At 67.8% G+C, this 57671-nt stretch carries 54 protein-coding genes and 2 pseudogenes (1 of these 56 running past the window's edge); 24 read left to right on the top strand and 32 right to left on the bottom strand.

What is annotated here, in order from left to right; genetic code table 11:
• A protein-coding gene (locus tag EEB19_RS19420) for a competence/damage-inducible protein A (RefSeq protein ID WP_187588993.1) crosses the window boundary here: on the top strand, positions 1-437 show its final stretch. Its footprint begins 868 nt before the window's first position; 437 of the gene's 1305 nt are visible here — the last part of the coding sequence; its start codon lies off the left edge, out of view; it ends in the stop codon at positions 435-437.
• A 346-nt stretch (positions 438-783) separates the two neighbouring features.
• Positions 784-1131, top strand: a complete 348-nt coding sequence (locus EEB19_RS19415) for a rhodanese-like domain-containing protein (protein WP_187588992.1) — start codon at positions 784-786, stop codon at positions 1129-1131.
• Here the strand turns inward: EEB19_RS19415 and EEB19_RS19410 are convergent.
• Together EEB19_RS19410 and EEB19_RS19405 are read right to left on the bottom strand one after the other, a co-directional pair.
• Positions 1113-1553 (bottom strand): MarR family winged helix-turn-helix transcriptional regulator, encoded by a 441-nt coding sequence (locus EEB19_RS19410; protein WP_262365792.1) that lies wholly within the window; start codon positions 1551-1553, stop codon positions 1113-1115. The genes EEB19_RS19415 and EEB19_RS19410 overlap by 19 nt on opposite strands.
• A 40-nt stretch (positions 1554-1593) precedes the next feature.
• Positions 1594-2418 (bottom strand): S1C family serine protease, encoded by an 825-nt coding sequence (locus EEB19_RS19405; RefSeq protein WP_222929960.1) that lies wholly within the window; start codon positions 2416-2418, stop codon positions 1594-1596.
• Between EEB19_RS19405 and EEB19_RS26755 the strand changes: the two genes are divergently transcribed.
• The gene (locus EEB19_RS26755) at positions 2402-2560 is read left to right on the top strand and encodes a hypothetical protein (protein WP_222929959.1); all 159 of its coding nucleotides are present in this window, start codon (positions 2402-2404) and stop codon (positions 2558-2560) included. The two genes, EEB19_RS19405 and EEB19_RS26755, sit on opposite strands and share 17 nt — an antisense overlap.
• A 99-nt stretch (positions 2561-2659) precedes the next feature.
• Here the strand turns inward: EEB19_RS26755 and EEB19_RS19400 are convergent, their stop codons facing one another.
• The 3 genes from EEB19_RS19400 to EEB19_RS19390 are packed head-to-tail and all read right to left on the bottom strand — an operon-like array spanning position 2660 to position 5712.
• The gene (locus EEB19_RS19400) at positions 2660-3604 is read right to left on the bottom strand and encodes a VWA domain-containing protein (protein ID WP_187588990.1); all 945 of its coding nucleotides are present in this window, start codon (positions 3602-3604) and stop codon (positions 2660-2662) included.
• A 43-nt stretch (positions 3605-3647) separates the two neighbouring features.
• Positions 3648-4580, bottom strand: a complete 933-nt coding sequence (locus EEB19_RS19395; RefSeq protein WP_187588989.1) for a DUF58 domain-containing protein — start codon at positions 4578-4580, stop codon at positions 3648-3650.
• 31 nt (positions 4581-4611) lie between these two features.
• Positions 4612-5712 (bottom strand): MoxR family ATPase, encoded by a 1101-nt coding sequence (locus EEB19_RS19390; RefSeq protein ID WP_187588988.1) that lies wholly within the window; start codon positions 5710-5712, stop codon positions 4612-4614.
• 104 nt (positions 5713-5816) lie between these two features.
• Between EEB19_RS19390 and EEB19_RS19385 the strand changes: the two genes are divergently transcribed.
• The 5 genes from EEB19_RS19385 (at position 5817) to crtI (ending at position 10933) form a co-directional block, all read left to right on the top strand.
• On the top strand, positions 5817-6539 hold the full coding sequence (locus tag EEB19_RS19385) for a response regulator transcription factor (protein ID WP_187588987.1): 723 nt from the start codon (positions 5817-5819) through the stop codon (positions 6537-6539).
• Between the two features lie 3 nt (positions 6540-6542).
• Positions 6543-7793, top strand: coding sequence for a cell wall metabolism sensor histidine kinase WalK (locus EEB19_RS19380; protein ID WP_222929958.1), 1251 nt, complete (start codon positions 6543-6545; stop codon positions 7791-7793).
• A gap of 91 nt (positions 7794-7884) precedes the next feature.
• Complete coding sequence (gene idi / locus EEB19_RS19375; RefSeq protein ID WP_187588986.1) at positions 7885-8421, top strand: isopentenyl-diphosphate Delta-isomerase; 537 nt, start codon at positions 7885-7887, stop codon at positions 8419-8421.
• A gap of 5 nt (positions 8422-8426) precedes the next feature.
• On the top strand, positions 8427-9350 hold the full coding sequence (locus tag EEB19_RS19370) for a squalene/phytoene synthase family protein (protein WP_187589029.1): 924 nt from the start codon (positions 8427-8429) through the stop codon (positions 9348-9350).
• On the top strand, positions 9347-10933 hold the full coding sequence (gene crtI / locus EEB19_RS19365; protein ID WP_187588985.1) for a phytoene desaturase family protein: 1587 nt from the start codon (positions 9347-9349) through the stop codon (positions 10931-10933). The genes EEB19_RS19370 and crtI overlap by 4 nt, the downstream gene beginning before the upstream one ends.
• 409 nt (positions 10934-11342) lie before the next feature.
• Here crtI and EEB19_RS19360 read toward each other — a convergent pair whose 3' ends face one another.
• The 6 genes from EEB19_RS19360 to EEB19_RS19335 form a co-directional block, all read right to left on the bottom strand.
• Positions 11343-12830 (bottom strand): NAD(P)/FAD-dependent oxidoreductase, encoded by a 1488-nt coding sequence (locus EEB19_RS19360; protein ID WP_187588984.1) that lies wholly within the window; start codon positions 12828-12830, stop codon positions 11343-11345.
• Positions 12827-13945: a glycosyltransferase family 2 protein gene (locus EEB19_RS19355; RefSeq protein ID WP_187589028.1), complete on the bottom strand. Its 1119-nt coding sequence runs from the start codon at positions 13943-13945 to the stop codon at positions 12827-12829. Before EEB19_RS19355 ends, EEB19_RS19360 begins: the two co-directional genes overlap by 4 nt.
• A gap of 103 nt (positions 13946-14048) precedes the next feature.
• Entirely contained in the window at positions 14049-14891 is an 843-nt protein-coding gene (locus EEB19_RS19350; protein WP_187588983.1) for a carotenoid biosynthesis protein, read from the bottom strand.
• The gene (locus EEB19_RS19345) at positions 14888-15595 is read right to left on the bottom strand and encodes a monooxygenase (RefSeq protein WP_187588982.1); all 708 of its coding nucleotides are present in this window, start codon (positions 15593-15595) and stop codon (positions 14888-14890) included. The genes EEB19_RS19350 and EEB19_RS19345 overlap by 4 nt, the downstream gene beginning before the upstream one ends.
• The gene (locus EEB19_RS19340) at positions 15580-16689 is read right to left on the bottom strand and encodes a polyprenyl synthetase family protein (RefSeq protein ID WP_187588981.1); all 1110 of its coding nucleotides are present in this window, start codon (positions 16687-16689) and stop codon (positions 15580-15582) included. Before EEB19_RS19340 ends, EEB19_RS19345 begins: the two co-directional genes overlap by 16 nt.
• Positions 16690-16811: 122 nt before the next feature.
• The gene (locus EEB19_RS19335) at positions 16812-16967 is read right to left on the bottom strand and encodes a DUF6131 family protein (RefSeq protein WP_187588980.1); all 156 of its coding nucleotides are present in this window, start codon (positions 16965-16967) and stop codon (positions 16812-16814) included.
• 531 nt (positions 16968-17498) lie between these two features.
• On the opposite strand from EEB19_RS19335, the gene helR reads away from it, so the two are divergent.
• Entirely contained in the window at positions 17499-19655 is a 2157-nt protein-coding gene (gene helR, locus EEB19_RS19330) for an RNA polymerase recycling motor ATPase HelR (RefSeq protein ID WP_187588979.1), read from the top strand.
• Positions 19656-19717: 62 nt separating this feature from the next.
• Positions 19718-20347, top strand: coding sequence for a hypothetical protein (locus EEB19_RS19325; protein WP_187588978.1), 630 nt, complete (start codon positions 19718-19720; stop codon positions 20345-20347).
• A 61-nt stretch (positions 20348-20408) separates the two neighbouring features.
• Here EEB19_RS19325 and EEB19_RS19320 read toward each other — a convergent pair whose 3' ends face one another.
• The gene (locus EEB19_RS19320; protein WP_187588977.1) at positions 20409-21044 is read right to left on the bottom strand and encodes a transglycosylase SLT domain-containing protein; all 636 of its coding nucleotides are present in this window, start codon (positions 21042-21044) and stop codon (positions 20409-20411) included.
• On the opposite strand from EEB19_RS19320, the gene EEB19_RS19315 reads away from it, so the two are divergent.
• The 4 genes from EEB19_RS19315 to EEB19_RS19300 all read left to right on the top strand — a co-directional run bounded on the left by EEB19_RS19315 (position 21043) and on the right by EEB19_RS19300 (position 23732).
• Positions 21043-21387, top strand: coding sequence for a hypothetical protein (locus EEB19_RS19315; RefSeq protein WP_187588976.1), 345 nt, complete (start codon positions 21043-21045; stop codon positions 21385-21387). The genes EEB19_RS19320 and EEB19_RS19315 overlap by 2 nt on opposite strands.
• A gap of 103 nt (positions 21388-21490) precedes the next feature.
• Positions 21491-21910, top strand: coding sequence for a nitroreductase family deazaflavin-dependent oxidoreductase (locus EEB19_RS19310; protein ID WP_187588975.1), 420 nt, complete (start codon positions 21491-21493; stop codon positions 21908-21910).
• Positions 21911-21959: 49 nt separating this feature from the next.
• Entirely contained in the window at positions 21960-22832 is an 873-nt protein-coding gene (locus EEB19_RS19305; protein ID WP_187588974.1) for a nucleoside hydrolase, read from the top strand.
• Positions 22833-22979: 147 nt separating this feature from the next.
• Positions 22980-23732: a hypothetical protein gene (locus EEB19_RS19300; protein WP_187588973.1), complete on the top strand. Its 753-nt coding sequence runs from the start codon at positions 22980-22982 to the stop codon at positions 23730-23732.
• An 80-nt stretch (positions 23733-23812) separates the two neighbouring features.
• Here EEB19_RS19300 and EEB19_RS19295 read toward each other — a convergent pair whose 3' ends face one another.
• Positions 23813-25297, bottom strand: a complete 1485-nt coding sequence (locus tag EEB19_RS19295) for a class I adenylate-forming enzyme family protein (protein WP_187588972.1) — start codon at positions 25295-25297, stop codon at positions 23813-23815.
• Positions 25298-25308: 11 nt separating this feature from the next.
• Positions 25309-27048, bottom strand: coding sequence for an FUSC family protein (locus tag EEB19_RS19290; protein WP_187588971.1), 1740 nt, complete (start codon positions 27046-27048; stop codon positions 25309-25311).
• A gap of 97 nt (positions 27049-27145) precedes the next feature.
• Here EEB19_RS19290 and EEB19_RS19285 point away from each other — a divergent pair, with 97 nt between their 5' ends.
• On the top strand, positions 27146-27937 hold the full coding sequence (locus tag EEB19_RS19285; protein WP_187588970.1) for an SHOCT domain-containing protein: 792 nt from the start codon (positions 27146-27148) through the stop codon (positions 27935-27937).
• An 11-nt stretch (positions 27938-27948) separates the two neighbouring features.
• Here EEB19_RS19285 and EEB19_RS19280 read toward each other — a convergent pair whose 3' ends face one another.
• Genes EEB19_RS19280 through EEB19_RS19270 form a run of 3 tightly spaced genes read right to left on the bottom strand, consistent with a single transcriptional unit; the run spans position 27949 to position 31236 of the window.
• A complete protein-coding gene (locus tag EEB19_RS19280) occupies positions 27949-28536 on the bottom strand; it encodes a nuclear transport factor 2 family protein (protein ID WP_187588969.1) in 588 nt (195 codons plus the stop codon).
• Positions 28533-29705, bottom strand: a complete 1173-nt coding sequence (locus tag EEB19_RS19275) for a flavin reductase family protein (RefSeq protein ID WP_187588968.1) — start codon at positions 29703-29705, stop codon at positions 28533-28535. The genes EEB19_RS19280 and EEB19_RS19275 overlap by 4 nt, the downstream gene beginning before the upstream one ends.
• A gap of 37 nt (positions 29706-29742) precedes the next feature.
• On the bottom strand, positions 29743-31236 hold the full coding sequence (locus tag EEB19_RS19270) for an MFS transporter (protein WP_262365791.1): 1494 nt from the start codon (positions 31234-31236) through the stop codon (positions 29743-29745).
• A gap of 144 nt (positions 31237-31380) precedes the next feature.
• Here EEB19_RS19270 and EEB19_RS19265 point away from each other — a divergent pair, with 144 nt between their 5' ends.
• From EEB19_RS19265 to EEB19_RS19255, 3 genes are read left to right on the top strand one after another with little or no spacing between them, the layout of a single operon-like run.
• Positions 31381-32676, top strand: a complete 1296-nt coding sequence (locus EEB19_RS19265; RefSeq protein WP_187588967.1) for an amidase — start codon at positions 31381-31383, stop codon at positions 32674-32676.
• Between the two features lie 26 nt (positions 32677-32702).
• Positions 32703-32981 carry a hypothetical protein gene (locus tag EEB19_RS19260; RefSeq protein ID WP_187588966.1) on the top strand — a complete coding sequence of 93 codons (279 nt, stop codon included), beginning with the start codon at positions 32703-32705 and terminating at the stop codon, positions 32979-32981.
• A gap of 37 nt (positions 32982-33018) precedes the next feature.
• Positions 33019-33672: a response regulator transcription factor gene (locus EEB19_RS19255; RefSeq protein WP_187588965.1), complete on the top strand. Its 654-nt coding sequence runs from the start codon at positions 33019-33021 to the stop codon at positions 33670-33672.
• Between the two features lie 8 nt (positions 33673-33680).
• Here the strand turns inward: EEB19_RS19255 and EEB19_RS19250 are convergent, their stop codons facing one another.
• The 6 genes from EEB19_RS19250 to EEB19_RS19225 form a co-directional block, all read right to left on the bottom strand.
• On the bottom strand, positions 33681-34631 hold the full coding sequence (locus EEB19_RS19250) for a PDR/VanB family oxidoreductase (protein WP_187588964.1): 951 nt from the start codon (positions 34629-34631) through the stop codon (positions 33681-33683).
• Between the two features lie 68 nt (positions 34632-34699).
• Positions 34700-35443 carry an SDR family NAD(P)-dependent oxidoreductase gene (locus EEB19_RS19245; RefSeq protein ID WP_262365790.1) on the bottom strand — a complete coding sequence of 248 codons (744 nt, stop codon included), beginning with the start codon at positions 35441-35443 and terminating at the stop codon, positions 34700-34702.
• Positions 35440-35937: an aromatic-ring-hydroxylating dioxygenase subunit beta gene (locus EEB19_RS19240; RefSeq protein WP_187588963.1), complete on the bottom strand. Its 498-nt coding sequence runs from the start codon at positions 35935-35937 to the stop codon at positions 35440-35442. Before EEB19_RS19240 ends, EEB19_RS19245 begins: the two co-directional genes overlap by 4 nt.
• Positions 35930-37207, bottom strand: a complete 1278-nt coding sequence (locus tag EEB19_RS19235) for a Rieske 2Fe-2S domain-containing protein (RefSeq protein WP_187588962.1) — start codon at positions 37205-37207, stop codon at positions 35930-35932. The genes EEB19_RS19240 and EEB19_RS19235 overlap by 8 nt, the downstream gene beginning before the upstream one ends.
• A gap of 58 nt (positions 37208-37265) precedes the next feature.
• A complete protein-coding gene (locus EEB19_RS19230) occupies positions 37266-37628 on the bottom strand; it encodes a hypothetical protein (protein WP_187588961.1) in 363 nt (120 codons plus the stop codon).
• Positions 37629-37675: 47 nt separating this feature from the next.
• Positions 37676-38848 carry an acyl-CoA dehydrogenase family protein gene (locus EEB19_RS19225; protein WP_187588960.1) on the bottom strand — a complete coding sequence of 391 codons (1173 nt, stop codon included), beginning with the start codon at positions 38846-38848 and terminating at the stop codon, positions 37676-37678.
• Positions 38849-39002: 154 nt separating this feature from the next.
• On the opposite strand from EEB19_RS19225, the gene EEB19_RS19220 reads away from it, so the two are divergent.
• Entirely contained in the window at positions 39003-40490 is a 1488-nt protein-coding gene (locus tag EEB19_RS19220; protein WP_187588959.1) for a PAS domain-containing sensor histidine kinase, read from the top strand.
• Here the strand turns inward: EEB19_RS19220 and EEB19_RS19215 are convergent.
• Positions 40456-41055: a TetR/AcrR family transcriptional regulator gene (locus EEB19_RS19215; RefSeq protein ID WP_187588958.1), complete on the bottom strand. Its 600-nt coding sequence runs from the start codon at positions 41053-41055 to the stop codon at positions 40456-40458. The two genes, EEB19_RS19220 and EEB19_RS19215, sit on opposite strands and share 35 nt — an antisense overlap.
• Positions 41056-41316: 261 nt before the next feature.
• On the opposite strand from EEB19_RS19215, the gene EEB19_RS19210 reads away from it, so the two are divergent.
• From EEB19_RS19210 to EEB19_RS19195, 4 genes are all read left to right on the top strand, one after another.
• Complete coding sequence (locus EEB19_RS19210; protein ID WP_187588957.1) at positions 41317-42735, top strand: APC family permease; 1419 nt, start codon at positions 41317-41319, stop codon at positions 42733-42735.
• 64 nt (positions 42736-42799) lie between these two features.
• Positions 42800-44254: an aldehyde dehydrogenase family protein gene (locus EEB19_RS19205; protein WP_187588956.1), complete on the top strand. Its 1455-nt coding sequence runs from the start codon at positions 42800-42802 to the stop codon at positions 44252-44254.
• Between the two features lie 48 nt (positions 44255-44302).
• Positions 44303-45661, top strand: a complete 1359-nt coding sequence (locus tag EEB19_RS19200; protein ID WP_187588955.1) for an NAD(P)/FAD-dependent oxidoreductase — start codon at positions 44303-44305, stop codon at positions 45659-45661.
• A 39-nt stretch (positions 45662-45700) separates the two neighbouring features.
• Positions 45701-45928: a hypothetical protein gene (locus EEB19_RS19195; RefSeq protein WP_262365789.1), complete on the top strand. Its 228-nt coding sequence runs from the start codon at positions 45701-45703 to the stop codon at positions 45926-45928.
• A 42-nt stretch (positions 45929-45970) separates the two neighbouring features.
• Here the strand turns inward: EEB19_RS19195 and EEB19_RS19190 are convergent, their stop codons facing one another.
• Positions 45971-46180 (bottom strand): hypothetical protein, encoded by a 210-nt coding sequence (locus tag EEB19_RS19190; protein ID WP_187588954.1) that lies wholly within the window; start codon positions 46178-46180, stop codon positions 45971-45973.
• Positions 46181-46281: 101 nt separating this feature from the next.
• Positions 46282-47409, bottom strand: coding sequence for a nitronate monooxygenase (locus EEB19_RS19185; RefSeq protein WP_187588953.1), 1128 nt, complete (start codon positions 47407-47409; stop codon positions 46282-46284).
• 134 nt (positions 47410-47543) lie between these two features.
• On the opposite strand from EEB19_RS19185, the gene EEB19_RS19180 reads away from it, so the two are divergent.
• A complete protein-coding gene (locus EEB19_RS19180; RefSeq protein ID WP_187588952.1) occupies positions 47544-48314 on the top strand; it encodes an alpha/beta fold hydrolase in 771 nt (256 codons plus the stop codon).
• Positions 48315-48385: 71 nt separating this feature from the next.
• Here EEB19_RS19180 and EEB19_RS19175 read toward each other — a convergent pair.
• The 6 genes and pseudogenes from EEB19_RS19175 to EEB19_RS19150 all read right to left on the bottom strand — a co-directional run bounded on the left by EEB19_RS19175 (position 48386) and on the right by EEB19_RS19150 (position 57640).
• Positions 48386-48758, bottom strand: a pseudogene (locus EEB19_RS19175) (VapC toxin family PIN domain ribonuclease).
• Positions 48759-48855: 97 nt separating this feature from the next.
• Positions 48856-49008 (bottom strand): annotated as a pseudogene (locus EEB19_RS19170) (type II toxin-antitoxin system VapB family antitoxin); the annotation flags it as partial.
• A gap of 60 nt (positions 49009-49068) precedes the next feature.
• On the bottom strand, positions 49069-50760 hold the full coding sequence (locus EEB19_RS19165) for an AMP-binding protein (RefSeq protein ID WP_187588950.1): 1692 nt from the start codon (positions 50758-50760) through the stop codon (positions 49069-49071).
• A gap of 78 nt (positions 50761-50838) precedes the next feature.
• On the bottom strand, positions 50839-56331 hold the full coding sequence (locus EEB19_RS19160) for a carboxyl transferase domain-containing protein (RefSeq protein ID WP_187588949.1): 5493 nt from the start codon (positions 56329-56331) through the stop codon (positions 50839-50841).
• 161 nt (positions 56332-56492) lie between these two features.
• Positions 56493-57155, bottom strand: a complete 663-nt coding sequence (locus tag EEB19_RS19155; protein ID WP_262365788.1) for a hypothetical protein — start codon at positions 57153-57155, stop codon at positions 56493-56495.
• A gap of 17 nt (positions 57156-57172) precedes the next feature.
• Positions 57173-57640: an SRPBCC family protein gene (locus EEB19_RS19150; RefSeq protein WP_187588948.1), complete on the bottom strand. Its 468-nt coding sequence runs from the start codon at positions 57638-57640 to the stop codon at positions 57173-57175.
• Between the last annotated feature and the right edge of the window lie 31 nt (positions 57641-57671).

Here is a 57671-nt window from a genome sequence, read left to right as displayed (position 1 = left end):
GGCAGATCGCGACCGCGGAGTCGTGCACCGGAGGTCTGATCGGCGCGCGACTCACCGACCGGCCCGGTTCGTCGGCCTACGTCGTCGGTGGCGTCATCTCCTATGCCAACGAGGCGAAGACCGATGTCCTGGGCGTACCGGCCGAGATGATCGCCGAGCACGGCGCGGTGAGCGAGCAGGTCGCGGCCGCGATGGCCGAGGGTGCTGCCGCCCGCCTCGCCGCCGACGTCGCCGTCTCGACCACCGGCATCGCCGGACCCGGCGGCGGCAGCGAGCTCAAACCGATCGGAACCGTCTGCTTCGGGGTCGCGATCGCCGGGCGGCCGACTGTGACCGTCACCCGCCGCTTCCCCGGCGACCGGACAACGGTTCGTGCGCTGTCGACGACGGCTGCGATGCACCTCGTCGCCGACCTCCTCGGCAACGAGGAGTCCTGACCCGCCGGACGCGACCAGCTCACGCGGGCCTCGCGAACGCCGCGGGTCCGTTCGGCTCGCGCAGGCCGTCGACGGCGTGGTGAGAATGGCCCGTTCACCTGCCTGTTCGCTGTGTGGTCTCGATCGGCGGACCGCATGAGAGTCACCTCAGGGCGCCGTCGTGTGGATTATCCACTTTGCTCCTCGCTCTGGTGACTCTCATGCGGGCGCCCGATCGCTGCGCTCAGATCTCCTCGTGCAGACCTCCGGAACCGGCGTTGACACTCGCCGCACGTCAGTTACAGTGTGACTGAAACTGACGTCCGACGAGCAGCCCGGCCGATGCCGGCAGAGAGGTCCGGCACTCATGGGAATCCGGCACTACCTCCGCCACGCCCCGGCGGTCACGGCCACCGAGGCACTCGAACTCCACCGGCAGGGCGCCGTGATCCTCGACGTCCGGCGCGACTTCGAATGGCGCCGCAACCACATCCCGGGCTCGATCCACATCCCCCTCGAACAACTGCCCTCCCGATGCGACGAGTTGCCCGACGACGCGTTGATCATCACCTTCTGCACCGGCGGGCTGCGGTCCGGCGGCGCGGCGAACATGCTCATCGAGTTCGGTTTCGAGGCGCGGAACATGACCAAGGGCCTGATCGACTGGCGGGCTGCCGGCGGGCCGTTGGAGGGCACTCAGAACGCGGTGTCCTGACCTCGCATCATCGACAGCAGGTTCATGCGTAGTTCGCCGGCGAACCGGTCGTCGAGGGCGGCATCGATCTCGTCGTCGGCGGCGGTGATCGCAGCCGTACCGACGTCGAGCAGCCGACGCCCCTCGGCGGTGATCGTGAGTGTGGCCGTGCGACCGCGACCGCCCTCGCCGGCCCGCTCGATGGCACCCCGGTCCTCGAGCGTGCGCAGGGTCGCCTGCATGCTCTGCGGCGTGACCGATGCCCGGCGCGCGAGCTCACTGTAGGACAGTCCCGGGGTCCGCGACAGGTGCCCGAGAGCCGAGACATGGCGCAGCGCAATGCCTTCAGACGAGAGCGCTCGTTCGATGCGATCGCGGATGCGTCGGCCGACCGCCATCAGCAGGAAGGCGGTGCTCACCGGCGGATCCGCTCCCTCACTCACGCCTGCAGCCTAACTGAAACCTTCTGGTCGTCGAGGATCTTCAGTTGTTGGCGATGATGGTCCGCGCGATTCGCAGGGCACGGTCGATCGGCACAGCGAAACCGATACCGATATTGCCGGATTCGGCACCACCGACCGTCGCGATCGCGGTGTTGACGCCGACGACCCGCCCCTCGAGGTCGGCGAGCGGACCTCCCGAGTTGCCGGGGTTGATCGAGGCGTCGGTCTGCACCATCGGCTGTTCCGGTCGTCCCGGCCCGGACAGTCGTGCCGGGCGGTCGACGGCGCTCACGATGCCCGCGGTCACGGTGCTCGACAACCCGAGCGGCGACCCGACGGCGATCACCGCCTGACCGATACGCAGGTCGGTGCTCTCGCCCAGATCCGCCGACGGCACGGTGGCCCCGGTGACCTCGACGACCGCGATGTCGCTCGCCGGATCGCTGCCGACGATCCGCCCGCCGACGACACGTCCGTCGGCCAGTTGCACCTCGACCGCCGTCGCCCCGGCGATCACGTGGTGATTGGTCAGGACGCGCCCGGCCGGGTCGATGGCGAAACCCGATCCCCGGGCGGCGCCGGCGCGGATCTGCACGACGCTCGGCAAGAGGGTCGACGCGGCCGCCCGAGCGTCGGTCCCACCGGGTTGGCCGGGCGCGACGGCCGACGACCGGAACGGGTCGTCCGGGGCGAACACGCTCCCGGCGATCAGCCCGGCCCCACCACCCGCGACAGCACCGGCGAGCAGGCATCCGACGACCAGCAGCGAGGTCCGGCCAGCCGAACGTCGAGGGGCGACAGGCTCTTCGGGTCGTGCGTCACCACTGTGCTCGCCGGGGTGCCCGGCCGTGGGCTCTTGGGACACCTCGCCTATCCGGGTGGGTGGCGACCATCGCGGTGGCGCGGTGGACGACCCGGACGAGGTGGCCGCCGTTCCCGGGGCGGACGGGGTCACGAACGCGGGACGTGACGGCGGGCCGGGCGTCGGTTCCGGTGTCGGTTCCTGAGGGGACCAAACAGTCGGCACCCCCTGATCGGGGACGACGAAGTCCGGTCCCGAGGGCCGGCCGAGGTCGAACGGTGAGCGGGTCATGTGATGGGTGTCCTCAGATCATCCGGGAGAACCAGCGAAGGGAGAATGCGGCCGCGATCACGCCGAACAACAGAGCCAACGCGGCGACGAACGGTGTCACCTCGCGCTGCTCGGTGCGCCACCCGATCGACGACCCGATCTCGCGGTAGACGTCCTGCAGTTCATTGCTGCTCTCGGCCTCGTACGGTCGTCCGCCGGTGGCCTCGGACAGTTCGGCCAGCGCCGCGGCGTCGACCGGAACGGGAATCGAGTAGCCCGCCGAGTAGAGCGTCCCCGAATCACTGCCGTACGCGATCGTCGAGACCGGCACCCCGGCGTCGGCGGCCGTCTCCGCGGCGAGCGACGGCGACCGTCCGCTGGTGTTGCTGCCGTCGGACAGCAACACGATGTGGGCGGGCAGTTGCTCCTGCCCGGGCCCGACGATGCTGCGAATCTGATCGAGCGACGTGAGCACGCCCTCACCGATGGCGGTGCGTGCCTCGGTCGAGACCATCGACAGGCTGCGTCGGGCAGCCGGGTGATCGGTGTCGGGCGGGTGGATCACCGTCGTCGACCCGGCGAACGTGACGACGCCGACGTTGAACGTATCGGGCAGTTGCTCGATGAAGTCGCCGGCCGCATCGAGGGCCGCGGTCATCCGGTCCGGATCCACATCTCGCGCACGCATCGATTCCGATGTGTCGATGGCGACGACGATGGTGGCACGTTCGTAGGGCACCCGCACGGGCAGTTCCGGTCGTGCGACGGCCAGTCCGGTCAGCGCTAGAGCGGCGAGCATCAGCGCCGCAGGCAGGTGTCGACGCCACCGTGGCCGTTCCGGCATCACCGTGTCCAGCAGAGGAAGTGACGCGAACCGTACGACGTAGCGCTGCCGTCGGCGGAGCATCACGAAGTACATCACCGCCACGACGGCGACCGGGATGAGGACGAGCAGTCCCCACGGGAACAGGAATGTCATGTCGCAGGGGCCTCCACGGGTCGGACGTTCGGGCGGATGTCGTTCACGAGCGGTGAGGGCGATGCCCGGCACGTCCGGCGGTGCGCAAGGTGCGGCGACGGGTGCGCAGGAACGAGGCGAGGTCGCGGATCCAGTCACGGCCGGTATCGACGGTGAGGTGTTCGGCGCCTGTACTCACGATGGCGCGCCGGACGTTGTCGCGTCGCTCGGCGGCGGCCGCGCGATAGCGAAGTCGGAGATCGCGATCGGAGGTCCACACATGGCGTTGGCGTCCGGACTCGGGATCGACGAGAACGACCGACCCGACGTCGGGCAGATCGCCCTCCCGCGGGTCGGTGACCTCGACGGCGATCACATCGTGACGGGCCGCCATGTGCCGCAGCGGACGCTGCCAGTCGAACGGCTCGTCGGACCGGCCGTCCGGATCCAGGAAGTCGGAGACGACGATCCGCAGCCCGGCTCGACGATATCGTCGACCGAATTCGTCGAGGGCGTCGCCGAGCGGCGGTGTCGACGAGCCCTCGCGGTGGTGGATCGTGTCGAGCAGCCGGGCGCAGCGTCGGGCCGCGAAGCGTGCTCGATCGGGCCGGGACCACGTGATGCCGTCAGGCGACAGGACTGCGAACCCCATCCGGTTGCCCGGGGCTTCGGTGAGTTCACCCATCGCCCAGACCACCTGGGCGGCGAGATCCCGCTTCTCCCCGGTCACGGTGCCGAACGCCATGCTCGGCGACAGGTCCAGCACCACCCAGGTGTCGAGTTGGTTGTCGGCGCGCGGACGCCACACATGCAGTTCGGTCGAGCGTGCGGTGATGTTCCAGTCGATCCGCCGGACGTCGTCGCCCGGTTGATATCGCACGACCTCCTCGCGTTCGGACCCGACACCGAGCCGTGTGCCCTCGTGGTCGCCGGGTACGAGGCCGTCGAGCCGACGACGCAGTCCGATGTCGAGGGAGCGGAACGGATTCGCGGTCATCGCGTCCACCGCCGCACGATGATCGGGGCGGTCACGAGGCCACCTCGGTGTCGTCGCGGGACGCGATCTGCGGTGCGGGTACCCCGGCCAGCACCTGCGCGACGATCCATCGTGGCGGCACACCGTCGGCGACCGCGTCGAAGGTGAGCACCAGTCGATGCGCGAGGACGTCGCAGGCGAGCTCGCGCACATCGTCGGGCAACACGTAGTCACGGCCGCGGATGAGCGCGAGCGCACGGGACGCGGCGAGCACGCCGAGCGAGCCGCGCGGACTCACCCCGTACTCGAGGAACGGCTCGAGGCCGGGCACGCCGTAGGACGCCGGGTTCCGCGTCGCCATCACCAGACGGACGATGTAGTGCGCGACCGCGTGATGGACGAACACGTCGTCGGCGGCGTCCTGCAGGGCGACGACGTCGTCGATCGACAGGATCTGTGCGGGCCGCGGCGGCCGGGTCCCCATCCGCGCGAGGATCTCCATCTCGTCCAGCTCGGTTGGATGCTCGAGATCGACCTTGATCAGGAACCGGTCCCGCTGGGCCTCCGGCAGGTGATAGACGCCGTCGGTCTCGATGGGATTCTGCGTGGCCAGCACGAGGAACGGATCGGGCAGGCCGAAAGTGGTGCCGCCGATGCTCACCTGTCGTTCGGCCATCGCCTCGAGCAACGCCGACTGCACCTTCGCGGGCGCACGATTGATCTCGTCGGCGAGGACCAGATTCCCGAAGACCGGCCCGAGTTCGATGTCGAACGACTCGGTCGACGGTCGCCACACGCGGGTACCGACGATGTCGGCGGGCATCAGGTCCGGCGTGAACTGCAGTCGCCGGAACGTCCCGCCGACCACCTCCGCGACGGTCCGCACCGCAAGCGTCTTGGCGATGCCCGGCACACCCTCGAGCAGGATGTGCCCGCGCGACAGCAGTCCGACGAGCAGGCGTTCGAGCATCTCGTCCTGCCCGACGACGACCCGCTTCATCTCGAAGAGCGCGCGCTCGATGGTCGCCGCCGACGACGTCCGGCGTTCCGGGGATCCGGGTGCCGAGCCGAGTGCCGATCCGCTTGTCGATCCGGCTGTCGCACCGCCGATCTCCCGCAGTCCGGCCGTCGCGTCGTCGTCTGATGAGTTCATGTCCCCACCCCATCAGTCGACCCCGAAAACCAGTGGAAGACAGAGCGAAAGACGACCGAAAGCGGTGTGGCCGTCGCGCGGCCGGATCGCTACTCTGGGGTGGTATGCGCGTGCTGATCGTCGAGGACGAAGAGGGACTCGTCAGTGCCCTGCGCATCGCCCTTCAGCGCGAGGGATACGCGGTCGACGCCGCCCTCACCGATTCCGGGGCGCGAGAACGCCTGTCGGTCAACGAATATGATGTCGCGCTCGTCGACGTCACGCTGCCCGACGGCGACGGGCTCCACCTCGCCCGCCAGGTGCGCGACGGCGCGATCGAGTGCCGATCGGGTCGGGACATGCGCATCGTGATGCTCACCGCGCTCGGCACACTCCCCGACCGCGTCCGGGGCCTCGACGCCGGCGCCGACGACTACATCGTCAAACCCTTCGCCCTCGCCGAACTGACCGCACGTCTGCGGGCCGTGCTCCGACGGGAGGTGCGCGGCGATTCGTCGTCGATCCGCGTCGGCGACATCACCATGGACACCGCCCGGCAGATCGTGCACCGGGGTGGTCGGGAGGTCGACCTGACCCTCAAAGAGTTCGCCGTCCTCCGCTTCCTCATGTCCCGTCCGGACCATGTGGTGTCCGCGGAGCAACTCCTCGAGCACGTCTGGGACGAGCACACCGATCCGTTCACCCAGACGGTGCGGGTCACCGTCGGGACGCTGCGCCGCAAACTGACCGTCGACGACGAGGAGCAAGTGCTGCACACCTCCGTCGGCCGCGGCTATCGATTGCGGTCGGGGATCGTCCCCGACTCGCGGTCGGCCAGGAGTTCCTGATCGGTGGCGCACCTGTCGTCGGCGTGGCGCGCACTCCGGACGATCCGGGTGCGTATCGCGCTGACGACGTCGGCCTGGCTGTTCGCGATCTCGGGTCTGATCCTGCTCGGCGTGTACCTGGCACTGCAGCACAGCATCGACGCCAAACCGCTCGATCCGGTGACGGTGCGCAAGTTCGTCCGCAAGCCGGACGGCACGCTGATGTACAAGACGGGTGAGTCGTTCCAGGCCGCCGATCTCGAGAGCGTCCAGCAGGCCGTGAACCAGTCCACGCTGGAGAGCCTGCGGAACTACTCGCTGATCGCGTTGGCCGTGATCTCACTGATCAGTCTGTTCGTCGGGTGGTTCGTCGCGGGCCGGATGCTGCGTCCGATCGGTGCGATCACCTCCACCGCCAATCGCCTGCGGGCCACCGATCTGTCCCAGCGCATCCACGCGTCCGGTCCGGATGACGAACTGCGCACCCTCGCCGACACCCTCGACAACCTGCTCGATCGCCTGGACACCGCGTTCCGCGCCGAGCGCGCACTCGTGGCGGACGTGTCGCACGAGTTGCGCAATCCGGTCGCGGTGATCCAGGCCAACGTCGAGGCGGTGCTCGCCGACGACCGCGCCACCGCCCAGGAGCGCGCCGAGGCCCTGGCGATCGTGTCACGGCAGACCGCCCGGATGAGCCGGCTGCTCGACGACCTGCTCGCGACCGCACGTCGACGATCGGGTTCGTTCGCCGACGAGCGGATCGATGTGCGCGACTTCGTCGTCGACGTGACGCAGGACCACGCACTCCTCGCGCGTGACCGCTCGCTGCGACTCGACACCCGGGCCTCGCCCGGTCCGCTCGTCTACGCCGACCGAGAGTCGTTGTCGCGGGCGCTCGCGAATCTGCTGAGCAATGCGCTGCGGCTGGCACCCGACGCCTCGACGATCACGGTCGCGGCCGGCAGCGTCGACGGGTGGGCGTGGATCGCGGTGCGCGATGAGGGGCCCGGTATCGCCGACGCCGATCAACAGCGCGTGTTCGAGCGATTCCGACGCGTGGACGACACGACGTCGTCCGACGCCCGCCACCGCGGATCAGGCCTGGGTCTGACCATCGCGCGACAGATCGTGGAGTCCCACGAGGGCAGGCTGGTGGTGCACAGTCGGCTCGGCGTCGGCAGCACCTTCGTCATCTGGCTGCCCGACCGGGCCGACGCCAGCCGGCCGGTCCGCACCGGCGCGCCGCCCGCCCCCGATCCGCTCGGCGCACGGTGAGGCCGGGGCCGCCCATCCGTTTCCGCGTCGGTGACGAACAATGGGTGTTCGCGGACAGTTGCCCTGACGCGGGGTGGAGGGAGCCAGAGTCATGAACGACGATCTCGTCGTGCTGCTCGACGCCGACAGCAAACCGCGCGGAACTGCACCCCGACGCACGGTCCACGGTCCCGATACCCCTCTTCACCTGGCCTTCTCCTGCCATCTCGTGGTCGCCGACCGCATCCTCATGACACGCCGGGCGCTGTCGAAGACGACGTGGCCCGGGGTCTGGACGAACTCGTTCTGCGGCCATCCCCGGCCCGGCGAGGACGTCGAGGCAGCTGTTGCGCGCTACGCACCCCGGGAACTGGGTCTCGAGGTCGCCGACGTCACGCCGATCCTGCCGGACTTCCGCTATCGGGCCGTCGACGCCGGTGGGGTCGTCGAGAACGAGATCTGTCCGGTCTTCCGCGCTCGCCCGGTCGGCACGGTCGCACCGAATCCCGACGAGGTGATGGACATGGTCTGGGCCCCGATCGACGACGTGTGGGAGTCCGCGCGCCGCACGCCGTGGCTCTTCAGTCCGTGGTTCGTCGACCAGGTCCACGCGCTCGACGCGAGCACCGATCTCCAGGAGATCCGGTGATAGGGGTGACGTGCACGGCCCGGCCCGCCACGGCGAACGCCGCGTACCGCCATTACGACGAGGTCGCCGCACACAGTGCCGCGCTCATCATCCGCTCGTACTCGTCGTCGTTCGGACTCGCCTCGCGGCTCCTCGCCGAGCCCGTCCGGCGCGATGTCCACAACATCTACGCACTCGTCCGGCTCGCCGACGAGATCGTCGACGCACCCCGGCCGCATCAGTCCGCCGACCAGCGCCGTCGCGCGCTCGACTCCCTGCGCGCCGACGTCGCCGACGCCATCTCGACGGGTTGGAGCACCAACCTCGTCGTGCACGCCTTCGCGCGCACCGCTCATCACGCCGGCATCGACGCCGGCCTCATCGACCCGTTCTTCGCCTCGATGCGTGCCGACCTCGACCCCGTCGTCCACGACGAGGCAAGCCTCGCCGAGTACATCTACGGCTCGGCCGAGGTCGTCGGACTGATGTGCGTACACGCCTTCCTCGCCGATCAACCGCACCGCAAGGCAAGATACGACCAGCTGGCACCGGGCGCCCGCCGACTCGGCGCCGCCTTCCAGAAGATCAACTTCCTGCGGGACCTCGCCGCCGACGACCACGACCTCGGCCGTCGGTATCTGATCGGACTCGACGCCGACCATCCGTCGGACGAGGTCTGGAACCGGTGGCTCGACGACATCGACGCCGACCTCACCGCTGCCGCGCAGGCGATCCCGTTGCTGCCCAGCGGGACCCGCGTGGCGGTCTGCACCGCCCATGATCTCTTCGCCGAACTCGCCGATCGCCTGCGCGCGACCCCGCCGGAGGTGGCGTGCCACACCAGGATTCGGGTCTCGACACCGGCGAAGGCGCGGATCGCGGTGGCGGCGACCCTTCGCCGTGGCCGGCCCGCCGCGGCCTCGAGGCCGACGACAGGAGCATCCAGGTGACCGGAACCGCGCCGCAACGGATCGTGGTGATCGGCGGCGGTGTCGCCGGCCTGGCCACCGCCGCGCTTCTCGCCGAGGACGGCCACGATGTGACCCTGGTGGAGAAGAACGATCAGGTCGGCGGACGCGCCGGGTCGTGGGAGAGGGACGGATTCCGCTTCGACACCGGACCGTCGTGGTGGCTCATGCCCGAGGTGTTCGATCACTTCTTCCGACTACTCGGCACGTCGACCGAGGAGCAGATCGACCTCGTCCGGCTCGATCCCGGCTACCGCGTCTTCTTCGAGGGCATCGGCGACAGCGTCGACGTCACCGGCGACGAGACCCGCAACCGCGCCCTGTTCGAGTCCATCGAACCGGGCGCCGGAGACGCGCTGCGCGACTATCTGTCGTCGGCGCGAGAGGTGTACGACCTTGCCGTGCAACGCTTCCTGTACACGAACTTCGACTCGGCGAACGCCTATGCCGGACTGCCGGTACTCCGGCGGGCCACGACGCTGTTGAGGATGCTGACAACCACGCTCGATGCTCATGTCACGCAACGCTTCTCCGATCGTCGCCTCCGCCAGATCCTGGGCTACCCCGCGGTATTCCTCGGATCGTCGCCGGACCGCACGCCCGCGATGTATCACCTCATGAGCTGGCTCGACCTCGCCGACGGCGTCCGCTATCCCCGAGGCGGATTCGTCCGGCTGCCCGAGGCCCTGGCGGCGTTGGCCGCCGAGCGCGGGGTCAAGGTGCACACGGGCAGCGCCGCCACGGCGATCCTCACCCGAGCGCATCGTCGTCGGAACCCCGTCGGGCAGCGCGCGGTCGTCACCGGTGTACGCATCAGCGATGCCGACGGGGCGGAGCAGGAACTGCCCGCCGACGTCGTCGTCGGCGCCGCGGATCTGCATCACGTCGAGACGACCCTGTTGCCGGATCGCCTGCAGACCTTCGACCAACGATGGTGGGACCGTGCGGTATCGGGACCCGGCGCCGTCCTCGTGTGTCTCGGGGTGCGGGGAGAACTGCCCCAGCTGGGCCATCACTCGTTGTTCTTCACCGAGGACTGGACGAGCAATTTCGACGCCATCTTCGAGACACCCACGCACATACCCGATCCCGCGTCACTGTATGTCTGCCGACCGTCCGCGAGCGATGAGACGGTCGCTCCGGCCGGCCACGAGAACCTCTTCATCCTGGTGCCCGTGCCCGCAGATCCCACGATGGGTTCCGGCGGGGAGGACGGCGGCGGTGACCGGCTCGTCGAACAGACCGCCGATCACGCGATCGACCTCGTCGCGCAGTGGGCGGGCATCCCCGATCTGACGGAGCGGATCGTGGTGCGGCGCACCATCGGACCGGCGGACTTCGTCGACGACCTCAACTCGTGGTCGGGCGGCGCCCTCGGTCCGGCCCACACCCTGGGGCAGAGCGCCTTCTTCCGCGCGTCCAATCGGTCACGCAAGGTCGGCGGCCTGTTCTACGCCGGATCGAGCACGACGCCGGGCATCGGCCTGCCGATGTGCCTCATCAGTGCCGAGTTGGTGCGCAAGCGGATTCGCGGCGACACCTCCGTCGGCCCGTCGCGGAGCTGATCCGCGGCCTCGACGGGGCCGATCGGGCGCGGCCGACGAGGCGGAGGCCAGCGACGAACCTCGCCGATCGTGCCCAGATTTACGCCGACTGTGCCCAATTTCGCGCCGATCGTGCCCAAATTTGCGCCGATCGTGCCCGCAGAACTCGCCGACTGTGCCCAGATTCGCGCCGATCGTGCCCCAGAACTCGCCGATCGTGCCCAGATTCTCGTCGATCGTGTCCTGACGTCCTGTCGATCGGACGCTTCGTCGCACGTCGTCGGGCAACGCGCCCGGAAACCCGGGGCTCTGGACCCAGTCGGCGCAAATCTGGGCACGATCGGCGCGATCCGGGGTGGGGTTGGGGTTGGTTGCCGGGTCGGCCATCGAGATATTGCCCGGTGGGTGCGACGCGGTCCCGACGGGCAGATCAGGCGCGGCCGATGAGGCCGGCGACGATCTTCGCCGACAGCATCACCAGCGGCAGTCCACCACCCGGATGCGCCGACCCTCCGACGAGGAACAGGCCCGGCACCGGAGACGCATTCGCCGGACGAAGAAACGCTGCGCGGGCCCCGTTCGACGACGATCCGTAGATCGATCCTCCGGGAGTCATGGTGCGGCACTCGAGATCCGCCGGGGTGAGCACCGTCCGATGCCGGATGCGATCGCGGACGTCGAGACCACGATCGGCCATCACCGACAACACCTGGTCGGCGTACGACGCGGCCAGTCCCGGGGTGTCCCAGTCGACGCCCGTCCGCGGGTCGTGTCGCGCGGCGTTGACCAGGACGAACCACGATCCGGTTCCCCGCCGCGGCACGATCTGCGGGTCGTCGGGCGCCGAGATGTACACCGTCGGACGCGGGACCGGGCGCGTGCGCCCCCGGTGCCCGAAGACGCCGTCGAACTCGGCGTCGTAGTCCTCGGCGAACAGGATGTGGTGGTGGGGCTGATCTTTCGGCGGATCGTCGAGTCCCAGCAGCAGGACGAACCCAGAGAGCGACGGCGTTGATCGGCGGATCCGCGCCGCCACACGCCGCGCGGGCCAGGTCTGCACGAGTCGGCCGTACACCTCGGCGGCATCGGCGTTCGCGACGACGAGATCCGCGTGCCGAGTGACACCGTCGGCATCACAGACCCCGACGACGCGATCGCTGCTGTCGACGATGAGTTCGGCAACCTCGCAGTCGGTGTGCAGCTCGCCGCCCAGGGCGACGAACCGGTCGCGGATGGCGGTCGCGATACGCCCGAGTCCGCCCGGGACATACCATGATCCCCAGGCCTGTTCGGCCCACGGCACGGACGCGAGGGCGGCGGGTGCGCGACGGGGATCGGATCCGGTGTAGGTCGCGTAGCGGTCGAGCAGCATCTGCAGTCTCGGGTCCTTCAGGTAGATGCGCCCGAGTCCACGCAACGACCGCCACGGTGCGATCGTCGCGATGTCGGCGGGCCGTGTCCGACGCACCATCTCCCGCACACCCAGCGGCGACTCCAGAAACGCCTCGTGGGTGAGGTCCCAGATCGACTGCGCCCTCGTGAGGAACGCCTCCCACTGCGCACCCGTGCCGGCTCCGAGCGCGGCGTCGAGTGCATCCGGGATCGCCGACAACTCGCCCGGCAGGTCGAGACGGGTACCGTCCGGGAATCGATATCGGGCGGCGACGTCGAGCCGGCTGAGCGGCAGGACGTCGTCGAGCTCGATGCCGCTCGCGGAGAACAGATCCGCGAGCACGTGCGGCATGGTCACCAACGACGGCCCGGTGTCGAAGCGGAATCCGTCGCGCTCGACGACACCGAGCTTGCCGCCGATCTCCGCGGACTGCTCGAGCACGGTCACCCGGTGACCCAGCGCCTGCAGCCGCAGCGCGGCCGACAGTCCGCCGACTCCGGCGCCGACCACGATGATGGTGCTCACCGTGTCTCCCCGACGACCCGCCCACGCCAGGTCAGTGTTCCGGAGCGTTGTGCGACAACAGAATCTGCGGTGAGCGCGGCGAACGCGACAATCGAGAGAGGATGGACGATCGGGTCGGGCCACCGCCGACCGCCCGTGGTCTGGGCAGTGATCATCCGCGATGTCACCGCGGCCAGGTATCCGACGAGTCCGACCCGCGATCCCGTCATCATCGCGATGGGTGGGAGCACATAGGCGAGGTGGAGCAGCGCGGTGACCGCAACGGTTCCGGGCAGTGAGCCGAACGCCGACCAGAGCGACTTCCGATAGCCGTCCCGTACCTCCCGCCATCCGTCGTACATCATGCAGGTCGCGATCGCGCTGCCCTCGACGACGACTCCCCTCGCTCCGGAGCGTTTGAACGCGCGCAGGATCGCGATGTCCTCGAGGATGTCCGAGCGCACCGCCTCATGACCACCGGCACGGCGGTAGGCGGAGCCGTCGACGACCAGGAACTGCCCGTTGGCCGCCGACATCGACGGGCGGGCCGACCGTTCGGCCAGGCGCAGTGGGAGGGTGCTCATCCACGACCACTGCAGCAGCGGTTGGACGAGACGTTCGACCGGCCCGCGGGTGACCTGACGCGGGTACGGGCTCACCAGATCCAACCCGGTCTCGCGGAGGAGGGCGGCCGACGCGGTGAACGCATCGGGCTCGACACGGACGTCCGCGTCGAGGAAGATCATCACGCCGTCGTCTGCGGCCATCCGCGACATCTGGTGGCAAGCCCACGGTTTGCCGTGCCATCCGTTCGGCGGTGGATCGCCGGTGAGGATCTCGACGCTGTCCTCCGCGCGTCCGATCTGGTGGAGCAGTTGCGACGTCCCGTCCGACGACTCGTCGTCGAGGACGACGACGCGCGCCGGTCCCGGCCACCGATCCACAGCGGCCAACACCGAGTTCAGGCAGTCGGTCACGTTGTCGATCTCGTCGCGCATCGGGATCAGGACGGTCAGCGGCTCCGGTGCCGGCGACGGCCCCCGCGCGGGACGCCGCAGTACGTGGGCGTTGTGCACGGTCTGCACCAACGATCCGACCGCGATCGTCGTCCCCAACCGCACGGCCCAGGCCCACACCGAGTCCGACCGCTCGGGGCCGCCGGGCCGGTCAGTACCCCCGAACCATCCGGCGCGGCCGAACCACCCGGCACGGCCGGATCGCAGAGGAAGACACCGGGATTCACCGAAGCGCACGTTGTCGACCCTCCCTCCGGTCGCGGACGAGGACGATGATCAACGGTATCGCCACGAGACCCATGATCACCCCACCCACCAGAGCGACGGGTGGACGCCCGAAGAACAGCGCATGCGCGATCACGGAGGACACATACGTCCACAGGTAGACCGCGATCGGCAGTGCGTCGACCGGCCGGTGACCGATCAGTCGGTCGAGCATGGCGATCATCACGAAGGAGACGAGTAGCCACCCGGCGAAGTTGGTCAACGGTATTCCGTCGACACCCGGCAGGGCAGGGTCGGGATGGTGCCACCGCCAGTAGCCCTGATCGACCATCTGAGGATCGAGAAACACATCCCAGGCGGTCAGCGCGCACGCGCCGACGACGGCTGTCGCCCACCGTCGTCCCGGACCGGTCAACCGCCGCGCCACTGCGAGAGCAGGCCAGGCCATCATGATCCAGGCGAACGGGACCACGACCGGCACGTCGAGCAACTCCACGCCGAGGGTTCCGGTGTAGTCGTAGCTCCCGAACGGGAAACCCGTGTGCACGCCGACGGATTCGGCGAGGAGCCCTCCACCGCCGGCGACGATCAGCAGCGCGGCGACCGCACGGCCGCCGCGTGTGCTCGCCAGATCCACGCCCACTGCCGCCGCGAGAAGCGCAACGCTCGCCACGGTCAGGACGAGATTGCCGCCGTTGGTGTACGGGAACGCGATCTGCGCGACCACCCCGCCGGCGAACAGGATCCAGGCCGCGGTCGAGAGGAATCGATTCGCTGTGGCGGGTTCCGGAGTGGACCCGACCTGTGCGGGCGGCCGTGCACGGATCTCGAAGGGACTCATGGGGTCCGCCCGTCGTAGGTCCCGCTGACGTCGAGGACGGCGAGCCGGGTGAACAGCTCCTCCGCATACCATCGCGCCGACTCGGTGCGCCGCACCGCGTCGAGGTGTTCGGTGGAGCGATAGGCGAATCCGGTGAGTTCGCTGGGCGATTCCCACACGGAGAAGGTGCCCTGCAGTCCGATCGGGGCCTCTCCGATGCCGAGCGCGAGCCGCAGACCGGCTGCTCGGGACAGCTCACCGACGACCGGTGGTACCGCACGCCAGAAGGACATCGCCCGCGTGGGACGCAGTCGGGCGCGCGTGATGGCGGCGACCGGCCCCGCCCACGTGCCGTCGTCGGCTGCCTGCAGTGCCCCGAAGGGTTCGCGCCGCGACCATCGGCCGCGGGATGCCATCGGCCGCATCGCGACTCGCAGTTGTTCGGTGGCCATGAGGTCCCACGACCGGATGGCGGCGGTGGCGGCACCGGCCTCGGCGGACGCCGGGGAGTCCCAGACCGTGAGCAACGCCCAGTGATGCAGATCGGCGTCGCGGGGCGTGAACGTGCGGGCCGAGCCCGTACCCATCATCTTGGCAAAGGTCAGCCCTGGCTGTTTCCGTATCCGACGGCGGGTGAGCGGCACTCGACCGATCGCCGCCGGAACATGATCGACTCCCCAGATCCTCAGTTCGACGAACGGCCTCTCGTTCACCGGCGCCGCCATGAGCAGCGCTCGACCAGATCGCGGATACCCGATCGGGTCGTGTCGTCGACGTCGAGGTCGTCGACGATGTCGAGTGCCTCGGCCGTGAGGCGCGCGATCCGCCGCTCGACCTCGTCGGCGGCACCGGTGTCACGCAGGACATCGCACACGGCGATCAGTCCGTCGTCGGTGAGGCCGGGATCGCCGAGGTGCCGCTCGAGGACGCCGCGTTGCACCGTCGTGGCGCGTTCCGCGGCCGTGGTGACCAAGAGCGTGCGTTTGCCTTCACGGATGTCGTCGACGACCGGCTTCCCGGTCGTATCCGGGTCCCCGAACACGCCGAGGAGGTCGTCACGCAGTTGGAACGCTTCACCCGCGGTCAGGCCGATGCGGTCGTAGGCGCGGAGGAGTTCGTCGGAGCCCCCGCCGAGCACGCCACCGAGGCGGAGCGGATGCCCGACCGTGTATCGCGCGCTCTTGAAACGCATGACCTGACCTGCCCGGCGCGCCGACAACGTCTGCTGCACCTGTCCGAGGATGTCGAGGTACTGCCCCGCGATCGTCTCGTCCCGCATCTGGCTCCACACGGCACGCCCGTCGAGTCGTGTGGCGAGGTCGCGGTCGGCGAACGCGCGGTCGATGAGATCGTCGGACCAGGTCAGGCACAGGTCGCCGGCGAGGATCGCGACTGCCTCCCCGTACACGTCGGGGTCGCCCTCCCATCGCAGACCACGGTGGTGACCGGCGAAGTGGCGATGCGCGGTGGGGCGGCCACGCCGACGATCACTGTGATCCATCACGTCATCGTGGATGAGGGCGGCGAGGTGGAACATCTCGAGGGCGGCTGCCGCCTCGATCGACCCCGGTGGCAGCTCGCCGCCTGACGCGCCGCGCGCCCCGGCCGTGCAGAAGGCCGCACGAATACGCTTGCCTCCCCGTGCCATCTCGCCGAGAAGTTCGGTGACCGGCGTCAGGTCGGCGTCGACTTCCCGCAGGATCCGGCTGTGCCCGGCGACATGCACGCGCACCGCATCCTCGACGAGCGCGACGTCGTTCGCGCTGCGTTCACGGTGAGGGCGGGCGTGACTCGTGTGCGTGGCTTCCGAGGGTGGCACGGGAAGTGTTTCGGAGCCGTCGACGGCGTGGATGGGTGCTCAGCCGATCCTGCGACGAAGCCCCGCGTCCCCGACCCCTGAGGAGCGAAGCGTCACGAGGGGTCACACAGCAACCGCCCGCATCAGTAATAGTGCGCGCGACCGCCGACGGCGCGACCGGTTGCGCCGAGAATCGCCAGGATTGCGCCGACGACGACCAAGATGATGCCGATGGTCCACAAGATCGGGACGCTGAAGATGAATCCCAACACGAGCAAGACGATGCCGAGAATGATCATGATGAGCCTTCCGTGATCGGACTGCCAGACTCGCGCTGCTGCAAGTATTTTCACCGTACGCCGACCGCAGGGTCGCATGTGGCTTTCGAACGATACCGATCCGGTATCGAGAGTGAGACGGACCGATGGCACCGTCTCTTCTCGCTGACCAGAACCGAGTGCGCAACAGTGTGGAGAGTGCCCAGAGAACCACGCTGCTCGACGGCGCGTCACCGGCGTGTCGTGAACGGGGCGGCTCGAGGGTGTATTTCTGGGCTTGTCGGGGTCACGAGTGCCCGCGACATCCGGTTCGCGAAGGGCAGACCCGACGTCGAGCACGACGACGTCCCCGTTTCCCTTTTCAGGATATCCCGAGGTGGGGGCCTTGCCGCAAGGCCCCGGTTCGCCTGCACAATGGTCACCTCATCGCACCGACGCGACCCACCGGCGCACTCGCACGATGAGTTCACCCCACCGGATCGGAGTTCTGAGATCTCAACGCGCACACCCCTTTCCTCCTCCATGTCGTCCACCACCCACGGAGCCGCCTGCATGGACCAGCGCACCTGGAGTGCCTTTCACCTCACCGACAACCGGTCGTCGAAAGCCGACCCACATCTCATCTCCGCCGACGATGACCACTTCGCCGCCATCGCACTATCCCTGCAGACGTCGATCGCCGATCTGACCGCTCGGCTCGAGAACCTGCAGAAGTCGCGGGGTGGCCATGGGAAGGAGGCGGTCGAGCGCGATCTGGAGATCCATCAGACCAACGACCGACTGCGGACACTGCGGCGGTTCAGCGTTGATCTGTGTCTCGGACGATTCGTCCCCACAGACGGAACCGGGCCCGTCTACATCGGCCGGGTCGGCCTGACGGATCGGGACGGGCGACAACTGCTCATCGACTGGCGCACCCCGGCAGCCGAACCCTTCTTCGCCGCGACGCATGCCGATCCGATGGGGGTGACGAGTCGACGGCGCTACCGGTGGTCGTATGGACGGATCACCGATTACTGGGACGAGGCGCTCACACCGGGCACCGATACCGCCGACCTCGCCCTCGACGACGACTCGGCGTTCATCGCCGGTCTGTCCGCCGGGCGATCGCCGCGGATGCGTGATGTCCTGGGCACCATCGCCGCCGATCAGGACGCGATCATTCGTGCCGGCTCGCGGGGCGCCCTCGTCGTCGACGGCGGCCCGGGGACCGGCAAGACGGTCGTTGCGTTGCACCGAGCGGCGTATCTTCTCTACGCCGATCCGCGGCTGGCGGGCAACCGCGGCGGGGTGCTCGTCGTCGGGCCTCACGAGCCCTACCTGGGGTACGTCGCCGACGTGCTGCCCAGTCTGGGCGAGGAGGGCGTCCGAACGTGCACGCTGCGCGACCTTCTTCCCGAAGGGGCCACCGCGACAACCGAATCCGACGACGCGATCGCACGACTGAAGTCGTCGGCGACCATGGTCGAAGCCATCGAACCGGCCGTCGCGTTCTACGAGGAGCCGCCGAGGAAACCCTTCGTCGTGGAGACCCCGTGGGCCGATGTGACGCTGCGCCCCGCCGACTGGGCCGAGGCCTTCGATGCGCCCGAGGCCGGGACGCCACACAACGACGGCCGTGACGTGGTGTGGGAAGCGCTGGTCACGAACGTGGCGGACAAGCTGGACGGCGAGGCCCGGCCGGCCGAGGTACGACGCGCGTTGGCGCAGAACCAAGATCTGGTCCGTGTCGTCACCCGCGCCTGGCCGCTGCTGGAACCCAGCGACATCGTCGCGGATCTCTGGTCGGTGCCCGCATTCCTACGGAAGTGTGCCCCCGCCTTGGGTGCCGACGAGGTACGCGCACTGCAGCGTCGACAGCCGTATGCCTGGACCGAGTCCGACCTGCCGCTGCTCGACGCCGCGCGCCGGCGCATCGGCGATCCGGATGCGTCACGTCGCCGTCGTCACCGTGCGGCGACGCTGTCCGCGGAGCGTGCACGGATGGATGATGTCGTCGGTGACCTGCTGGACTCCACCGTCCACGACGACGGCGAGGGGGTGATGTCGATGTTGCGCGGGCAGGATCTGCGCGACAGTCTCGTCGACCAGACGGCGTCGCCGGCCGAGGAGCCCGATGCATTGGCCGGCCCCTTTGCCCACATCATCGTCGACGAGGCACAGGAACTGACCGATGCCGACTGGCAGATGTTGCTGTCCCGGTGCCCGTCACGCAGCTTCACCATCGTCGGCGACCGCGCTCAGGCCCGCCGCGGCTTCACCGAGACGTGGCCGGAGCGATTGTCGCGAGTAGGCGTCAAGCAGGTGACGACGGCGTCGTTGACGGTGAACTACCGGACCCCCGAGGAGGTGATGGCCGTGGCGGCGCCCACCATCCAGGCGGTTCTGCCCGATGCGAACGTCCCCACCTCCATCCGGACCAGCGGCCTGCCGGTGCGCCATGAACGTTCCGCGGAACGCGATGCCATCGTCGAGCGCTGGCTCTCGGAGAACGCCGAGGGCACGGCCTGCGTGATCGGCGATCCGTCCTTCGTCGAGCGTCCACGGGTCCGCTCGTTGTCACCGGCGCATGCCAAGGGACTCGAGTTCGACCTCGTCGTCCTTGTCGAACCCGACACGTTCGGTGCGGGGATCGAGGGCGCGGTGGACCGCTATGTGGCGATGACCAGGACGACACGAGAGCTGGTCGTGCTGTCCGACGAGGTGTGAGATTCGTCCCTGGCCCGAACGGGGACTGGCCAGGCGGGAAGGTGCGGGTGCACCATGGATAGGTGCGTCGTGCAACCAATCCGGACCGGGTGACGAGGTCATCCGTGCTGAGCCCACGGCGCTGGCCGATCACGAAGCTGTTCAGCCGCAATCCCGTGGTCCGTCGTAGCGACCGCGTGGAGGCGCTGGCCTTCTGTCTGGCCGCGCTGCTCGCGGTGCTGGCGATTCCGCTCGCGGTCTCCGTCGAGGGCGGCGTGCACAAGGCGCGGTCCGCCGCGATCGCCGAGCAGGCCCGCACCATCCACGCGGTCGAGGCGACCGCCGTCGACGATGCCAGCGTCATCTTCTCCGAAGGTCAGAACGGTGCGCTCGTCACCGCCCGGTGGTCCTACAATGCGGTCCCCCACCGCGGCACGGTCAACGTCGACGACACCGCGCTGAACGCCGGCGATCAGTTCACCATGTGGGTCGATGAGCAGGGCCAGACCACGCGCAAGCCGCTCACCCCGGCTGATGCCGCCTCGGGCGCGATCATGACCGCCGCTGCGTTCTACCTGGCGGTCCTGGCCGTGAGCGCTGTCGCCGTCATGGGCGTGCGCGGTCTGCTCGACCGTCATCGCCGTCGTGGCTGGGACAGTGCGCTCGCCGAACTGACGGGCAGCGACGACGGGCATTCGCACCGGCATTGGTGACCCGAGTCGGTTCACACGGGCCAGACCAGACGACTTCGTCAGGTGAGACGAGTGGCGCCGATCAGTACGCCGAGTTGACGTTGTCCATCGAGCCGTAGGTGTGCGCCGCGTAATTGCAGGCGGCGACGATGTTCGCGACCGGGTCCCAGACGTCGAACTTGGTGCCCTCGACGTGATAGGCGGCAAAGGTCGGGTCGATGACCTGCAGCAGACCCTTCGACGGGATGCCGGCGGCGGCGTTCGAGTCATAGAGGTTGATGGCCTGCGGGTTGCCGGTCGACTCACGCATGATGTTGCGGTAGATGCCGTCGTAGCTCGCCGGGATGTTCTTGGCCTTCAGGATGTCGAGCGACTCACGAATCCAGCCGTCGAGGTTGTCCGGGTACACCGGTACGGGCGGCGGAGCCGGAATGGCGGGCTTGGCGACCTGCTGCACCTTCACGGGAGCCGGCGCCGGAGTCGGCTTGGGGCTCGCCGAGGCGAACGCGGCGGGGTTGGCACTGTCCGCGGCGGGGTTGTCCGCATTCTCCGTGTGGGCGGAGGTAACCGGTCGCTCGGCGTGCGCGGGCTCGGTCACACCGGCCGACGCGGCGGTGACCGCCGCGGCGATCGACAGTGTCGCTGCGCCGGCAGCGTAGAAGCTTCGAGATCTGGACAGGGTCCGGGCACGGCGGAGCGGCTTCGAGACAACAGACATGACGGTGTTCCTGATACTTGTGAGCGGCCGGACTGGCGGCCGACAGCAGACACCCGCCGAGGCGCGCAGCGCTCCCGGTACCGTGGTGTCATCGCTGTGGATGGACGTGCTGACAGATGAACTTGTGAAGAGGACGCTCACGTCCCTGCGCAAGGCGAACCCGGGCCGTATCGGTCTGCGCGAACCGCATCTGCACCCGGTGCCAGATAACAGATTGATATACATTCCTGAGAAAAGTCCAATACGGACATCGCGCACAGCCCGCTCACAGCTCGATTTCACCGAACCTCTGGTTCGAAAAAATCGCTCTGAACTGCCCTTTTACGACGAAGGTCCGCCGTGACGCGTCTCACACGATTGAACCGTTCGGTTACTTGACTCGCGTCCCAACAATCACAGAATGATCACCGTCGGTATTACCCACGCTGATTTGGCATCGTGGAACCATGGCTTCAGTCGATGAGTTGCACGGAGACCCGCATGTCGAGCGCTACCTCGAGACCGATGGCGAGGAGGGTTACCACTGGAACGGGACCGAGATCCTGATCCTGTTCACGACCGGCAACAAGTCGGGCTCGCAGCGGCGCCACGCGCTCATCTTCCGCCCCTGGGACGACGACACGTACCTCGTAGTCGCCTCCAAGGGCGGCACGGACGCCCCTCCCGCATGGTTCCGGAACCTCGAGGCCGACCCGAATGCGGAGATACAGATCAAGGGCGATCGGTTCCCGGTCCGCGCCCGCGTCGCCTCCGACGACGAGAAGCCGGCGATGTGGTCGACCATGACCGAGGTGTGGCCGGATTACGACGAGTATCAGAAGAAGACATCCCGCAGCATCCCCGTGGTCGTTCTCGAGCGCGCCTGACGTCGTCGCGACGTCGACCAGACAGCCTGTCGCGTCGTGGGATTCAACCGTGGATGACACGCCGCCGGTCTTCGTCGACACCGACGGGGGTCTCGACGATCTGGTGGCGCTGACGACGCTTCACGCGACGGGGCGTCTCGCGGGCGTGACGACCGTGTGGGGCAACGTGTCCGCGATGGCGGCGGCGCGCAATGTCACGCTCGTGGCACCTGGGATTCCCGTGGTCTGCGGCGCCCGAACACCTCCGCGCACATGGCATCCCGAGTGGGCGCACGGGCACGACGGCGTCGGCGACATCCTCACCGCATCTGAGCGACTCACGCGTGTGCCACTCACAGGCGATGCACCACAAGCGATCTCCGAGTACGCGTCCACGCATCCGGGCGGCATCCTTCTGTGCATCGGTCCGCTCACCAATCTCGTTGGTGCTTACCGCCTCGATCCCGGGTCGCTGCGTCGGCTGCGAGCAATCGTCATCCTCTCGAGCGTGGGAACCGACCGGTCGCCGCTCATCCGCCGCATCTCCGACACCAACACCCGACACGATCCGGCCGCAGCCGCCGCAATCGCGACGGCGACCGACCTGCCCGTGTGGTGGATAGGGCTGGACGTCAGCCGCCGACTGCGCCTGGGCGCCGCTGATCTTCCACGCACCCGAATCGGAGGCCACGCGTCGATGCGACGGTATGGACTCGCGAACCGTTGTCGAAACGGCGCGTCACCATGGTCTGTTCCGTGCCATGACCTCGTCGCAGCGGCAGTGGCCCTGCACCCGGATATCGCCCGATGGGTGCCCGGACGGGCCGCCGTCCGCTCAGCGACTTCAGTGCGAATCGTGGTGGAGAATGACCCGACGTCCCCGCATCAGGCCGTCGTCGATGTCGACCTCGAGGGCGTTCGCGCTCTCGCCCGCCGAACGTGAGTATCTGACCAGCCGGATTCCGGTCACCGTGTCGTTTTCGTTGCCTTTTCTAGGCCGATCCGATGCATCGCGTGGCAGCGCTCCTGTCCTCCCCGCGCCTATCCTGCAGTCAAGCCGACAGCCGGGGGGCCGTCGAAGGGACCACCGTTGGGACACAGGCGTCGCCACGGACTCGCCGCGATCGCCGCGGCGGCCCTCTTCGCGCTCGCCCTCAACGGATGTCAGAGCACCACGGACACACCCCCGGCCCCGTCGTCGCCCGCACCGACCGACCGTGTCCCCGCCGCCTTCGACGTGACGTTCCGGTGGATACCGAGCCCGGTCTTTGACACCTCCGGTGATGAGGGCACTTTCATCCGCGCCTTCGTGGAGTCCTTCGAACTCGCCAACGCGGGACGTTCGGTCGACTGGGGCTATCGCGGTTTCGTCGATGCCTCGCCGTCGAACATCGGACAGATGATCGAGGCCTACGCCTCGGAGCAGTCCGCCACGCATCCCGGTGTCGGCACCGCCTTCTTCACCGGACTCCGCCGGGTCGACGACGCCGGCTGGACACGAGTAGTGCTGTGCCGCTATGGATATCGATCCATCAAAGTCGACGGCCGCTGGCAGTCACGGGTCGACGACCCGCGGCCGGTCGAGATCGATTTCCGCCGCGGCGGAATCGTTCCGCCGACCAACACCCAGGGGACCGCCCGCACACCCGGCGGGGACGTGTTCGGCGACTGGTTCGTCACCCGCTACGACTTCGCCGCGGTCTATCCGCAGACGACCGCCGACGAACGTGCCTGCGCGTCAGCGATTCCCGGGGAGGCACCGCGCCGCGCCCCGGCGACTGGTCGACAGCCCTGGCCTGCCATGGAACCGAGTCCCGGGTGGCGGTCGACGTCGCCGCTGTAGTCCCGTCCACGCTGTAGTCCCGTCACGAAGAGGCTGTGGCCCCGGGGTTCGGCGGCTGGGGTTCGGCGCTGTGGCCCGACTCAGAAGAGCAGCGCGCCGATCGCCGCGCGATGTGGCTTGCCCTGCTCGGTGGTGGGCATCGAATCGACCAGGACGAGTGGGGTTTCCGCGAACTGCGACGCGATCTCGGCGAGGAACTCCGACAGCAGGGCGACAGTGACCTCGGCCGTCGGATCCGCGATCACGGCCGCACCGAATTCGGTCGCACAGCCATCTGGGGCAGGCACCGCGACTGCGTATCGGACCAGGCCGTGGCTGCACAGCGCCTGCTGCACATCGACGGGATACCAGCCGGCGCCGTCGGCCTCCCGACGGTCGGCTGCGCGTCCTCTGATCGTGAGATATCCGGCGTCGTCGAAGAATCCGTCGTCTCCGGTGGCAAACCACCCGTCGTCGCGAAAGCCCGATTCGGCCGGTGCCACGCTGTACCCGTGTGCCTGCGCGCGTGTGTGCACGCGGATATGCCCTACCTCGCCGACGGCGCAGGGCTGCCCGGTGTCGTCGACGATGGCCACCTCCGCGACAGGCAGCGGCCGGCCGGACGACGCGAGGTGCGGGGACGATGCGCTGTAGTCGTCTCCCGACAGAGCGCTGACGACGCCGAATTCGCTTGCACCGTAGGGGTTCACCAAAACGGGACGTCCGACCCGATCGACCAGACGGGCGCGCAATGCGGGCGCCGCGTCGGCACCGACATGGCTGATCGCCTCGACCGAGGACAGGTCTGCGCCCGGCAGACGGTCACTGTCGACGAGCTCGACGACCAGTGGTTCGACCAGCGCCACGTGCGTGACCGCGGTCTGCTCCATCGCGTCGATGACCACGTCGGGAGTGAACCTGTCGCGCAACACCACGGTTCCGCCACCGAGCAGCACGGTGTCCACCATGGTCTGGGCGATGTAGGCCAGCGGCGTGCAGACCAATTGCCGCCGTCCCGGAGTGGGGCCCAGATCGACGAGTCTGCGGTACTCGTCGAATGTCCGGATGCTGGCCTTCGAGATCCCGGTGGTCCCGCCGGTGGCGACCAGCGCGCACTCATCGTCACCGCTGACGGTGGACCGCACGTCGTGCTCATCCGCGTCCGGTGATGGTCCGTCGAGCAGATCGTCGAGACCGTCGACCGCGCCGACTGCCAGAATCTGGAGGTCACCGCCAATGCCTGCAGCGCGGCCGGTCTCCGGGAAGACGATCAGGGTCTTCGCATCGATGCGGGAGAGAAAGATCGACAGTCGTTCGGGGGATCCGGCGTCAGGGCAGAAGACCGTCGACGCGCCCAGGCGGGCGGCCGCGTAGCGGGCGGCGATGGCGGTGGCGGTGATCGGCGCGACCAGCGCGACACGCCGGCCGCGAGTGACGCCGTGCCGGCTCAGTGTCGCGGTGAGCTGCCGGATCAGCGCAACGAAGTCGCCTCCGGTGTAGGTGCGGTCGTCGTCCTCCAGGACCACGCGGTCTGCGTCTCGGTCGAGGAGGGCGACGAGGTCGTCGACGTAGGAGCGGTAGGCCACAAGGGACGACTCTACGGAGACATCGGGCGCCGGATCGTCGATTCGGCACGGTCGACGGCCTCACCGGCGCGTCGGATGGAGTCCAGCCGGCGTCCGAGTTCAGCGGCTCGTGCCGTCACATCGTCCCCTGCGTCGGCCGCAGCCCCCACAGCGGTGATCGCATCCGTCGTCTCCTCGAGTTCGACAGCGGTCGGGAGGATCCGCCGCGCGCCCGCCGGAACGGGTGGAGGCTCCGCGAGTGCGGCGAGGCAGGCGTCCTTCGCCTGGTGGGCCGACAGATAGGCCTCCTCCCTGCGCCGGGCCCAGTGCACACGCCCGTCGCGCGGCAGCTGCGCCTGATCCAGGTACTCCTGCGCCGCCGCACACGCTGCGGTCAACCGCGCCGGCTGCGGAAGCCGCCTGGCACCCGGCCAGAGCACATAGCCGACGACGATCGCCACGGCGGCCCCGGCGAGGGTGTCGATCACCCTGATCACCGGCAGCACCACGTCGCCGTGTCCGATCGAGACGGCCAGCAATGCCGACGACGTCACACCGACCACACTGAGCGCGTACAGTTTCGGAGCGGTTAGCACGGCGAATCCGAGCGACACGGCAGCGGCCACGGCGACCGGCACACCGTATGGCCACAGAGCCAGGACACCAGCCGCCACAAGCGCACCGGCAACCGATCCGGCCACCCGATTGATCGTCCGGAAGACGACCGAGCCGTACTCCGGGCGCACGATGACCGCGACTGTCAGCGGCAACCAGAAGGAGTGCGCCGGCTCGTGGGCGGCGGCCGTGATCGCCGTCGCGACGCCCAGGCATGCGGCCAGGCGGGCCGCGTTGAGCCAGGAGGTCGCCGTCCGGAGGGTGCGGAGCGACGCGCGCAGACGACGGCGCGGGTCGTCGGCATCCACCTCTCCACGCAACGCCCGGGCCAGAGCGCGCAACGCCGCGGTGTCGGCCTTCCACCGGGTGTCGACCGAGATCGGCCGGCCGGACCGGGTCTGTCGCGCGGCATCCCGGAGTGCGTCGACGGCCCCGGTCGGCACATGAGCGTTCGGGCTCTCCGCGGCGTCCGCGTAGATCGCCGAGACGGCGAACGAGACCTGCTGGACCTGTGCGGGCGTGCGGGCGAGTCGGGCGGTGGCACTGGCGGTGGTCAGCCGTGCGCGGGCCGCGCGCTCGGTGCCTGTTCCCACGGCGACGCAGAGATCAGCGGCCGCGTCGAGCACATCCGCGGCCGCAGCACGCTCGATGGCGCCACGCCGAAAGATCCACGGGGACACCGTGGCCGCCGCGACGACGAACGTTCCGGCGCCATACCAGACCGCCTGACGCCACGGGGTCAGGTCGGACCCACCGAACTGCCCGAAGGCGATCCCGATGCTGAGCATCATCCCGAATGCCGGCGCATTCGGACCGATGCCGCCGACGAGACCGGAGACGAGTCCGCCGATCGCGGCGACGGCGATCATCGCGATCGGGTCGGAGTCCAGCGTCGCGCCGACGACGATCCCGCCGGCCGCACCCACCCCCTGCGCGCACAGGGCGATGCTCCGGTTGCGGTACGTGCCGCCGGTGACGAAGGCGACCGAACATGCCGCGGCCAGGTACGCGATCCCGACGACCTCGAGATCGCCGACCACGGCACCCACGACGGCGATCACGCCGGCGGCGACGAGCGCTCGCAGGGCGGCGGCCACCGCGTACGGACGCGGCCCCGGCCGCAGCGCGGTGATCACCGCTCTGCCCACTTCACGCATGTCGCCCACGGTCTCATGATGCGGAGCCGGCCACATCCGGACGCACCGGTGTTTCGGTAGGCTCGACCCGACATCTGCCGACGAAAGACGCGCCACCATGAACGCAACCGTCACTCCCGAAGCCGAGAGCGCCATTTCCGACATCGCGCAACGACACGGGCTCTCCCGCGACGCGGTGCTCGCCATGCTGCTCGCGGTCAACAACGGCGGGGGCACCATGGCGCAGTTCTCCATCCCGGAGCTCGGCGGCTCCGGCCAGTGGATGCGCGGCGGCATGACCATGGTGGGCAACATGTTCGACAACGCACTGAAGGCACGGGTCGACGCGTTGTGCGGCGAGCTGTCGAACCTGCTCGCGACGACCACCGTGTTCCCACCGGCACCGGCGGCGTCGTCGGGAGGGTTCACCTCGAACAACTGGTGGCCCGGCGATCTCGGCGTCCCCAGCTCGTCGGGTGGCCAGAACGACTCCCGGTACGCCGTCTTCCCGAGCACGCGTCGGCTGGCGATCCAGGTCAACGGTGTCACAAGGGTTTTCGACACGGGCGAGCACAACATCGGCGGCGTGCAACAGCAACAGGGCGGTGCCTCCGGGACGGTGACCTTCACCAGTCAGTTCGGCACGTTCGATGTGTCCAGCCTGACCGAACTCGGCGCGCGGCAGGTGGCCGAGACACCGGTCGCTGCTCCCGCACCGCAGGAGATCCATCAGGCTCCGTCGTCGGCACCTGACGCACCTGCGTCGTCCTCGTCGGGCACACCGGCACCGTCGGACGACGCCGCGTCGATCATCGCGGCGATCGAATCCCTGGCCGGCCTGCATCAGCGAGGAATCCTGTCCGACGACGAGTTCGCGTCGAAGAAGGCGGAGTTGCTCGGGCGGTTGTAGCGCCCGGCCGATCAGTCCCGCATCAGCACCGACGTCGACGGAAAGCTCTGCGCGAAGCCGTCGTTCAGCGGTGCGACGAAGACGTTCTCGGTCCGGGTCCGGGTCACCAGCCACCGACCACCGACCTTGCGGAAGGCGTTGTTCAGCCTGCTGGACCGGAGCAGCGCGGTGCCGTCGGAGAACAGCCACGGCTGCATGTGAATCCACTGCCCGGTGGCGGTATCGCCGTCGACGTGGATCTGTTCGGATGTGAGGTAGTGGGCATTGAGCACCAATGCCGGTTCGCTCTTCTCACCCCAGAAACGTCGGAAGTGCTGGCGGATCGCCTGTTTGCCCTCGGCGCGACCGAACTGGCCGTCGTAATACTCCCCGACGCCCTCCCACACGGCGTCGTCGGCATACAGGCCGACGATGAGCTCGATGCGTTCGGCGTCATCGGCGACACCGAACTCGGGGCACGGGGTGTCGCAGAGGAACATGTATCGCGCCTGCAGACGGCGGATCTCCGCCTCCGCCTCCAGTGTGTCGATCCGTGCGGTGAGCGCGGCGATCGCCGCATCCCTGTCGTCAGGCGGGTCGTCCGTCTGTGCGCCGCTCATGACTCGAGGGCCTCCACGACATCCCGCGCCCGATCGATCCAGTCCCGCACGTCGCGTCCGGTCACCGAGGCCGGGAGCTGGGCCAGGCGCAGCGTCATCGAGTATCCGCCGCGGGGGTTGCGGATCGGCAAAACGATCGATGCCACGTCGTAGACGTCATCGTCGAGCACCTCCCTCAGGTGATAGTCGACCGGCGACGCGCCGATGGACTCGCAGATGCTGCGCTCCTGCGACGGTGTCATCCGCGCACTCTCGTAGCGACGTGTCGCATCCCGCATCGAGGCGTAGGCGGTCGGCCCCTCCGGCGGGAGGAAGGAGATGAGATAACCATGGGCACGGACGAATTCGAGTCGTTGACGATGCATGGCTCGGATGTCGTCGTCGGCGTCGCGGAGCTTGCTCAGCCATCGCTCCTGCGCCGGGAGATCCTGGTCGAACACGTAGGTGTCCCCGATCGGCGGGACCATCGGAATCCGATGCGCCAGACCGTCGGCACGGTCGACGCCGGCGGCGGTCGCCGAGAGCACCACGGCCATCTCGTCCCGGCTGACCGCGGTGAAGACCGACACCTCGCATCCCAGCGACGAAGCGAGTTCCTCGACCTGCGGGCGCGCGGCATGAGCGGCGTGGATCGCGGGGAGGATCTCGTGGTCCATCCGCGCCATCAGCGATGTGCAGACGAAACTCCCGTACCCACCTTGGAAGAAGATCAGCGGCGACACCGGATTGGTGACGGCGAGATCGCGCACCTCGCACAGCGCGATCCAATGATCGCCGGCCTCGACGGTCTCCCGGATCCGGGTGTCGATCCAGGCAACCGAGTCGGCCAGGACCGGATCGCCCGACGGGGACGGGAACCAGTCGATGCCGTCGAGCTTGTTCTCCCAACGTTGGGCGACGGTGAGGACGATGTCCTCCTGCTCGCCGCCGAGGATGTTGATGCACAACGACTCACAGTCCCGCATCTTCTCGAACGTCCGAGAGGACTTCATCGGCATGAACGACACGAGCGGCGGTTCCATCGACACCGAACTGAAGGTGCCGACGACCATCGCCAGAATTCCCCCGACCGGGTCGCGCCCGGTCACCACCACCACCCCGGTGGGGTAGTGCCCCATCACATTTCGGAAGGTGGATGGGTCGATGACGGTGGAAGCGTTGGTGGACATGATTTCTCCTGAGATGTCGTGGCGGTCGCAGCTGCCGTCAGCGTGCGGCCACAGGTTCGCCGACGTTCTTGACGAATCGCTTCTGGAGCATCGTTCCGAGACGCTCGGGGCGGAGGAATGCGATACACAGCGCCCCGCCGACGACGAGTACGAGCCCGGTGATCGTGAACGCCTGGTGCACGCCGTCGGCCATCCGATCGGCCATCTCCGCAGTCGGCTTCTCTCCCTTGGGCGGTGAGACGTAGCCGGCTGTCGTCATCAGCCACCCGACGAGAATCGGGGAGATGACCGCACCGAGGGAGGCGATGCCCCCCAAGGTCGCCATCATGATGGGACGCTGGCGAGCGCCCACCGCATACCCGATCGCAGACGCCGTCATCGGATACGCGAGGCTGCATCCGCCGGCGATGCAGAGCAGGGCAACCGCGGTCACGCCGGAGGTCGCCTGGATCGCGATGAAGCAGAAGCCGGCGAGCACCGCGGCACATCCGAACGGGACCGCGATCGCCACGTGAGCGGTGCGCCCACGGCGCAGCAGACGGTGTCCGAGAGCGCCGAGGGCCAGCAATACCAGTGCGCCGATCACCCACGGCACGGTGGTAACCGCCCCGACCTCACCCAGCGAGAGTCCGACAACGGTACCGAGGTACTGCGGCAACCAGGTGGTCAGGAAGCCCTGCACCCAGAAGTTCGACGCTCCGCCGATCACCGCCGAGAGGAACGCCAGGCTGAGCAGCGCCCGCCAGATGACGACCGGCTTCTGCTCGTCGACGTCCGCGGTGTCGATCTCGGCAGTATCGGTGTCGGCAGTATCGGTGTCGGCAGTATCGGCATGGCCGTCGACAACAGTCCGTTCGTCAGTTGGTGCGCTCGCGCCGGTTCCGCTCCCGCGCCGATCGCGGTACGGGCCGTCGGCGCCGATCGCCCACCAGGCGATCACCCACACGAGTCCGATGATGCCGAGCACGCCGAACGCCCAGCGCCATCCCCATGCCGCGATCACCCAGGCGAGGACCGGCGCAGCGATGACCGGACCGAGCGTCGACCCCGCCGCGACGAGGTTGGACGGTAGCGCCCGACGCGTCGGCGAGAACCAGGTCTGCGTCGACGTCAGCGACATCGCGGTGGCCGGCCCTTCGGCCCCACCGAGCACGATGCGGGTGAGCAGCAGGATGGCAGCGCCACCACCGAGCAGCATCGGGAACTGGAGGACCGCCCAGGTGACGCCCATGGCGAAGAGGATCCATTTGACGGAGAACTTCGACGCAAGGAAGCCGGTGATGACGGAGACGATCGCGTAGAGGAAGAAGAAGGCGCTTCCGATGAAGCCGAACTCGGTGGCGGTCAGCCCGAGTTCGGGCATCGCGTCGGCGGACACCAGGCCCAGGACGGCCTTGTCGGCGAACGCGACGATCTGGAACAGCACGAGCATCCCGGTGACCAACCATGCACGTCGCGACATCCGGGAGAAGTCGACGCGGCGGGTACGCCCGGGCGGTGCCGCAGTCGTGGCTGTTGTCTTGGTGGCCATCGTGATTCCTTCGTCGACTGACAGATCGGGAACTGATGGTGTCGAAGCTAGGTGCGAGTCTGCCTACAGCGATAGGAGGGAAATCTTTACTGTTGCCGACACTGATGAGCGGGCACACTGGGATTCACCGATGAAGGAGGAACGGTGAGCTCGGCCTACTGGAATCAGCCCATCAGTGACCAGGCGACCGCCGTGCACGAGAGTGCGGTGTCCGCAGAGACACTGGTGACACAGGTACGCGAGGAGATCGCACGTACCGAACCAGACCTGCGCGCGTGGGTCGAACTGTCTCCCGACGTCGCCACCGACGCGCGCCACGAAGACACCACACCGGGCCGGCGGCCATTGCGAGGGATCTCGGTGGGGGTCAAGGATCTGATCGACGTCGCAGGACTGCCGACCCGTGCCGGATCGACGGTGACCTCGGAAGCGCCCGCCGTCGTGGATGCCCCGTGCGTCAGACGATTTCGTGAGCTCGGTGCGGTAGTGCAGGGCAAGACGGTGACCACCGAGTTCGGCTACTTCGCACCCGGGCCGACGCGCAATCCGCACGCACACGACCACACGCCGGGCGGCTCGTCGAGCGGCTCCGCGGCCGCGGTCGGGGCAGGTGTGATCCCGGTGGCACTCGGCACGCAGACGGCCGGATCTTTGACGCGTCCGGCGTCGTATTGCGGTGCGGCGGGGATGGTTCTGGCTCAGGGGTCGACCGACCTCGGCGGCGTGACCGGACTGAGCGAGACACTCGACTCACTCGGACTGCTGACCCGTACCGTCGCCGACCTGCACTACGTGTACGCGGCATTCGCGGGGCGCTCGCCGATCGTCGCGGGCCGCAGCACGGTCGGGGCCGCACTGGTGTGGTCGGGCAGCGATCTGCACCCCATCGACCCGGCCATGGCGGAGGTCCTGCGCCTGCTGCCCGACCTCCTGGGCCGGCACGGGGTCGCCACCAGTGCGCTCGACTGGGATGATCACGTCCGGACCCTTGCCGACGACCACCTCACGGTGATGTCGTTCGAGGCCGCGGGAACCCTGCGACAGATCGTGGACGAGCACGGCGATGACCTCAGTCCCCAACTCCTGGATCTCGTCGCCGCCGGTCGTGCGGTGACATCCGACGACCATTCGGCAGCGATCATCCGTCGCGATCGATCCCGCGAGTTGCTGGCCGAGACGCTCGGCGCCCACACCGTCATCGCCGGCCCTGCCGCACCCGGCCCGGCCCCGGCGGGGTTGGCGGCCACCGGGTCACCGGTGTTGAGCCGGCCGTGGCAGTTGCTCGGGTGCCCCGTGGTGATCGTTCCGGGCGCCCAGACGGAAAGCGGTCTGCCCCTGGGCGTTCAGCTGATCGGGCTTCCCGGCCACGAGGCAGGCCTGCTCGAGGTGGCCGCCGCGCTGGAGACCGAACTCCGCGCCCTGCGTGCGGTGCCCGCATGACGACGACGGCCAGAGAGAGACACATCATGGCGATGACACCGCGCCCGACCACCCACCACCGCATGTTCCTCACCTGCTACGAGGACACCTTCAACTACGGCTGGCACCACGTCGACCTGTTCGTCCACGACGAGCACGGCCGCGAGGTCAACTGGGTGCACTGGACGGTCGAGGCCGATGGCCCGGAGGCCGCCGACGAGTCGGTGCGCCGCGAGGAACCGTGGCTGTCGCGGACCTCGGAGTGGCACCATCGGGTGAGCGCCGTCGGCATGAACTACTGGACCGCCGACGCCTCCTGGGACTGATCGGATCCCGATGGCACTACCCTCGGAGCGAGGACTCATGGTGGAGACTGCGGACGACACGACACCCGCGGCGACGGTCTACGTCGTCGACGACGATCCCGAGCTGTGTGAATCCGTCGATTGGCTTCTGGGCAGCATCGGGATATCACCGCAGATCTGTCACAGCGCCGACGAGTTCCTGGCGGCATATTCCGGCGATGCCCCGGCCTGCATCGTCCTCGACGTCCGGATGCCGCGGATGAGTGGTCCCCGCCTGCAGGAGAAGCTCAACGAGTTCGCACCGCATGTCGCGATCATCTTCGTGTCGGCGCACGGCGACATCCGGATGTCGGTGTCCACGCTGCAGGCCGGCGCCCTCGATTTCCTGGAGAAGCCCTATGACCCGCAGCGACTCCTCGACGCCGTCCAGGCCGGTGTGGAGACCGCGGTCGAGCGCTTCCGGACCCACGAGCTCAGACGATCGGTCGAGGCCAAGGTCGCACTGCTGACCCCACGCGAACGGGAGATCCTCGCGCTCGTCGTCGAGGGGTTGCCGAGCCAGAACATCGCGCGTCGACTACAGATGAGCGTGAAGACCGTCGACGTTCATCGTGCCCGGATCAAGAGCAAGACCGATGCGGACAGCATCAGCACTCTGGTCCGCGACATCCTCCGGTTCGACGTGGAGGTCCCCACCGAGCAGGACGGGTGACGGGCGGCTCAGTAGTAATCCAGCTCGAGTCGTTCGCCCGAGGTCCGCGACACACACACGGCCATGACCTCACCGGACTCCCGCTCTGCTGCCGTGAGCACGTTGTCACGGTGTTCGGGGGTGCCGGACAACACCTGCATGATGCAGGTACCGCAGATTCCCTCCTGGCAGGACGTGTCGACATCGCAACCGTTGTCCTGCAACACCTCGACGATGCTCCGATCGGCGGGGACATGATAGGTCTCGCCGTCGAGTTCGACCTCGAACGCCGAGTTCTCGGATGCATCGGGCTGCTCGGTCGCGTGGAAGTTCTCGATGTGCACCGCGTCAGCGGGGACGAACGTCTCCGCCAGCACCCGAGCCTTGTCCATGAAACCCTCGGGCCCGCAGACATATACATGAGTTCCAGCCGGCACGCGCGTCAGCGCCGCCGACAAGATCGCCCCCTGGTCGTCGCGGCCCACGCCCACGTGGGCATGCAGTTTCTCGGGGCAGCGATCGCGTAACAGCGGAAGGAATGCCGCGTCTTCCTCGGTGCGCGAGAAGTAGTGCAGCTCGAAGCTGATCCCGTGCACGTCCATGTGGCGGGCCATGCTCAACATCGGGGTGATCCCGATGCCCGCCGCAATGAGAACGTGATGTACTGCAGCGGAGTTGATTCCGAGAAGGTTGCGCGGCTCGCTGATCTGCAGCCGGTCACCGATCCGCACATCGTGCAGGGCGGCCGATCCCCCACGTGAGCTCGTCTCCCGCTTCACCGCGACGGCGAACGACTCACTTCCGTCGGGCCGGCTGCACAAAGAGTACTGCCGCGTGATAGCCGTCGGCCCCACCACGTCGACGTGCGCACCCGGCGAGTACTCACCGACCGAGGACCCATCCGGCCTCGCCAGGTAGAACGTCTTGATGCTCGGTGTCTCCTGAACGATGTCCGAGACGACGACGTCGATGAGTGCCATGGTGATGCTCCTGACGGGTGCAGAGATTCTTCGGTGGTGCGCGGGATCAGGGTGTCCCGACGACCGGGTCAGCGAACGAACAGTCCGCCGTTGACGTCCCAGCAGGCGCCGGTGACGAAGTACGCATTCTCGGCGGTCAGCAGGCCGACCATGTCCGCGACGAACTCGGGACTACCGAGGCGACCGACCGGGATGCCGGCGACGACCGCGTCGAGCTTGTCCGGCGGCACGGTCGCCTTCACCACGGGGAGATCGTGCGGTCCCGGGGCGATGGCGTTCACCGTGACACCCTGCGCAGCAAGCTCCTTGGCGAAGATCTTGGTCACCGTGAGGATCGCACCCTTGGACGTCGCATAGTGCGCGCCGGTGGCGGTCCCGCCGTTCTGGCCGGCCAGCGACGCCATGTTCACGATCCGCCCGTAGCCGTCGGATGCCATCGCCGCACCGAAGACCTGGCATCCGAAGAAGATGCTGTTCACGTTGGTCGACAACACACGTGTGAAATCGGGTTCGTCGAGGGTCATGAGATCCGCCGCCTGGGTCAACGCTGCGTTGTTCACCATGATGGTCGGTGTGCCCCAGAGCGATTGGACGTCGCCGAGGGTTTTGACGAAGTTGTCGCGATGAGCGACGTCGAGAGCGGCGGCGCGTGCCGTCGACCCATCCGGGGACAGCTCGTCGGCGATCTGCTGGGCGACCTCGACGGCGATGTCGGTGAGCAGCACGCGATGTCCGTCGCGATGAAGGCGGCGTGCGATGTGACCGCCCATCCCGCCCGCCGCCCCGGTGACGACCGCGATTCCGGCGGTCACAACAGATACCCGGAGGCACTGACCGCGTCCTCGCTGTCGATGAGGCGCGCCACCTTGAGCTGGATCCTGTCCTCACCATCGGCCGCCAGCGCAATGGTGTGCGTCAGCTCGGCCCCGATGGTGGAGAAGGTGTCGCGCTTGAAGGCGTTGAGGATCTGCGCCGAGCGGAGGATCACGGTGTCGTCGGTGACCTCGGAGACGGTGAACCGCGAGACGATGCGGACGGTGCGTGCTGCGGCGACCGCCGACGGCGCGTAGCCCTGCATCATCCGTTCGACCCGCAGTCGTCGCATCCGCTTGTCGTCGTAGACCATGTTGAGCGACGACTCGAAGTCGTCGGTGTCCGGATCGATCGGGACGATGTAGCGGGCGTCGTCGGTGTAGAGCGATTCCCAGGCCGGGTAGTCCTTGGCATCGAGGAGTTCGGCCTCCTTCCAGACGAGCGCGATCGCCCGCAGCACCCGAGGGTCGGCGAACGCCAGAAGCTCAGTCATCGGTCATCATCTTCTTCCACATTCCGTAGGACTCACGCATTCCGGTCTCGTCGGTGACATGCGATGTGGGCCAGCCTTCGTCGGTCGTGTACTCGCGGTTCTCACCGCGGTTGACGAGGATGGGCATGGTCGGGTTGCCTCCGGCGCCGATCTGAACGCGGTCCCAGCCCTCGGCATCGTCGGGGCTGCCGAAGCCGAACGGGCCCTGGAAGTGTTCGTGAATCCGGAGTCGTTCACGGTTGATGCTCTCCGGTCCGCCGTCCATGCCGATCGCCATGTGCCACACCTCGGTCACGTCGACGCTGATCGGGACGAGGACCCGGAAGAACGACGACGACATCGCGATGTTCGGGAACATGTTGAGGTTGAAGCCACATCCGTGCATGGACCGCATGTATCGGCGAATTCGTTCGGAGCTCTCGCCGGCCTCGGCGAGCTCGTCGACCAGGTGCTGGAAACGAGGTTGGACCTCTTCGCTGCCGTCGTCGACATCCAGGTCGGCGTGGGCCGCCGCCATGATCGCGACACTGTGTCCGTTGCCGAGCGCGTGGGTCTCCGCGGCTGGATCGTCCATGAACGACATCATGTTGGCGGTCTCGGCGTCGACCGAGGCCATCCACGACTTGTGCACCATCGGGAAGTGGTAGCCGTCGGTGGTGTTCTCCAACTGGATCTTCCAGTTCCCCTTGAAGCGGAACTTGTGGCTGCCCAGGACCTTCGTCGGGAAGCCGTTGGACTGCTTGAGGAAGCGCTCCATCCAGATCTTCGCATCGCCCAGGAAGTCCTCGAGCGGTTCGGCGTCGGCGTTGAAGGTGGCCCAGATCATGCCCAGGTAGCTCTCCGTGCGCAGCGTCTGCAACGGATAGTCCTTCTTGTCGACCACGCCCTCGTACCCGTCGGGATAGGGGATACCGCGCAACCGGCCATCGAGTGTGTAGGACCAGTTGTGGTACGGGCAGGTGAAACCGTTGGCCTTGCCACTGCGCTGATCACACACCGTGGCACCGCGGTGGCGACAGCGATTGAGCAGGGTGTTGAAGTTGCCCTTGCGGTCTCGTGTCACGATGACCGGCTGATCACCGACCTGGGTGGTCTTGAACGAGCCGGCTTCGGGGATCTCGCTCTCGTGCGCGACCCAGACCCAGGTGCGATAGAAGATCTTGCGCATCTCCTCCGCATAGATCTCGGGGTCGGTGTAGAGCTGACCGGCCACGCGGTCTGTCTCGGCCAGGTCCGCGAACCGGCGGGTCGGCCTCTCGATGGTGGTCATTGACTGTCCTTCACTGTGTTTCGTCAGGAACGCGGAACGGGCTGGGTCCGGGTGCTGTTCAGCGGGCGACGTCGTCGCGGATGGTGAGGGCGCGGCCCATGCGGGCCTCGACCTTGAAGTACTTCCAGAGTGCGTACTCACCGACCATGGTGGTGCGCAGGAGGTTGCAGGCCTCCTTGACCGTGGGTTGGTCGCGCACGTCGGCCAGGACGTAGAAGGTCCAGGGCCAGCCGTCCGACGGCCCCACCATGTGGGCGTCGTCGTCGAACGTGCCGATGATGTCGACGCCGTCGAGGTTGTTCAGACCGGCCAGGAAGGTCATCGTCGCCTCCCACACCGGACCGATGTCGGCCTTGGGCAGGTCGAAGAAGTTCTGGTTGTTCCCGACACAGAACAGTGTGCGCAACGGCTCGTCGGCCATGGATGACTCCTCGTGATGTGATGTGGGACCGGATGTTCGGCGGACGGTCAGGGAAAGCTCGGGATGCCGGCTTCGAGGCCGAGCATCAGGGCGCCGGCGGCCTCGTAGGTGTTGGTCTGCAGCATCGCGTGCTGGGCGGGCACCAGGGCGTCCTGCAGGTATCGCTGCAGCGGGTGTGTCTCGTAGATGGCGCCGGTACCCGCGAGATCGAAGGCCGCCAGGACGACCTCGCGGCCGACGTGCGCGGCGTGGGTCGCACTGAGTCGGAGGAGCGCCTGGTCATCGGTCGAGATATGCTGCCCGGCAACCGCCTTGGCCCACACCCGATCCGTGCTGTCGTAGAAGAATGCACGGGCGGAACGCAATTCGGCCTCGCCGCGGGCCAGTCCACTCTTGTAGGCGGGACGGTTGCCCTTGCTGGCGCCACCGGTGATCGACGTCCGTGCCGCCCCGACCTCGAGCGCGTAGTCGAGGGCCCCGCGCGCAGCGCCGAGGGTGACCACGGCCAACACCTGTGCGGCGTAAGCCAGGGATGGATACCGGGTCAGCGGCTCGTCGATCTGCGGCGCACCACCACGTACGAAGGTCATCTCCTCCGGCACGAACAGCCGGTCGGCACGGATCGCGTGGGAGCCGGTCGCCTTCATGCCGGCGACATCCCAGTTGTCGACGATCTCGACGTCGGCCGGATCGACGAGAGCGGTCAGCGGTTTGCCGTTGGTCTCCGGTCCGCCGGCCAGGCCGATGCCGAGGATGTCGGCGCCTCGGCAGCCGCTGGCGAACTGCCAGACGCCCGAACAGAGGTAACCGCCGTCGACCTTCTGCGCCTCCTGCATCGGGAAGAGTCCCCCGGCGTAGGCGACGTCGGGGCCCTCGGCGTAGATCTTCTTCTGCGTCTCGGCGGGCAGCGCGGCGAAGTACACGAGCGAGGAACCAAAGCTCGACACCCAACCGGTGGCCGGGTCGACGGCGGAGATCCGCTCGACCATCGCCATGAAATCCGACGGCGCCATCGGCTCACCGCCGAACGCCACCGGCGTTGAGGCCCGATACATCCCCGCACGCTTGAGCAGGGCGATGTAGTCGCGAGGCACGAACCGTTGCGCGTTGAACTCCTCGCGCCGGTCGCGGAGCACGTCGAGGGCATGATCGAACGCGGCCTCCCGTGCCGGTCCCGCCGGTTCGGCACTCACCCGGGCGGTCATGCTCTCCGTGGTCATCACTGTCTCCGTTCAGATTCGGCAGTCGATCTGAGCGCAACACTATGGACGCGACGTTCTCCCCGGTATCGGGATTTCCCGCGCTGCCGGTAAGCAATTCCTTACTTGCGTGGGACCCTCGCAGACAGGGACCCTGGGTCGAGAAGGTGAGGTGATGGCCGTGTTTCCTGCACGCCGGGACTTCGAGCAGATGATCCTCAACACCGGCACCGGCATCCTCATCCACGAGGCCGGGTCCAAGAACATCCTGTGGGCCAATCCCGCTGCCTGCCGGATGTTCGGCTTCACCCTCGAAGAACTCAAACCGCTCAAGGCGCACCACATGAGTGCGCAGGAACGGCAGTACCGTCGTGAGGTCGGGGTCGCATGGCTGCAGTCGGCCGTCGTCCACGGCTCGAGCCGCAAACAGTGGAAGTACCGGGCCAAGGACGGCACCGACTTCCTCACCGACGCCCGTGCGACCCTGGTCCGCTGCGAAGACGGCCCGGTGGTGATGGTGGAGTTCCGCAACATCTCCGAGGAGATCGAACTCCAGGAGGAACTGAGCTGGGTGTCGGAGTCGTTGCAGCGCATCATGACCCACACATCGGCCGGGATCGTCGTACTCGACGACGACAACTGCATCGACGACATCTCGCCGCTCGCGGCTCAGTTGTTCGGACGTACGCCGAGCGAGCTGTCCGGTGTGCACCTGGAGGATCTCGGCCGGTGCGAGCCACGCCTGACCAGCGATCTCGTCGTCGACCGGCTGATCAACGGATCCGGATCGGTGAAGATCCAACAGGAGATCACCAAGGACGACGGCGCGACCGTGTGGCTGGCCGGCGAGCTCGAGATCGTGGCCCACGACGGCATCCGATCCCGCGTGCTGACCGTCCGCGACGTCACCGACCGCGTGGAATGGGAACGGCGGAACGCCTACCAGGAGGCGAACCTGCAGTACCTCAGCCGATATCACGCCATGGGCGACATGGCGATGATCCTCGCGCATGAGCTCGGGCAACCCCTGGCGGCGTCGACCAACTATCTCAGCGGCCTCAAGGCGCGGCTATCCGCGGAGACGATCGACGCCCGCAGCATCGCCTACGGGATCGATCAGATCGAGAAACAACTCCATCGTGCCGCCGACATCGTGACGTCGGTGAAGCGCTATGTGCGCCGGATCGAGAGCACGACGAAGTTGACCGATCTCAACGAGATCGTCGAGGACAGTCTGTACTTCGTGCGATTGCGCGCTGCCGAGCAGGGTGTCCGCGTGTACGCCGAGATCCCCGATCGCGACCTCCCGATCCAGGGTGAGAACGTCCTCATCGGTCAGGTCATCATCAATCTCTGCGTGAACGCCCTCGACGAGATCGCCCGTCCGACGACGGAGGTGAAGGAACTGGCGGTGCAGACCGGTGAGGCCGACGGTGAGGCGTTCGTCTGGATCCGCGATCAGGGCCGGGGGATGTCCGGTGCCCCGACGGATCGGCTGGCGACAGGTGCGTTCTCGGCGAAGCAGGATGGATCGGGCATCGGATTGATCATCTCCGAGCACATCGTCGAACGACATGGCGGAACCATCCGGTATCTGCCGAACGAGCCGTCGGGTACGGCGGTGAAGGTCAGCCTGCCGCTCGCGACGCGCGTTGGCCGATGATCACGTCGACCATGGCGATCTGAGCTCTGCGTCCGGCCGTCGTCGGGTCGAGCACCGCCGTCACCTGCAGTCCGATGATCGTGGTCATCAACAGTTCCACGCCGGCCGCGACGTCGCGCGGCGCGAGTTCGTCGGCCTCGATCGCCTCCTGCCAGTGCCGCGCCATCCGAGCCTTCCAGTCCGCGACCGCGGCATTGTTGACCTCCACCATGAGCTCATCGGTCATCGCCCGCTGCCACAGCGACATGGCGATCCGGGCCTCGAGGGTGGCCTCCTCGGTCAGCGGCATGATCTCGTGACACAGCTTCCGCAGGGCGGCGCGTCCTCGTCGCCGGCCCACCGATGCCTCGATTCTCGCGTTGGTGGCGTCGATGACGTACTCGTACGACGTCCGCAGGATCTCGTCCTTGCCGGCGAAGTAGTGGCTCAGCGCGCCGTTGGTGTAACCCGCCTCGGTCGCGAGATCGCGCATGTTGACCCCGTCGATCCCGCGGGTGGCGAGCAGGCGCCAGGCAGCCTCGATGATCGCGCGACGGCGTTCGTCATGATCGACGAGTCGTGGCATCACACCTCCCGAGCGTCGTCACACCGCGACGATACCGGCACGGACGGAGGCCGGGTCGGACCCGGGTAAAGGTTTTACCGACCGGCCCCCACTACCGGCGCAGCCCCACCCGCTGTAGCCTTCATCACAGTCCATGGTTCTACATCTGTTGAATCACAGCGGTTGGTTCGCAGCAGGTAGTTCGCAGCCGTTGGTTCGCAGCCATGAGACACAGCCCCCGATCAGCCTCGTCGTCGAACGAGCAGTCAGAAGAAGGTCGACATGGTCGATACCACCCAGCCGGCGCCACCGGCCTCGAGATCGTCGTTGAAGGGCTCGATCGGCGTGGCCGGGATCGTGTTCCTGGTGATCGCCGCGGCCGCGCCGCTGACAGCCGTCGCCGGGTCACTGCCGGTGATGATCGCGATCGGCAACGGCGCAGGCGCACCGATGGCCTACATCATCGCGGCGGCGGTGCTACTGGTCTTCAGCGTCGGGTACGCGGCGATGAGCAGTTCGGTCACCGACACCGGGGCGTTCTACGCCTACGTCACCAAGGGACTCGGACGGTCACCCGGCCTCGGCGCCGCCGCCCTCGCGCTGCTGGCCTACACGACGATCCAGGCCGCGATCTACGGGCTTGCCGCCTCGACCATGCACGACGTCGTCGTCCGTTTCGGTGGCCCCGATCTGCCCTGGTGGTTCTGGGCCTTTGTCCTGATGGCCGTCGTCGCCGTGCTCGGCTATCGCAGCATCGACCTCGGCGCCAAGGTGCTCGGCATCCTCCTGATCGCCGAGATCGCGCTGATCGTGGCGCTGTCGCTGGCCGTCCTGTTCCAGGGCGGCGCACACGGCATCGACGGAACATCGTTCACACCGTCGGCCTTTCTGTCCGGATCCCCGGGTATCGCACTGATGTTTGCGATCGGGTCTTTCGTCGGCTTCGAGGCGACCGCGATCTACGGCGAGGAGGCCCGCGACCCGAAGCGAACCGTACCCATTGCCACCTACGTCGCCGTCGGCACGATCGGCGTCCTGTATGCGGTCGCGAGTTGGGCGGTCGTTCTCGCGTTCGGCAGCGATCAGGTGCAGGCCGCGGCGCAGGCGGACCCCGCGAACCTCACCTTCACCGCCACGAGCGTCTTCCTCGGCAGTGCCGCGTCGGACGTGATGATGGTGATGCTGGTGACCAGCCTCTTCGCCGCGCTGCTCGCATTCCACAACGCGATCGCCCGCTACACCTTCGCGCTGTCGCGTACCGGCTACGCGCCGCGTCGTCTCATGAGAGTGCATGCCCGACACGGCTCCCCACACGAAGGGTCGCTCCTGCAGACCGTGACCGCCTTCCTGCTCGTCGGAGCATTCGCCGTGGCCGGCGCCGACCCGGTCCTGCAGTTGTTCACCTGGATGGCCGGCGTGGCGATCGTCGCGATCCTCGTCCTCATGGTGCTGACGAGCATCGCGATCATCGTGTACTTCCGCCGCGACCACACCGACCGACGTCTGTGGCACACCAGGATCGCACCCGTCCTCGGCGCACTCGGACTGCTGGGCATCACCGCGCTTGTGGTCGACAACTTCACCACACTGATCGGCGGATCGACCGTGCTCGCCTACGTCTTCCTCGCACTCATCGCCGCGACGTTCGTCGTCGGCGTCTGCATCGGCCGCTGGCGCTCCCCCGGCCTAAGGGTGTCCTGACCCACACCGACTGTCACCCAACGACTTCCACTCCTGATCCGACTCACACCACGGAGACCTCGACATGATCGACATCACGAACCTGCACACCGGCCTGTATATCGGCGGCGCGTGGCACGACGCCCGCAGCACTTTCGCCACGGTGAACCCGACCACCGGACAACACCTCGCAGATCTCTCCTCCGCAGACGGCGACGACGTCGACGCAGCAGTCGCGGCGGCCACCGACGCCTTCCGGGGTGACTGGGGAGCGCTCGCGCCGTCCCGCAAGGGAGCGCTTCTGCATCGCCTGGCCGACCTCGTGGAGGCCGACACCGAGCGTCTCGCCGCCCTCGAGTCACTCGACATGGGCCGGCCGGTCGGCATGGGCGCGGCACTGATGATCCCCAATCTCGTTGCCGGCCTGCGGTACTACGCGGGGTGGGCGGACAAGATCAACGGAGAGCTGATCACCACCGACGGCTACATGGGGTCTCCGGTGCCCACTCACGCCTACACCCGTCGCGATCCCATCGGTGTCGTCGGCGCGATCGTCCCGTGGAACGCACCGCTGATGATCCTCGGCTGGAAGCTGGCTCCGGCACTCGCCGCCGGCAACACGGTGATCATCAAGCCCGCGGAGGACGCATCCCTGTCGATCCTCCGACTCGCCGAGCTCGTCGACGAGGCCGGATTCCCGCCGGGCACGATCAACGTGCTGCCCGGGATCGGCCGCGTCGCCGGGGAGGCCCTGTCCCTGCATCCTGGGGTCAAGAAGATCTCGTTCACCGGCTCGACCGAGACCGGCCGGGCCATCCTGCGCAATTCGGCGGCGAACTTCACCCGGACCGCGCTCGAGCTCGGCGGCAAGGCTCCCCAGATCATCTTCGACGACGCGGATCTCGACGCCGCGGTGCAGGGGTGCGCGATGGGGATGTTCTTCAACCAGGGGGAGGTCTGCGCAGCGGGGACTCGCGTCATCGCCCACCGAAAGGTCTACGACGCCATCCTCGACGGCCTCAAGGGTGCCGCCGAGGCACAGGTGATCGGCGACCCGTTCGATCCGGCGACGACGATGGGCCCCCTGGTCAACGCGCGGCAGCACGAGCGTGTTGTCTCCTACCTGAGCACCGGGATCGACGAAGGGGCCGAGGTCATCAGCGGCGGGTCGGTTCCGGAGTCGCCGGGCTACTTCGTCGAACCGACCGTTCTCGCCGGCCGCAACGACATGGTGGTGGCACGTGAGGAGATCTTCGGCCCGGTCGGTGTCGTCATCCCGTTCGACACCGACGACGAGGCGATCAGCCTCGCCAACGACAACCAGTACGGCCTCTCGGCCACGGTATGGACCTCGGATGTGTCACGGGCCCATACGGTCTCCGCGAAGATCGAGGCCGGGGCCGTTGGGGTCAACGGCTGGTCTCCGCTCGCGCCGCAGCTCCCGTGGGGCGGCGTGAAGGCGAGCGGGATCGGCCGCGAACTCGGCTACGAGGGCATCCTCGCCTACACCGAATCCAAGACGGTCACCGTCGTCCTCTGAGCACCGAAATCGTTGTCGTCGTACCGGATTCACCATCAAGGAGTACCCATGACCACCCCATCGGATCCCAGCCCTGCCGGCCGGAAGTCGGTGATCATCGTCGGAGCCGGATTCTCCGGCCTGATCGCCGCCCGTGAGCTCGAGGCCGCCGGCGTCGACGTGCGGATCCACGAAGCCCGCGACCGGATCGGCGGACGCGCCTGGACCGACGAACGGCTCGGCGGTCATGCGCTCGAGATGGGCGCCACCTGGGTCCACTGGATGCAGCCGTTCGTCTGGACCGAGATCACCCGGTACGCACAGGAGATCTACCCCAGCCCCGACATCGACGACGCCTACTGGGTCAGCGAGGGGGTGGTGCACCGTGGGACCGAGCATGATCTCGACACCAGATTGTCACGACTCCAGGACACCATCTTCGAAGGATCACGCGAGTTCTTCCCCTACCCGCACGACCCGCTGTTCATCCTCGACTCCGCCGACACCGATCCCGAACTGCGGGAACGATTCCTGGCCGCCGACCAGGGCAGCGTGCTCGACTGCCTGCACACCGGCGAGTTCACCCGCGAGGAGATCGACCTGGCCGACTCGTACTGGTCGGCCGGGTACCAGGGATCGACCGCAACCGCCTCACCGCTCATGGCGAAACATTGGGCGTCGCTGAGTGATCACCGCAGTTCTCTGATGGACGAGCAGACCCTGCGCTTCAAACTGACGCACGGGATGCGTGGGCTGTACACCTCGATCGCCGGAGACCTCCGGTGCGACATCACACTCGACAGTCCGGTGCAGTCGATCCACCACGATGACGACGGGGCGCGGGTGACGCTCGCCGACGGCACCATCGACAGCGCCGACGCCGTCATCGTCACCGCACCCATCGGTGCGCTGAAGAACATCGAGTTCTCACCAGCGCTGACCGCACCGCAGCAGGAGTTGATCGCCGACGGCACCAACTCGGTCGGCGTCAAGATCTGGGTCAAGGTCGCCGGACGTCACTCGATCATCGCCGGCGCGCCCGGAGAACATCCGATCTCGTTGCTGCGCAGCGAGTACTTCCTCGACGAGGAGGATGCGACGATCCTGGTCGGTTTCGGCTCGGATCACCGTGCGATCGACCTCGATGACGTCGCGTCCGCGCAGAAGGCGATCGACGTCTGGTTCGACGATCTGACCGTGATCGACTGCGGCGGTCATGACTGGGTGGCCGACCCGTGGTCCGGTCAGACCTGGGCAACCCTGAAGTCCGGGCAGTTCATCAACGGCTGGAGTCACTTCCACCAGTCCGCGACCCGCCTGCACTTCGCCGGCGCCGACTTCGCGAAGGGTTGGAACGGCGTCGTCGTCGACGGCGCGATCGAATCGGGGATCACGACTGCACGAAAGGTGCTGGCAGCGCTGCGTTGAGGCGGACCGGCGCCGACCGACGTACCGTGGTGGCACACCATGGGAGCACTCGACCGCACGACGAATCTGGTGATGCTGATCGTCATCATCGCCGTCGGCGTGGCCGCGTCCGCCTGCGCCGTCACTGCGGCTTACGTCTACCTGCGTTCGCGCCCCGATCGCGATGCGGCTGCACGCGACCGCCTGGCACGGCGGTGGCTGATCGCCACCGCCGCCCTGGGCTTCACGGTCATCGGACTGCGGTTCGCGTGGTTTCTGATCGCATGACAGCCAGAGCCGATGCGGGCGGTTCGGCCGAGCGGAACTCGATCAGACGATCGTCTTGAGCTTCGCCGCGAACTCGACGAACTCGGGGTGGCGCGGAGCCCCTGGACGCGCAGCGTCGCGGACCGGCACACCGATCTGATCGTCTGCGCGTGAGACGGCGAGGTCGGCGTCTCGACTGCCGGCGCGTGCATGTCCCGCCAGCGCGAGCAACAGCGTCGTGAGACAGACACCGGCGACAAGTGCGACGAGCATGACCATCACCTCCTGGCCTGTACGTCGCATCCGCGCGCGCATTCATTACCGATCCGGGCGGATCGTCGACCGTTCGACCGACAAGCAGGCCGCGGGGATCGTCAGACGGAGGCGTTGGCCAGGTTCTCCAGGGTGCTCGTCGCGTCGATGTACTCCTGCACCCACCGCTCGATCACCGCGGAAGACTTCTCCACCTTCTCGAACTGCCCGACCACCTGGCCGACCGGATTGAAAGCGACGTCGATGCTCTCGTCGGGATGCTTGTGGGTGGCCGCGACGGCCATCCCGGAAACCATGTACTGCAACGGCATTCCGAGCGGTTCCGGGTTGTTCGGATCCTCCCACGCCTCGGTCCAGTCGTTGCGCAGCATCCGACACGGCTTTCCGGTGAACGAGCGGCTGCGGACGGTGTCGCGGCTGCCCGCGTTGATGTAGGCGGCCTGCTGGATCGGGGTGTTCTCCGATTCCTCGACCATCAGCCACTGCGAACCGGTCCACGCCCCCTGTGTGCCGAGTGCCAGCGCGGCGGCGATCTGCTCGCCACTGCCGATGCCACCGGCGGCGAGGACCGGCCGGGGCGCGACGGCCTTCACGACCTGCGGCCAGAGCACGATCGAGCCGACCTCGCCGCAGTGTCCGCCGCCCTCACCACCCTGGGCGATGATGATGTCGACATCGGCATCGGCATGCTTGAGCGCCTGCTTCGGCGAACCGCACAGAGCGGCCACCTTGCGCCCGGATGCATGGATCTTCTCGATCATGTCGACGGGCGGGGTACCCAGCGCGTTGGCGATCAGCTTGACCTTGGGATGCTTCAGCGCGATCTCGACCTGCGGGGTCGCCGTCGCCTCGGTCCATCCGAGCAGCTGCAGCGAGTTGTCGTCGTCCTCGTTGAGCGGGACCCCGTGGTCGAGCAGGAGTTTGCGCCCGAAGTCGAGGGTCTCGGCGGGCACCATCGACTGGAGCATCGCAGTGAGCTCCTCGCCGGACATGTTGCTGTCCATCCCCTCGTACTTGTTGGGGATGACGATGTCGACGCCGTAGGGGTGATCGCCGATGTGCTCGTCGATCCAGTTCAGCTCGATCTCGAGTTGTTCCGGGGTGAAGCCGACCGCGCCGAGCACACCGAATCCACCCGCCTTGCTGACGGCCACCACCACGTCGCGGCAGTGTGTGAAGGCGAAGATCGGGAACTCGATGCCGAGATCGTCGCAGATCGGGGTGTGCATGGGGACTCCTTAGGCACCGACAGACGAAGTAGAACGTGTTCTCATTTTGATACTAGATCGTCGACCCGGGAGCAACCCACACCGGCGGACAACCCCGCGATGACTTTCCCGAGCCTGCGGTGTCAGCCGAAGGTATGACGACCACCATCGACATCCATCACGAGTTCCACGGCGCCGCACGAACGGGCACGACGCCGCTCCTGCTGATCCACGGCGGAGGTTCGACCATCGGGACGAACTGGGGTCTGCTGATCCCCGAGGTCGTCGGCAGCCATCAGGTCGTCGCCGTCGAGCTCCAGGGCCATGGCCACACCCCGAGCCACCCGGAGCGCACGCCGTCGTTCGAGTCGTCGGCCGATGACGTGGCCGCGCTGCTGCGCCGGCTAGATGTCGGCCGCGTCGACGTGCTCGGCTTCAGCAACGGCGGCAGCACCGCGATGCGCTTGGCGATGCGTCACCCGGATCTCGTGCGCCGACAGGTCATCGCGTCGACGATGTATCGCCGCGACGGGATGATCGACGGGTTCTGGGACGGTTTCGACGACGCCGACATCTCGCAGATGCCGGAGCCTTATCTGGCCGCCGACCGCGAGATCAACCCGGATGCTCCGGACCATCAGCAACTTCTGTTCGACCTCGATGTCACCCAGATGCGCAACTTCGTCGACTGGCCTGCCGGTGACCTCGCCGCCATGCACACCCCGACCCTGTTCGTGAGCGCCGACCGTGACGTCGTCCTGCCCGGCCACACCGTCGAGATGGCGAACCTCGCGCCGCACGCGCGAGTGCTCATCGTGCCCGGGAACCATGGCGACTACCTCGGCGAGCGGTTGGCGTGCGCCGGCGATCCGACGCCTCTGCGCCGGACGCTGCCCTGGCTGGTGGACTTCCTCGACCAGCCGTAGGTCCCGCCGCCTCCCCTCGCCTGCCGACCGCCGCAGACGTAGCGGATATCGGCGCCTGGAGGCGGTTTCCGCTACGTCTGCGGATGGGGCACGACGTCGGCGAGATGGCGGGCTGCCGTCTCATAGTCGCTATCGTCGTGGAGGACGACGAGACCGTGCGCGGCCGCGGTCCCACAGATGAGCAGGTCCACCACCGACAACGCGCGAACAGCGCCGACACCCGCAAGTGTGTGCTGTGCCGAATCGACCCACCGCCAGACAGACTTGGGCACCGGCACGTCCGGATAGATCTCGCGAAACACTTGATTCATCTCGTCCAACTCGCTCGCGTTTCGCGCCGAGCGCCGGAACTCTGCCCGCTGCGGCTCGCACGACCCCACGGCTCCGCTCACCAACGAGGAATCCCAGATCGCGGTCGACTCCGGCTGTCGCTGAAGCTTCCACACCGCCGAGGAATCAATGAGGAACTGGATCACCGGCCGACCGACTTCTCGTCGGACCTCGCCTTCGTCCAGCCCTCGTAATCCCAATGTTTCGCCAGCTCACGAGATCGGGCCAGCGATTCGATGCGACGGAAGCGTTCGACGTAGTCGCGCATTGCGAGGTTGACCGCCTCCTTCTTCGTGTGCACGCCGGCCAGACGCATGACCTCGCTCAGCGCATCATCATCGAGATCGATCTGCGTCACGGCCATGTCAGCCTCCAATGGTGAGAATGCACATGACCAGCATAAATGGCATACATGCGCGAGGGCTCAGCTGATCAGATCCTCGTACCGGTACTCGGAGTCGATCGGTTGACTTGCCTTGTGCGCCTCGGTCTCCCGCTGCTGGAGTTCGACACGGCGGATCTTGCCCGAGATCGTCTTCGGCAGTTCGAAGAACTCGACGCGTCGGACCTTCAGGTACGGGGCGAGGTGATCGCGCGAGTACTCGAGGATCGCGCGGGCCGTCTCCTCGGTGGGTTCCCAGCCGTTGGCCAGGGCGACATACGCTTTCGGGATGGCCAGTCGGGTGTCGTCGGGCTGTGGCACCACCGCGGCCTCGACGACGGCGGGGTGCTCGATGAGCACGCTCTCGAGTTCGAACGGCGACACCTTGTAGTCCGACGACTTGAACACGTCGTCGGTGCGGCCGATGTAGGTGATGTAGCCGTCGGAATCCCGTTGTGCGACATCGCCTGTGTGGTAGTAGCCACCGTCCATCACCCGATCGTTGCGTTCCGGATCGCCCAGGTAGCCGGTCATCAGGTTGGCCGGATGCCGGGCCAGATCCAGACAGATCTCGCCCTCGTCGGACTCCTCGCCGGTGATCGGATCGACCAGCGCCACAGGCACTCCCGGCATCGGACGCCCCATCGACCCCGCCTTCACCGGTGCGCCCGGCGTGTTGCCGATCTGCAGCGTGGTCTCGGTCTGACCGAATCCATCACGGATCGTGAGACCCCAGGCCTTCTCGACCTGACGGATCACGTCCGGGTTCAGCGGCTCGCCGGCACCGAGGAGCTCACGCATCCCCTCCGGACGCGCTCCCAGATCGGCCTGGATCAGCATGCGCCACACGGTCGGCGGGGCGCAGAAGGTGTTCACCCGCGCCCGACGCAGCTGGTCCATCAACGCCGCGGCGTCGAACCGGCTGTAGTTGTAGACGAAGATCGTCGCCTCCGCGATCCACGGCGCGAAGAAGCAACTCCAGGCATGCTTGGCCCACCCGGGCGAGCTGATCGCGAGGTGCACATCGCCCGGCGTCACCCCGATCCACGCCATGGTCGTGAAATGTCCCATCGCATAACTGGTCTGCGAATGCTCGACGAGCTTGGGCCGGCTGGTGGTACCGGACGTGAAGTAGATGAGCATCGGGTCGTCGACGTCGGTGTCGGCGGTGAACGGTCCCGCCGACTCGGTGTCCGCCGACTCGGCATACCGGTGCCATCCGTCCACGGATGCGCCGACGGCGATCCTCAGGTAGTCGCCGTCCACCGCGTCGAACTTGGCGCTGTCCGCGGCGTTGGCGATCACACAGCGCGCCGCGCCGCGCGCGATCCGGTCCGACAGGTCGGCCGTGCCGAGGGCCGCTGTCGTCGGCATCACGATGGCACCGAGCTTCAGCACCCCGAGCATCGCCTCCCACAGCTCGACCTGATTGCCGAGCATGAGGATGACCCGGTCACCCTTGCCGATGCCGAGCGAACGCAGCCAGGTCGCCACCCGATCCGACCGCTCGGCCATCTCGGCGAAGGAGACCTTCACCTCCGAACCGTCCTGCTCGGTGATCCACAACGCGGGACGGTCGTTGCCGCGCGCGATCACGTCGAACCAGTCGATGGCCCAGTTGAAGCGTCCGGACAGTACTGGCCAGCGGAACTCGGCGACGGCGCGGTCGTAGTCGCCGACCAGCTCGATCATCTGATCGCGGCCGGCGCGGTAGAGGTCGGTGTTGCTCGTCATGGACACTATGATCCACGTCACGCCGCGCGGTCGGCACCCCCCGAAGAGGGGGTGACGCACGAAGGGCCCACGCCCGCCCTACGACGTGGTGGCGTGTGCGCTGCGGGGACCCCAGGCCGGCGACGACTCGATCGCGCCGATGATCCGCGGGCGCAGCTCGTCGGCCTGGATCACGGCATCGACCGAACCGACCTCGACGGCCCGACGGATGCTGTGCACGGCGTCGAACTCGGCCGCGATCTCGCTGATCTTCTCCGCCCGCACCGATTGCCGGGTGTCGGCGAGTTCGGCGTTGAGACTCGACCGGTCGGTGCCGGAGGCCTGCGCGACACTCGCCTCGAGTTCGCGAACCCGTGGATCGGCACCGACGCGCTTGGCGACCTCACCGGCGAACACCACCGCCGCGGCGGGGGCACCACCGAGAACGGAGGCGAACGAGCCATCGATCGCCAGCACCGTCATGTTCGGGTTCAGCGCCTTGGAGAACACCACGAACGCACCGCCGTGATAGCGCGAGATCACGCAGAACACGATGGGGCCCTGGAAGTTCACGATTGCGCGCCCGATCTCCGCACCGTATTCCAGCTGCAGCTTGCGCATCGACTCCGGCGAGCCGTCGAATCCGGACAGGTTGGCCAGCACCACCAGGGGGCGGTTGCCGCTGGCGACGTTGATCGCGCGTGCAGCCTTCTTCGACGACTGCGGGAACAGCGTGCCCGCGGTGTAGGTGTCCGGACCGTCGGTCGGGGTGTACCCGCGACGCTGCACCTCGCGCGACTCGATGCCCAACAGGCACACCGGGATTCCGCCCAGGTGGACGTCGCACACGACCGCGGTCTCCGCATCGGCCATACCCGCCCACCGCTCGAGGACCGCGTGATCCTGGTCGGCGACCGCACGGATGACTGTTCGGATGTCGAAGGGCTTCTTGCGATCCGGGTTGCTCGCCGACGAGAAGATCTGTCCGACGGTGGTGAAGTCGCTGCCCGCGAGGACGTGTGGGTAATCGGAGATGTCACGGTCGGACGGATCGTTGGTCTCCGCACGACGCGGCGTCCGCTCGCCCGGCACCACATAGGTGTGGTCGTAGTGCGACATCAGCAGATCGCGTGCGGCACCGAGGTTCGGCGCCCAGTACTGTGCCTGACCGTTGGGGCCCATCACGCGGTCGTAACCACCGATACCGAAGTTGTCCTCGGCCGACACACCACCGGAGAAGTCCAGCGACTGCTTGCCGGTCAGCACCATCGCCGAGTCCGGCGTCATCACCAGGATTCCCTTGGTGTGCATCAGCATCGTCGACTCGGCGTTCCAGTACGGCTGCGCGCCGACGTTGATCCCGGCGACGACGATGTTGATCTCGCCACCCGCCTGGGTGAACTCGACGACCCGCTTCAGTGCCCGGGCGACCCAGTCCATGTTCTCGGTGCCCGAGTCCATCGAGATGCGGGCACCCGACGACAACGCGTACCACTCGAGCGGCACCTGCATCTGCTCGGCGAGGTCGAGTGCCGCGATGACCCGGCTGCACTCCGGTTCCGACAGTGCGCCCAGCGATTTGGTCGGATCACCGAGCAGCACGACGCGCGTGACGCCCTGCGGGTACTTCTCGGTGGACGTCGTGACGACGCCCGCGACCATCGCCGCGGTGTTGTGCCCCTTGGGACGGTCCACCTGGATGAGGCGCTGCTCGGCGTCCAGATCGTATTCGGTGAATTCGCCCAGGAGATCGGCCAATTCGTACGGGTAGACGGTGTTGCGCTTCGCTGCGCGGAGCACCTTCTGTCGGTACTCGTCGACCGGCTCGATCGGGTCGTCGGACGGCTCGCCCACCTTCACGTCGAATCCGCCGGTGGCGTTGACCGAGAACTGCACCGTGACCTTGGTCAGCTCTCCGGTCTCGCGATCACGACTGCGGGCGATGAGCTGCACCTCCTCGAGGCCGACTCCCCGTGTGGTGCCGCGGATGTGGTCGGCGATCGTGTCGAGGACGTCGGCATCGGCATCGATGGGCGGCCACACGTAGATGATGATGCGGTTGGTGCTCGACGGACGGCGCGATCCGCGCTGGGCCCGGCGGATCGAGTCGACGCACGACGCCAGGACCGCTTCGGCGGTGGGCAACGTGAGCAGTCGGCCGTCCGGCTCGCGCATCGCGGTGAGGTCACGCACCTGGGCGAACGCGATGAGACGTTCGTCGGAGGCGTTCTCCCTTGCGACACAACGGAACAGGTAGACCTCTTCGTCGTCCGACGACGGCAGTCGGGTGAGGTCGAACTTGCGCAGCCGTTCCATCTGCATCCGCTGCGCGATGTAGGGGTGCAGTCCGCGGATGAGCCGCTCCTCGGCCATACCGGTGGCCGACGGACGGAACGTGACGTGATGATGCATGCGCGCATCGCCACTGCCGGCGACCGTGACGGTCACGCGATGCACCTGCGGGGGCAGAGCGCTGTTCGCGACGATCTCGTGCAGAGTGCCGGCGAGCACATCGAAGTCGTCGGGCTGCTGTTCCCAGCTCAGATAGATGTCGGCGTCGACGACCGATGCGGTGTCGCGTGCGAGGTCGGCCAGACCGCCCATCGCGGCGGGCAGCGCCTCGAAACCGACGGCCGCCGAGACGAGGTTCAATCCGTCGCGCTCCGCGGAGACGAACGTCGCGCCACCGGCCTGGTGCGTGCGCACCTCGGAAAGTCCCTTGTTCCCGTAGTAGCGACGGGTCAGCACCTCGAGCATGACGGTGTTGTCGAGGTTTCCGCGGTCGATCCGCTGCCCCAGGAGACGCACGAGCGGCTCGGTGCTGCGGACCATGTCGTCGACGCGCTCGTTCCGGTCGGAGGCGTTCGGGTTCTCGTCCAGGTACCGCAACTGCTTGCGCACGTTGTTGTAGACGCGGGCGCGGTCCCGTCGCTGCAACGGCTGGCCGTACCAGGCGTAGACGACACCGCGCGCGAGATCGGCGATGGCCGGGAAACGGACCTGCGTTGCCGCGACCAGGCGGTCGAGGGCCGTGCCGACCGCCTCGCGCAACTCGTCGCGCGGTGTCGGCTCACGCAGCCATTCGCGCAGCAGGGTGCTGATCACGGTGACCGAGTCGGTCGGGTTCTGCAGCGCCAGGAAGATCCGGAAGACCCCGGCCTCGAGCTCGGGGGTGCGTTCCAGATCGGCGACGTCGTAGTGGCCCAGGGCGCGACCGAGCTGATCGTGGAACGACTCGGGCAGACCGTCGCGTTCGACGTCGAGGCTCTGCAGATAGGTGTGGAAGTTCTCGCGAGCGCTGTGCACGTGCTCGACACCGAGTTCATCGCTCGACGGCCGGTTCTGGCTCAGCTCCGCGAGATCGGCGAAGACGGTGATCAATTCGAGTTCGTCGGCCAGCGGACGTCGGCCGCTCTCGATCGCGGCGCGACGGACCGCGAAGTATTCGTCGAGCAGACGGGTGTGGTCGTGCGGATCGACGTCGTAGCCGAGGAGCTGGCTGCGCAGATCCTCCTGGCTGCGGGTGGTCCGCTCGTGCGGCTCGAGATTCGGCGCGGCCGGCAGTTCGAGGTCGACGGTGCCGGTGGCCTCCTCGACAGCGTCGTCCTCGTCGTCGTCGGCGAGCGGCTCGAGACGCAGCAGGGTGGCCCCGGTCTCGACCTGGCTGCCGACCGACACCGCGCATTCCTTGAGTCGCGAGCGGACCGGTGCGCGCAGCACGGTCTCCATCTTCATGCTCTCGAGCACGAGCACCGGCGCGCCGGCCTCGACCTCGGCGCCGACCTCGAGCGGGGTGGCGACGACCAGTGCGGGCGCGGGCGACCGCACGACACCGCCTTCGTCGCGGCTCACCCGGTGGGTCACACCGTCGACGTCGACGAGGTGGATGGGTCCGTGGGTGTCGGTGACGAGGCGGTAGCGCACCCGATTCACCACGAGCTGGGCGCTGTGCTCGTCGAACCGTTCGAGGTCGACGTCGGCGGTGTGCGTTTCGGTGCCTGCCTCGATGGCGACGCGGAAGCGGTGCGCGCCGATGCGCGCGACCCGCACGCGGTAGCCGGCGCCGCGCAGTTTGAGGTCGAGAGGACGGCCGCTCTCGTGCTGGACCTGCGGACGACCACCGGAGGCCGTCGACATCAGGCGCTGCCGCTCGACGAGTTCCTCTTCCTCGTACGCGTCGATGGCGGCGGCGGCCAGCGCGATCGCGGAGTGTCGGTTCGCGACGAGACCGCTCTCGGCGCGGACCCGGTCGATCCACCCGGTGTCGGCGCTGCCGTCGATCACCTGCGGCTGATCGAGGAGTTCGAGCACGAAGCTCTTGTTGGTGGCGCCACCCGCGATGATCACCTTGGTCTCGCGGACCGCGCGACGCAGACGTCCGAGCGCCTCGTCACGGTCGCGGCCGTAGGCGATGATCTTGGCGATCATGGAGTCGAAGTCGGCGGGGATGGTGTCGCCCTCGCTGACGCCGGTGTCGACACGGATGCCCGGGCCGGCGGGCAGCTGCAGCAGGTCGATGCGGCCGGGCGCCGGCGCGAAGTCGCGGTCGGGGTCCTCGGCGTTGAGTCGGGCCTCGATGGCGTGACCGCGCTCGCGCGGCGGTTCACCCTCGAGTCGTCCACCGGAGGCGACGTGCAGCTGGGCCCGCACGAGGTCGAAGCCCGTGGTGATCTCGGTGATCGGGTGCTCGACCTGCAGGCGGGTGTTGACCTCCAGGAAGGCGAACAGCTTCTCGCCTGGGTGGTACAGGAACTCGACGGTCGCCGCGCCCCGGTAGCCGACCGCGACGGCGAGCCGCTCGGCCGACGACTTCAGCTCGGCGACCTGCTCCTCGCCGAGCACCGGCGACGCCGACTCCTCGATGATCTTCTGGTTGCGACGCTGCACCGAGCAGTCGCGGACGCCGAGCGCCCACGCGGTTCCCTGGCCGTCGGCGATGACCTGCACCTCGACGTGCCGGGCCCCGGTGACCAGACGTTCGAGGAACACGATGCCGCTGCCGAAGGCGCGGGCGGCCTCCTCGCTGGTGCGGGTGTAGGCGTCGCGGAGGTCGTCGTCGTTGGTGACGACGCGGATGCCGCGGCCACCACCGCCGGCGGTCGCCTTGAGCATCAGCGGGTAGCCGATGTCGGCAGCTGCGGCCACGGCCTCGTCGATGGACTCGACAGCTCCACGGCTCCACGGCGCGACCGGCACGCCGACCTCTTCGGCGATCAGCTTGGCGCCGATCTTGTCGCCGAGCTTCCGCATGGCCTCGGGCGACGGACCGACGAACGTCACACCGATGCGTTCGCAGAGTTCCGCGAACGCCGGGTCCTCGGCGACGAAGCCCCAGCCGACCCAGGCGGCGTCGGCGTTGGTCTCGAGCAGCGCATGCTCGAGCAGCTTCATGTTCAGGTAGGGCCGCGACGCGGCGGGCCCGAGGTCGTAGGCGACGTCGGCCTCGCGGACGAAGGTCGCGGTGCTGTCCACATCGGTGTGCAGCGCGATCACCTCGATCGGCCGGCCGGTCTCCTCGGAGAGGCCTCGAACGGCATGGATGAGGCGCATGGCGGCCTCGCCTCGGTTCACGATGGCAATGCGAGTGAACATCACCGACTCCCTTCACTTCGTCGTGCTGCGATCCACGGGGGTTGGTGGTGCAGCTCGGCGGTCCAGGTCAACGGTGTTTCCGGACACGCGCGGTGGTCAGACGTGCTGATTCTTGCGAATGAAATCGCTACGCGCGAGTACGGAAGAAACGGCACGGAGTGTCATACCTGCCGAAACGCGCGTGCCGCGGTCACTGCCGCGGCTGGGTCGAGGTCGGGTGTCAGGCCGTCGAACACGTATCCGGCCACGTCGTCGGTGAGCTCCGGGCAGACGGCGACAAGACGTCGGGCCCGCGTCTCGAGGTCGGCCGGCACGGGATGCGATTCGGCCTGGCAGTGCTGCGTCAGATCGTCGACGACGGCCGCGACCGTGCGGCTGCGATCGAGGAACGGAAGCGCCAACGAGGTGAAACCGTCGTCGGCCTCGTAGTCGGCGCGCCACCAGTTCGTGCCGTCGAAGGCGTAGAGGAATCCGAGCCACATCCCATCGGTCCGGATCGCCTCGAGATGTCCGGCGGCAAGGGCCGCCCACCAGTCGTCGGCGTCGGCCAGCAGGTCGGTCTCGTCCTCACCGAAGTACTCGGCGGCCTCACGGAAATACGTGTCGGAGTACTCGTGATCGTGGCCGAGCAGCACGGCGCGTCCGTCGGCGCCGTGGACGAGATCGGCCCAGTTGCCGCCTCCGTCGTCGTGGTGCCAGAGCGGCCCGCGGGCGAAGGCACTCGTCGCCCAGCGCGGCCCGCGGGTGGCGAGGGTCGCGGCGATTGCCGACCATGCCGGGGCGAGGTCGGCGGGAGGCGGCAGGTGATCGATGCGGGTCGGCACGTGTGCGGCGATCCGGGTCAGGCGAAGCGCGCGGCGAGCGCCTGCAGGGTGCCCTCTATGCCCTGTCCGTTCTTCTTGTCGTAGCCGAGAATTTCGATGATCTTCGGGATCTTGATCGTCGAGTAGTCGAAGGTTTCGGTGACCTCCGTGGTGGTCGGCGACGACTGCGACAACTCCCAGCGCCACCGGTGGCCCATCGGATGCTGCCATTCGACGACCTTGCCGTCCTCGTAGTCGGTCACCGTCGAGGTGATCTTGTACGGGACGCCGTACTGCTTCATGCCGACGCTGAATCGGGCGCCACGGCTGAGTTTCTCCGGACCCTTGACCGGGGTGTCGCGGACGGTGCCCGAGCCGTCGAGCTCGGGATGCCGGTGCGGGTTGGCGACGAGGGCGAAGACGTCGGCGGCCGGGGCGTTCACGGTGACTCGCCGCGCCACCTTGTGCGGGCCGGACTCGACGGGTGTGACGGGTGCGTCTGCCATGGATCCCAACCTACCGCCCGCCCGCAGACCC

Origin of the sequence: Gordonia sp. OPL2, from assembly GCF_003797825.1 — a bacterium.
Taxonomy (GTDB): Bacteria; Actinomycetota; Actinomycetes; order Mycobacteriales; family Mycobacteriaceae; genus Gordonia.
Note: the sequence above shows the minus strand (reverse complement) of the source record. Positions and strands in the feature narration are given on the sequence as shown.

What these genes read in the sequence shown, in the direction of transcription:
- EEB19_RS19230 (WP_187588961.1), bottom strand. Translation starts at nt 37,628, where the DNA reads ATGGCCGACGAGCCGTTGCGCACACTGTTCTGTGTCGGGAACAACCAG.
- EEB19_RS19280 (WP_187588969.1), bottom strand. Translation starts at nt 28,536, where the DNA reads ATGAGCGGCGCACAGACGGACGACCCGCCTGACGACAGGGATGCGGCG.
- EEB19_RS19350 (WP_187588983.1), bottom strand. Translation starts at nt 14,891, where the DNA reads ATGAGTCCCTTCGAGATCCGTGCACGGCCGCCCGCACAGGTCGGGTCC.
- EEB19_RS19260 (WP_187588966.1), top strand. Translation starts at nt 32,703, where the DNA reads ATGGCGATGACACCGCGCCCGACCACCCACCACCGCATGTTCCTCACC.
- EEB19_RS19190 (WP_187588954.1), bottom strand. Translation starts at nt 46,180, where the DNA reads ATGCTCGTCGCACTTGTCGCCGGTGTCTGTCTCACGACGCTGTTGCTC.
- EEB19_RS19335 (WP_187588980.1), bottom strand. Translation starts at nt 16,967, where the DNA reads ATGATCATTCTCGGCATCGTCTTGCTCGTGTTGGGATTCATCTTCAGC.
- EEB19_RS19415 (WP_187588992.1), top strand. Translation starts at nt 784, where the DNA reads ATGGGAATCCGGCACTACCTCCGCCACGCCCCGGCGGTCACGGCCACC.
- EEB19_RS19195 (WP_262365789.1), top strand. Translation starts at nt 45,701, where the DNA reads ATGGGAGCACTCGACCGCACGACGAATCTGGTGATGCTGATCGTCATC.
- EEB19_RS19270 (WP_262365791.1), bottom strand. Translation starts at nt 31,236, where the DNA reads ATGGCCACCAAGACAACAGCCACGACTGCGGCACCGCCCGGGCGTACC.
- EEB19_RS19400 (WP_187588990.1), bottom strand. Translation starts at nt 3,604, where the DNA reads ATGACATTCCTGTTCCCGTGGGGACTGCTCGTCCTCATCCCGGTCGCC.
- EEB19_RS19255 (WP_187588965.1), top strand. Translation starts at nt 33,019, where the DNA reads ATGGTGGAGACTGCGGACGACACGACACCCGCGGCGACGGTCTACGTC.
- helR (WP_187588979.1), top strand. Translation starts at nt 17,499, where the DNA reads ATGGACCAGCGCACCTGGAGTGCCTTTCACCTCACCGACAACCGGTCG.
- EEB19_RS19205 (WP_187588956.1), top strand. Translation starts at nt 42,800, where the DNA reads ATGATCGACATCACGAACCTGCACACCGGCCTGTATATCGGCGGCGCG.
- EEB19_RS19385 (WP_187588987.1), top strand. Translation starts at nt 5,817, where the DNA reads ATGCGCGTGCTGATCGTCGAGGACGAAGAGGGACTCGTCAGTGCCCTG.
- EEB19_RS19345 (WP_187588982.1), bottom strand. Translation starts at nt 15,595, where the DNA reads ATGGCGGCGCCGGTGAACGAGAGGCCGTTCGTCGAACTGAGGATCTGG.
- EEB19_RS19160 (WP_187588949.1), bottom strand. Translation starts at nt 56,331, where the DNA reads ATGTTCACTCGCATTGCCATCGTGAACCGAGGCGAGGCCGCCATGCGC.
- EEB19_RS19290 (WP_187588971.1), bottom strand. Translation starts at nt 27,048, where the DNA reads ATGCGTGAAGTGGGCAGAGCGGTGATCACCGCGCTGCGGCCGGGGCCG.
- EEB19_RS19210 (WP_187588957.1), top strand. Translation starts at nt 41,317, where the DNA reads ATGGTCGATACCACCCAGCCGGCGCCACCGGCCTCGAGATCGTCGTTG.
- EEB19_RS19180 (WP_187588952.1), top strand. Translation starts at nt 47,544, where the DNA reads ATGACGACCACCATCGACATCCATCACGAGTTCCACGGCGCCGCACGA.
- EEB19_RS19215 (WP_187588958.1), bottom strand. Translation starts at nt 41,055, where the DNA reads ATGCCACGACTCGTCGATCATGACGAACGCCGTCGCGCGATCATCGAG.
- EEB19_RS19165 (WP_187588950.1), bottom strand. Translation starts at nt 50,760, where the DNA reads ATGACGAGCAACACCGACCTCTACCGCGCCGGCCGCGATCAGATGATC.
- EEB19_RS19220 (WP_187588959.1), top strand. Translation starts at nt 39,003, where the DNA reads ATGGCCGTGTTTCCTGCACGCCGGGACTTCGAGCAGATGATCCTCAAC.
- EEB19_RS19185 (WP_187588953.1), bottom strand. Translation starts at nt 47,409, where the DNA reads ATGCACACCCCGATCTGCGACGATCTCGGCATCGAGTTCCCGATCTTC.
- EEB19_RS19225 (WP_187588960.1), bottom strand. Translation starts at nt 38,848, where the DNA reads ATGACCACGGAGAGCATGACCGCCCGGGTGAGTGCCGAACCGGCGGGA.
- EEB19_RS19395 (WP_187588989.1), bottom strand. Translation starts at nt 4,580, where the DNA reads ATGACCGCGAATCCGTTCCGCTCCCTCGACATCGGACTGCGTCGTCGG.
- EEB19_RS19315 (WP_187588976.1), top strand. Translation starts at nt 21,043, where the DNA reads ATGACGGTGTTCCTGATACTTGTGAGCGGCCGGACTGGCGGCCGACAG.
- idi (WP_187588986.1), top strand. Translation starts at nt 7,885, where the DNA reads ATGAACGACGATCTCGTCGTGCTGCTCGACGCCGACAGCAAACCGCGC.
- EEB19_RS19285 (WP_187588970.1), top strand. Translation starts at nt 27,146, where the DNA reads ATGAACGCAACCGTCACTCCCGAAGCCGAGAGCGCCATTTCCGACATC.
- EEB19_RS19390 (WP_187588988.1), bottom strand. Translation starts at nt 5,712, where the DNA reads ATGAACTCATCAGACGACGACGCGACGGCCGGACTGCGGGAGATCGGC.
- EEB19_RS19320 (WP_187588977.1), bottom strand. Translation starts at nt 21,044, where the DNA reads ATGTCTGTTGTCTCGAAGCCGCTCCGCCGTGCCCGGACCCTGTCCAGA.
- EEB19_RS19150 (WP_187588948.1), bottom strand. Translation starts at nt 57,640, where the DNA reads ATGGCAGACGCACCCGTCACACCCGTCGAGTCCGGCCCGCACAAGGTG.
- EEB19_RS19275 (WP_187588968.1), bottom strand. Translation starts at nt 29,705, where the DNA reads ATGTCCACCAACGCTTCCACCGTCATCGACCCATCCACCTTCCGAAAT.
- EEB19_RS19200 (WP_187588955.1), top strand. Translation starts at nt 44,303, where the DNA reads ATGACCACCCCATCGGATCCCAGCCCTGCCGGCCGGAAGTCGGTGATC.
- EEB19_RS19310 (WP_187588975.1), top strand. Translation starts at nt 21,491, where the DNA reads ATGGCTTCAGTCGATGAGTTGCACGGAGACCCGCATGTCGAGCGCTAC.
- EEB19_RS19235 (WP_187588962.1), bottom strand. Translation starts at nt 37,207, where the DNA reads ATGACCACCATCGAGAGGCCGACCCGCCGGTTCGCGGACCTGGCCGAG.
- EEB19_RS19240 (WP_187588963.1), bottom strand. Translation starts at nt 35,937, where the DNA reads ATGACTGAGCTTCTGGCGTTCGCCGACCCTCGGGTGCTGCGGGCGATC.
- EEB19_RS19250 (WP_187588964.1), bottom strand. Translation starts at nt 34,631, where the DNA reads ATGGCACTCATCGACGTCGTCGTCTCGGACATCGTTCAGGAGACACCG.